This window comes from Sphingobacterium sp. MAE, assembly GCF_056711605.1.
In genome coordinates this window covers 3,688,687-3,746,357 of sequence record NZ_CM160044.1, presented here as the reverse complement: position 1 = coordinate 3,746,357, position 57,671 = coordinate 3,688,687, and the positions used below count along the sequence as shown (strand labels likewise).

48 protein-coding genes and 1 pseudogene (1 of these 49 running past the window's edge) are annotated in these 57,671 nt (G+C 38.1%); 25 read left to right on the top strand and 24 right to left on the bottom strand.

Going from position 1 to position 57,671, the window contains the following annotated elements; genetic code table 11:
- The 6 genes from AC06G9_RS16085 to AC06G9_RS16060 all read right to left on the bottom strand — a co-directional run.
- Positions 1 to 74 carry the beginning of a zinc ribbon domain-containing protein gene (locus AC06G9_RS16085; RefSeq protein WP_480956729.1) on the bottom strand. It extends 1,576 nt beyond the left edge of the window, so 74 of the gene's 1,650 nt are visible here — the first part of the coding sequence; its start codon is at positions 72 to 74; its stop codon lies beyond the left edge, outside the window.
- Between the two features lie 109 nt (positions 75 to 183).
- On the bottom strand, positions 184 to 792 hold the full coding sequence (locus AC06G9_RS16080) for a hypothetical protein (RefSeq protein ID WP_480956728.1): 609 nt from the start codon (positions 790 to 792) through the stop codon (positions 184 to 186).
- Between the two features lies 1 nt (position 793).
- Positions 794 to 1,432 (bottom strand): SEC-C metal-binding domain-containing protein, encoded by a 639-nt coding sequence (locus AC06G9_RS16075; RefSeq protein ID WP_480956727.1) that lies wholly within the window; start codon positions 1,430 to 1,432, stop codon positions 794 to 796.
- On the bottom strand, positions 1,425 to 2,366 hold the full coding sequence (locus AC06G9_RS16070; protein ID WP_480956726.1) for a cyclic GMP-AMP synthase DncV-like nucleotidyltransferase: 942 nt from the start codon (positions 2,364 to 2,366) through the stop codon (positions 1,425 to 1,427). Before AC06G9_RS16070 ends, AC06G9_RS16075 begins: the two co-directional genes overlap by 8 nt.
- 4 nt (positions 2,367 to 2,370) lie before the next feature.
- Entirely contained in the window at positions 2,371 to 2,796 is a 426-nt protein-coding gene (locus AC06G9_RS16065; protein ID WP_480956725.1) for a hypothetical protein, read from the bottom strand.
- Between the two features lie 31 nt (positions 2,797 to 2,827).
- Positions 2,828 to 3,394: a patatin-like phospholipase family protein gene (locus AC06G9_RS16060; RefSeq protein ID WP_480956724.1), complete on the bottom strand. Its 567-nt coding sequence runs from the start codon at positions 3,392 to 3,394 to the stop codon at positions 2,828 to 2,830.
- Between the two features lie 119 nt (positions 3,395 to 3,513).
- Between AC06G9_RS16060 and AC06G9_RS16055 the strand changes: the two genes are divergently transcribed.
- The 5 genes from AC06G9_RS16055 to AC06G9_RS16035 all read left to right on the top strand — a co-directional run bounded on the left by AC06G9_RS16055 (position 3,514) and on the right by AC06G9_RS16035 (position 10,286).
- On the top strand, positions 3,514 to 4,101 hold the full coding sequence (locus AC06G9_RS16055) for a hypothetical protein (protein WP_480956723.1): 588 nt from the start codon (positions 3,514 to 3,516) through the stop codon (positions 4,099 to 4,101).
- 4 nt (positions 4,102 to 4,105) lie between these two features.
- Entirely contained in the window at positions 4,106 to 4,513 is a 408-nt protein-coding gene (locus AC06G9_RS16050) for a hypothetical protein (protein ID WP_480956722.1), read from the top strand.
- Positions 4,500 to 5,267: an ImmA/IrrE family metallo-endopeptidase gene (locus tag AC06G9_RS16045; RefSeq protein WP_480956721.1), complete on the top strand. Its 768-nt coding sequence runs from the start codon at positions 4,500 to 4,502 to the stop codon at positions 5,265 to 5,267. Before AC06G9_RS16050 ends, AC06G9_RS16045 begins: the two co-directional genes overlap by 14 nt.
- Positions 5,268 to 5,671: 404 nt before the next feature.
- A complete protein-coding gene (locus tag AC06G9_RS16040; RefSeq protein ID WP_480956720.1) occupies positions 5,672 to 9,613 on the top strand; it encodes an NACHT domain-containing protein in 3,942 nt (1,313 codons plus the stop codon).
- 52 nt (positions 9,614 to 9,665) lie between these two features.
- The gene (locus tag AC06G9_RS16035; protein WP_480956719.1) at positions 9,666 to 10,286 is read left to right on the top strand and encodes a hypothetical protein; all 621 of its coding nucleotides are present in this window, start codon (positions 9,666 to 9,668) and stop codon (positions 10,284 to 10,286) included.
- Between the two features lie 349 nt (positions 10,287 to 10,635).
- Here AC06G9_RS16035 and AC06G9_RS16030 read toward each other — a convergent pair whose 3' ends face one another.
- Positions 10,636 to 10,836 (bottom strand): hypothetical protein, encoded by a 201-nt coding sequence (locus tag AC06G9_RS16030; protein ID WP_480956718.1) that lies wholly within the window; start codon positions 10,834 to 10,836, stop codon positions 10,636 to 10,638.
- Positions 10,837 to 10,997: 161 nt separating this feature from the next.
- On the opposite strand from AC06G9_RS16030, the gene AC06G9_RS16025 reads away from it, so the two are divergent.
- Positions 10,998 to 11,201, top strand: a complete 204-nt coding sequence (locus tag AC06G9_RS16025) for a hypothetical protein (protein ID WP_480956717.1) — start codon at positions 10,998 to 11,000, stop codon at positions 11,199 to 11,201.
- Positions 11,202 to 11,342: 141 nt separating this feature from the next.
- Here the strand turns inward: AC06G9_RS16025 and AC06G9_RS16020 are convergent, their stop codons facing one another.
- The 7 genes from AC06G9_RS16020 to AC06G9_RS15990 all read right to left on the bottom strand — a co-directional run bounded on the left by AC06G9_RS16020 (position 11,343) and on the right by AC06G9_RS15990 (position 19,165).
- Positions 11,343 to 12,644, bottom strand: coding sequence for a protein kinase domain-containing protein (locus AC06G9_RS16020; RefSeq protein ID WP_480956716.1), 1,302 nt, complete (start codon positions 12,642 to 12,644; stop codon positions 11,343 to 11,345).
- A 2-nt stretch (positions 12,645 to 12,646) separates the two neighbouring features.
- Positions 12,647 to 13,306: a metallophosphoesterase family protein gene (locus tag AC06G9_RS16015; protein ID WP_480956715.1), complete on the bottom strand. Its 660-nt coding sequence runs from the start codon at positions 13,304 to 13,306 to the stop codon at positions 12,647 to 12,649.
- 903 nt (positions 13,307 to 14,209) lie between these two features.
- A complete protein-coding gene (locus AC06G9_RS16010) occupies positions 14,210 to 15,076 on the bottom strand; it encodes a hypothetical protein (protein ID WP_480956714.1) in 867 nt (288 codons plus the stop codon).
- Between the two features lie 50 nt (positions 15,077 to 15,126).
- Positions 15,127 to 15,903 (bottom strand): hypothetical protein, encoded by a 777-nt coding sequence (locus AC06G9_RS16005; protein ID WP_480956713.1) that lies wholly within the window; start codon positions 15,901 to 15,903, stop codon positions 15,127 to 15,129.
- A 585-nt stretch (positions 15,904 to 16,488) separates the two neighbouring features.
- Positions 16,489 to 17,520, bottom strand: a complete 1,032-nt coding sequence (locus AC06G9_RS16000) for a restriction endonuclease (RefSeq protein WP_480956712.1) — start codon at positions 17,518 to 17,520, stop codon at positions 16,489 to 16,491.
- Between the two features lie 45 nt (positions 17,521 to 17,565).
- The gene (locus AC06G9_RS15995; RefSeq protein WP_480956711.1) at positions 17,566 to 18,315 is read right to left on the bottom strand and encodes a nuclear transport factor 2 family protein; all 750 of its coding nucleotides are present in this window, start codon (positions 18,313 to 18,315) and stop codon (positions 17,566 to 17,568) included.
- Between the two features lie 391 nt (positions 18,316 to 18,706).
- A complete protein-coding gene (locus AC06G9_RS15990) occupies positions 18,707 to 19,165 on the bottom strand; it encodes a hypothetical protein (RefSeq protein ID WP_480956710.1) in 459 nt (152 codons plus the stop codon).
- Between the two features lie 615 nt (positions 19,166 to 19,780).
- On the opposite strand from AC06G9_RS15990, the gene AC06G9_RS15985 reads away from it, so the two are divergent.
- The 4 genes from AC06G9_RS15985 (at position 19,781) to AC06G9_RS15970 (ending at position 26,625) form a co-directional block, all read left to right on the top strand.
- Positions 19,781 to 20,461, top strand: coding sequence for a hypothetical protein (locus AC06G9_RS15985; protein WP_480956709.1), 681 nt, complete (start codon positions 19,781 to 19,783; stop codon positions 20,459 to 20,461).
- A 144-nt stretch (positions 20,462 to 20,605) separates the two neighbouring features.
- A complete protein-coding gene (locus tag AC06G9_RS15980; protein ID WP_480956708.1) occupies positions 20,606 to 23,917 on the top strand; it encodes a SusC/RagA family TonB-linked outer membrane protein in 3,312 nt (1,103 codons plus the stop codon).
- Between the two features lie 10 nt (positions 23,918 to 23,927).
- Positions 23,928 to 25,280 carry a RagB/SusD family nutrient uptake outer membrane protein gene (locus tag AC06G9_RS15975; protein WP_480956707.1) on the top strand — a complete coding sequence of 451 codons (1,353 nt, stop codon included), beginning with the start codon at positions 23,928 to 23,930 and terminating at the stop codon, positions 25,278 to 25,280.
- Positions 25,281 to 25,380: 100 nt separating this feature from the next.
- Complete coding sequence (locus tag AC06G9_RS15970) at positions 25,381 to 26,625, top strand: TlpA family protein disulfide reductase (protein ID WP_480956706.1); 1,245 nt, start codon at positions 25,381 to 25,383, stop codon at positions 26,623 to 26,625.
- Between the two features lie 386 nt (positions 26,626 to 27,011).
- On the opposite strand, the gene AC06G9_RS15965 is transcribed toward AC06G9_RS15970, so the two are convergent.
- The 4 genes from AC06G9_RS15965 to AC06G9_RS15950 form a co-directional block, all read right to left on the bottom strand.
- Positions 27,012 to 27,236 carry a hypothetical protein gene (locus AC06G9_RS15965; protein WP_480956705.1) on the bottom strand — a complete coding sequence of 75 codons (225 nt, stop codon included), beginning with the start codon at positions 27,234 to 27,236 and terminating at the stop codon, positions 27,012 to 27,014.
- A gap of 87 nt (positions 27,237 to 27,323) precedes the next feature.
- On the bottom strand, positions 27,324 to 27,548 hold the full coding sequence (locus AC06G9_RS15960; protein WP_346604921.1) for a hypothetical protein: 225 nt from the start codon (positions 27,546 to 27,548) through the stop codon (positions 27,324 to 27,326).
- Between the two features lie 446 nt (positions 27,549 to 27,994).
- Positions 27,995 to 28,573: a cyclic nucleotide-binding domain-containing protein gene (locus AC06G9_RS15955; RefSeq protein WP_346572225.1), complete on the bottom strand. Its 579-nt coding sequence runs from the start codon at positions 28,571 to 28,573 to the stop codon at positions 27,995 to 27,997.
- 223 nt (positions 28,574 to 28,796) lie between these two features.
- Positions 28,797 to 29,186 (bottom strand): hypothetical protein, encoded by a 390-nt coding sequence (locus AC06G9_RS15950; protein ID WP_480956704.1) that lies wholly within the window; start codon positions 29,184 to 29,186, stop codon positions 28,797 to 28,799.
- Positions 29,187 to 29,466: 280 nt separating this feature from the next.
- Between AC06G9_RS15950 and AC06G9_RS15945 the strand changes: the two genes are divergently transcribed.
- From AC06G9_RS15945 to AC06G9_RS15915, 7 genes are all read left to right on the top strand, one after another.
- Positions 29,467 to 30,759, top strand: a complete 1,293-nt coding sequence (locus AC06G9_RS15945; protein WP_480956703.1) for a hypothetical protein — start codon at positions 29,467 to 29,469, stop codon at positions 30,757 to 30,759.
- A gap of 178 nt (positions 30,760 to 30,937) precedes the next feature.
- Positions 30,938 to 31,252: a helix-turn-helix domain-containing protein gene (locus AC06G9_RS15940; protein WP_480956702.1), complete on the top strand. Its 315-nt coding sequence runs from the start codon at positions 30,938 to 30,940 to the stop codon at positions 31,250 to 31,252.
- A 436-nt stretch (positions 31,253 to 31,688) separates the two neighbouring features.
- Positions 31,689 to 32,333: a DUF6266 family protein gene (locus AC06G9_RS15935; protein WP_094772379.1), complete on the top strand. Its 645-nt coding sequence runs from the start codon at positions 31,689 to 31,691 to the stop codon at positions 32,331 to 32,333.
- A gap of 73 nt (positions 32,334 to 32,406) precedes the next feature.
- Positions 32,407 to 32,958, top strand: a complete 552-nt coding sequence (locus AC06G9_RS15930; RefSeq protein ID WP_248753064.1) for a DUF6266 family protein — start codon at positions 32,407 to 32,409, stop codon at positions 32,956 to 32,958.
- Positions 32,959 to 32,980: 22 nt separating this feature from the next.
- Entirely contained in the window at positions 32,981 to 33,466 is a 486-nt protein-coding gene (locus AC06G9_RS15925) for a DUF5675 family protein (protein ID WP_480956701.1), read from the top strand.
- 237 nt (positions 33,467 to 33,703) lie between these two features.
- Positions 33,704 to 33,928: a hypothetical protein gene (locus tag AC06G9_RS15920; RefSeq protein ID WP_480956700.1), complete on the top strand. Its 225-nt coding sequence runs from the start codon at positions 33,704 to 33,706 to the stop codon at positions 33,926 to 33,928.
- Positions 33,929 to 34,317: 389 nt separating this feature from the next.
- A complete protein-coding gene (locus AC06G9_RS15915) occupies positions 34,318 to 35,424 on the top strand; it encodes a hypothetical protein (protein WP_480956699.1) in 1,107 nt (368 codons plus the stop codon).
- Between the two features lie 142 nt (positions 35,425 to 35,566).
- Here AC06G9_RS15915 and AC06G9_RS15910 read toward each other — a convergent pair whose 3' ends face one another.
- The gene (locus AC06G9_RS15910; protein ID WP_480956698.1) at positions 35,567 to 35,998 is read right to left on the bottom strand and encodes a hypothetical protein; all 432 of its coding nucleotides are present in this window, start codon (positions 35,996 to 35,998) and stop codon (positions 35,567 to 35,569) included.
- Positions 35,999 to 36,371: 373 nt separating this feature from the next.
- On the opposite strand from AC06G9_RS15910, the gene AC06G9_RS15905 reads away from it, so the two are divergent.
- The 4 genes from AC06G9_RS15905 (at position 36,372) to AC06G9_RS15890 (ending at position 43,162) form a co-directional block, all read left to right on the top strand.
- Positions 36,372 to 37,490, top strand: coding sequence for a hypothetical protein (locus AC06G9_RS15905; RefSeq protein ID WP_480956697.1), 1,119 nt, complete (start codon positions 36,372 to 36,374; stop codon positions 37,488 to 37,490).
- A gap of 635 nt (positions 37,491 to 38,125) precedes the next feature.
- Positions 38,126 to 38,701: an RNA polymerase sigma-70 factor gene (locus tag AC06G9_RS15900; protein WP_480956696.1), complete on the top strand. Its 576-nt coding sequence runs from the start codon at positions 38,126 to 38,128 to the stop codon at positions 38,699 to 38,701.
- A 450-nt stretch (positions 38,702 to 39,151) separates the two neighbouring features.
- The gene (locus AC06G9_RS15895; protein ID WP_480956695.1) at positions 39,152 to 40,078 is read left to right on the top strand and encodes a FecR family protein; all 927 of its coding nucleotides are present in this window, start codon (positions 39,152 to 39,154) and stop codon (positions 40,076 to 40,078) included.
- A gap of 438 nt (positions 40,079 to 40,516) precedes the next feature.
- Positions 40,517 to 43,162, top strand: coding sequence for a TonB-dependent receptor (locus tag AC06G9_RS15890; protein ID WP_480956694.1), 2,646 nt, complete (start codon positions 40,517 to 40,519; stop codon positions 43,160 to 43,162).
- 499 nt (positions 43,163 to 43,661) lie between these two features.
- Here AC06G9_RS15890 and AC06G9_RS15885 read toward each other — a convergent pair.
- A pseudogene (locus AC06G9_RS15885) lies at positions 43,662 to 45,251 on the bottom strand (transposase).
- 1,180 nt (positions 45,252 to 46,431) lie between these two features.
- Here AC06G9_RS15885 and AC06G9_RS15880 point away from each other — a divergent pair.
- The 4 genes from AC06G9_RS15880 (at position 46,432) to AC06G9_RS15865 (ending at position 54,338) form a co-directional block, all read left to right on the top strand.
- Complete coding sequence (locus AC06G9_RS15880) at positions 46,432 to 47,751, top strand: TlpA family protein disulfide reductase (RefSeq protein ID WP_480956693.1); 1,320 nt, start codon at positions 46,432 to 46,434, stop codon at positions 47,749 to 47,751.
- Positions 47,752 to 48,396: 645 nt separating this feature from the next.
- Positions 48,397 to 52,059 (top strand): SusC/RagA family TonB-linked outer membrane protein, encoded by a 3,663-nt coding sequence (locus tag AC06G9_RS15875; protein WP_480956692.1) that lies wholly within the window; start codon positions 48,397 to 48,399, stop codon positions 52,057 to 52,059.
- Between the two features lie 20 nt (positions 52,060 to 52,079).
- Positions 52,080 to 53,516 carry a RagB/SusD family nutrient uptake outer membrane protein gene (locus tag AC06G9_RS15870; RefSeq protein ID WP_480956691.1) on the top strand — a complete coding sequence of 479 codons (1,437 nt, stop codon included), beginning with the start codon at positions 52,080 to 52,082 and terminating at the stop codon, positions 53,514 to 53,516.
- Between the two features lie 45 nt (positions 53,517 to 53,561).
- A complete protein-coding gene (locus tag AC06G9_RS15865) occupies positions 53,562 to 54,338 on the top strand; it encodes a hypothetical protein (RefSeq protein WP_480956690.1) in 777 nt (258 codons plus the stop codon).
- A 162-nt stretch (positions 54,339 to 54,500) separates the two neighbouring features.
- On the opposite strand, the gene AC06G9_RS15860 is transcribed toward AC06G9_RS15865, so the two are convergent.
- The 4 genes from AC06G9_RS15860 to AC06G9_RS15845 all read right to left on the bottom strand — a co-directional run bounded on the left by AC06G9_RS15860 (position 54,501) and on the right by AC06G9_RS15845 (position 56,299).
- A complete protein-coding gene (locus tag AC06G9_RS15860) occupies positions 54,501 to 54,749 on the bottom strand; it encodes a hypothetical protein (protein ID WP_480956689.1) in 249 nt (82 codons plus the stop codon).
- 294 nt (positions 54,750 to 55,043) lie between these two features.
- Positions 55,044 to 55,265, bottom strand: a complete 222-nt coding sequence (locus tag AC06G9_RS15855) for a hypothetical protein (protein ID WP_480956688.1) — start codon at positions 55,263 to 55,265, stop codon at positions 55,044 to 55,046.
- Positions 55,266 to 55,581: 316 nt separating this feature from the next.
- Entirely contained in the window at positions 55,582 to 55,839 is a 258-nt protein-coding gene (locus AC06G9_RS15850; RefSeq protein ID WP_480956687.1) for a hypothetical protein, read from the bottom strand.
- Between the two features lie 40 nt (positions 55,840 to 55,879).
- Positions 55,880 to 56,299, bottom strand: coding sequence for a MauE/DoxX family redox-associated membrane protein (locus tag AC06G9_RS15845; protein WP_480956686.1), 420 nt, complete (start codon positions 56,297 to 56,299; stop codon positions 55,880 to 55,882).
- Positions 56,300 to 57,671 lie beyond the last annotated feature (1,372 nt).

Genomic DNA, 57,671 nt, shown 5'->3' with positions numbered 1-57,671 from the left:
TCAATATAAGTTGGTATGGATTGTACATTATTTGCGTATCTATTTTGCAGATTTTCTTGAAGATTGTCACTCATAGGTATTCAACTGGTTTAGGTAAATATACTTAATTTAAACGAATTATAGGACCCATTTGGCTTATTTCAGGACAAAAGCTCAGTCTTACAAATTGATCAAACCCTAAAATTATGATGATCCTTTATTTTGAGCTAAATTTTTGATAATACTTCGAGCCTGGAAGTAAGGAATGATATCATTTACGAATAATTTAATAGCAAAATAACTAAAAATTATATAGGCAATTATCAAAACTATTCTAATGATCAATACCTCATCAGCGCTTGCTAAAATATTATTTGTGTCTAAAAAAAAGTATAATATAACTATGGAAATCACCAGTGCGTAAATTATTATAAAACTGATGAGTGTAACTAAGTATTTGTCTGTTTTTGTTACTATAACATTCACCTTTTGACTTGCTTTGTCGAATTTTAAATAAAGTTTATTATATAAATATTTAAAAGTTTTAGTGCTCACATCGCAGGTATTAAAACATTGCAAATATGCATTTACACGAGAAGGTACGACTTCAAACCCAAATTGTTGTTGAAATATTTTTGCACAATATATATGGGTTAGTGTACTGCATAATTCATCCTTGAAACCTTTGTTAAATTCTATTTCACTTTTTAAATCAGATATCCTTTTTGAAAGGTTTTTTGATTTAATTGTATCGATAAGCCAGTAGATTAGTGGCGGCGTAATTATTCCTAAAAATTGTATTAGTTTTTCCATCTTACATTATAGATTTAATAATAAATTCTAGACGAGTTTGTCCAATTTTTTTGAATTGAATAAAGGATTCGCGGTGACAGTGTCTGTATTTTTTTCCGCTTGCGCAAAAGCATTTGGATGTACGAGACGGAGTTTTATTTTTATAGATGAATAGCAGAATTTCTAATACTTTATTACTGTTAGTTGTATCGAGGATAGTATATAAAGATTCTAAGACACCTTTCTTTCCATGAGATCGCTCATGTAGATAATAACCCTTTAGTTCCCTAAAAGCTTGATTATGCAAATAGGGGGTAAGGTGATCTTGTATGAAACACAGTAAGGTAATTCCTTTATCGCATTGTATATATTCCTCAGCTGGAGTGCATGTACAAAAGTGGCCATCAGGATATATGTGCCAGTCTATATTATGCGGAAGTCTTCCATTTATTTCATAGACTAAAGGGAAGCTATTTGGATAATCAATGCTACATACGATTTTCACAAAATATGAGTCATATGGCATACTGTTTTCATCTAAAAGGTCTATCTTTCCTTCTAAATAAGGAAGAGAATCTTCCCGACTTAATAATTTAAGATCGGGAAAATTACTTATAGCATCGGATGCTTCTTCTTTAAATTTGAGATATGAATTATTCATGGCCATATGGTATAGAACTACTGGCACCTATTGCTGCAGCGGCTACATTTCTAACTAAGTTCTCTTCTTTGTCTTCTCCTAATGGAAATCTATCTCCAAGATGTTTACGCCAAAGTTTACTTGCTGTCCTTTGGTTATTCGAACGAATTGCTTCATCGGCATCAGTAATCAAATTATTTAAGGCTTCTAAAAATTTATCCTTATTAACATAACCCTCAAGTAAGTCATCATTTGGTGTTGCAGGTACAATACAAGTGAACTCATTGTTTAATACCTTTTTAATTTCTTTAAGAATGTCTCTGAATGTGATATCATCACGCTCATTTAATACAATTTTTTCCTTTGCATTAGTTGCTAAAATTGTTAAAGCCAATCCACTAGGCATTTTGAACGGACGGTTGTCGGCCCAGCCTTTTAAGTATTTAATATCTCTAATCAAGCGGCCATCTTTATCTTTTTTTGATACAAACCAATCCACCATAGCTTTTGGGTCACTATCTTCCCATCCATTTCCCTTTACAGCTATTTTATATTCTTGACCATCAATTTTGTAATAAACAGGATGATCAACTTCATAGTCGTTTACAAAAATAGTGCGTACACATTTTTTTCTATTCTCTGCAGGCGAATCTGTATATCCATCAACTGCCTGCTTAACCCATTCTTTAATTGTAGATGCCGTTACATCTGGTTCACGAAAGAAATAAATACCATCATCTAAATCACAGATGTCTTGTTCAGTTCTAATTCCATTCTTCATTTTGTATGAACCCTGGATGTAAAACTGTGGTACATAGTCAGGATGGTTATCGTTAAACCATTTTCTGATTTTTTTGCGAAGACCTTCTTTAGAATTCTTCATTTTGTTGTTCTTTACCGAACCGATGGATATATCACTATGATAATCCAAAAATAAGCTGTTACAGTTTGCCATATTATTATTGTTTTAAAAAGTTTAAAATTTCTGTTAATCGATTTTTTGCTAATTCCTCACCAATAGATTTCATTCGATCGATATGTTTCTTTTTTGAAGAATTAAGTTCAATATTATCCCCCTTCATGTCATGTTGGATGCGTAAATGAGAAAATGTACTACCCATTTTCCCTAACGCCCGTTGAAGAAATAGTAGATACTGTTCTGTTATCTGTGCCTGCGTATCTAATACGATATCAACCAATTTAGGATTGGGAAATAACCAATCAAATACATTCTTAGGGCGCCAGGAGCGCTTAATAATTTGTTTTCCTTGCCCTGTTCCCAATGATAGAACTGAAATATTATCAATAGGTATATCAAGTTTGTCAGTTGCCTCAAAAACTCCAATTAAAGCCGGGTTATTTGCAAAAATTCCACCATCGATCATGTTGATATTTGTACCTTCACCAAGTTCATTTTTAAACGAAAAGGTGTGGGGTGGAAAATAAACTGGGGCAGAAGCGTGTAGACATGGCCACATGGTATGCAGGAAGCTTATAATCTCTTCTGTATTCAGGATGATGTTTTGTTTTAAAAACATTGATAACACCATCATTGCCATTAAATGCAGGGACGCAGACTTTGGTTTTTAAATCATTCATTAAAGGATCTTCACCACCGTTGGCATCAGCAAACACTTCGCGAAGTTTCTTAAGCAATTTTTTATTGCTGTATATGGCATTCAATAAAGCCCGACTTTTTTGAGGAATGAATTTGAACACAAAACGAGGGAAAATAAGTTCCGCATTTTCTTCATAAAATTTAGCCAAATCTTTTGCTGGTATACCTAATGAAATACCAATAGCCAATATCGCTCCTGTAGAAGTACCACAGATTAAATCGAAGTGCTCGTAAAGTTTCTTTTCAGGTTCTTCTTTTTGAAGTTCAGCTTCTAGCTCAGCCAGGAGTTTGGCAGGGATAAGGCCTCTTATCCCTCCACCGTCAATTGACAGGATTTTAAATTTTTTATTCTCTTGTTTTTCCATATTTATTCAGTTACTTTTATAATAATCAGAAGTATATTAACCACTATAATCCTTATAACCGGAAGTTTTTATAATTACACCATTGGTGTAAAAAAATATTTTTCGGGTTATTGTTAATTATGAAATTAGGCAAGTATTATTATCAGAATCGAGAAAAGACTGATCGGCTTACAGATACGGATTGGAAGGTCGCTTTAACAAAATGTAAAGAACATCTTAGATGGAAGTTGCGTCAAAAGACATTATCTGGTGCACATAGCTCTTCCATTTTAGGAATGGATGCTATTGATCATTATTTAGGTATAGCTTTTGAGAAGATATTGAATGGTGAATGGGAATGGAAAGAGGCATATACATTAGGGCAGCAAATGATTCGTATAGCTGATAGTGCTATAACCAAAAGTGTTGAAAAGAGTAAAACAAGTAAGTCTGAAGCGCTAAAAGTAAAATATATAGATGTTGAACAAAAGTTTTATGATCTCGCCGAACCCCCAGACGAAAATGACGATGAGGAATTTTCAAAGAAGCTTAAAGATATTGAAGATGCAATAGCTGATGATATTCAATTGGAACTAATGGTTGATGCCATTAAAGAAGGGAAGAAAAGAGTAGAGATAGCAGACCTTTTGGATTTAAACGTTCGACAGTTTGATAAACTCAGAGAAAAATTGATTCGCAGAGTGAAGCTACATAATGCAAATAAGTAATAATATGAACTCTAAAAATACAAAACAGATATTAAGTGATTTATACGGACTGATGATGGAAATTAATTACCATCGTGCAGATGAGGACGTATTGCAAGAATTAGAAGAAAACCCAGATCCACAGCTTGACAAGCATTTGATTAAAATCAAACAAATGAAGGCGAAGCTGACTGCTATTTCTAATGAAAATAAATTTCAAAAAATTATTGATTACATAAAGGCTTTAAAAAACAAAGGAGTAGATGAAATAAAAAACTCATTAAGTTTAGAAGAGCAAAGCGTATTAATTCCTTTATTTCGGAAGTTCGAAAATCTCACTGAAGAAGATGAGAAGGAAATATTAGAAGATAGTGAGCTTCTACATTATTTAGAAATCTTAAAAGATAAATTTGATTCTGATGAAAACACCTAAATACGCTGCATTGGAACTGCAGAATAGTTTAGGTTGGCTTTCCCCTGATGATTTTACATTGGATGAAATAGCTAACACACTAAATATCATAATTAAGGAAAAAGCATTGGAAGGGTCGGAGGGAAGAATTTTAATGAAAGGTGATTCTGGAATTATTACAATTGATAAGACTATTTCCTCCACTGGAAAGCGAAATTTTGTTTTGGCACACGAAATTGGTCATTTTTTGTTGCATAAAGACAGTCTCACACTGTTTTCAGAAACTGATATGACTTTGAATGAATGGTATAAAAAAGGTAGTCAGGAAAATGAGGCCAACAGCTTTGCTACCGAGTTTTTGATGCCACAAAGATTATTTACTACTAAAGTTGATAATAAGAGACTTTCCTTATCTTTGATAGAAGATTTGAGTTCTTATTTTCACACGTCATTTCTTGCGACATTCCTGCGATATATTGATTGTGGCAAATATCCATTGATGGTTATGTTCATCGAAAATGGTATTGTTAAGTGGAAAAAAGAATCTGATGATTTTCCATTCAAATGGATTCCTAAAGACTTCAAATTACCTGTTTATACTGTTGCAGGGGATCTATTTTATAACAAGGTTATTGATAGCGTTCCACAGGTAGTTGATGCTGTTGAATGGTTTTCTGAAGATTTTGAGATCAAGAAAAAATCTCATTGGAAACTTATGGAACAATGTTATAGGGTCTCACAAACCGGGATAATTACTTGTCTTTGGACGTATTAGTTTTTAAACGAAGTAATTTTTATGCGATAATGCAATTAATTAGATTTTACCAGGGTCGGAGTGGGGTGAAAACAATTGAACGCATTCTTGCAATGAGTTAGAACACGGTGAGGTCTTACCTGAAAAACATGATCAATGGTAAATTCAATATAGAAGAACTGCTTAAGTAAGAGTAACTTTTGTTAGAAAAACTCTTCAATGTCGGTAATCCTGCTGACAAAGCAGATTAGTTTGAATAACTAAAAAATATCCGGTTTACGAACTACGCGTTCGAGTTTCAGATGATATGTTTATAGTTCTGAGAGAAAATATCTATTATATATTTTAATCAGAGTGATTTATTAATTAATCCTAGTTGTATTTTTAATTACAATAAGCTAATTTGCAAATATTGATTAAGCAATATGGAAAGAACTATTATACCCCAATATTATGAAAGATACAATAGTTTCGATGACCTACTTGATGGAAAAGCGACACAAATCAATTTTCTAGGCTCAGCAAAGAAAATTAATCCACGTGAAATTCTCGACTTTGAAAAAATTTTTATAATTGCGGAACCTGGACATGGTAAAACAACTGTAGTAGATCAAATTTTATCAATTCTGAAGCAGGACAAAATTCCATTTCACTACGTAAACGGAATCAATAATGAAATTATGCTTTTAGATAGTTATAAAGCCAGCACATACCTCATTTTTGATGCTCTCGACGAAAATAAGGATGTAATTGCTACTTTTATTAAAGTTCAAAATTTTTGCAAAGAGAATAATATTAAACTTATAATTACTAATCGTACACATTATCTTTCTTTAATTAAGCATTTATTGATTGATGACAACTTTAATTTCATTCGCTTACTACCATTTAATGACCAACAAATTTTCACTTTTTTAGAACTAAAACTAAAGAAACTTAATTATCAAGATGTTGATTTTACGGAAATTATAAAGCGATCAAAAGTCAGTTCGAGAGTTTCGATACTTTCAGTTCCAAGATACCTTAATGAATTTTGTAAATATATTTTACAGAATAATATTGCTGCATTAGAAATTAAACAGCTTTCTAAAGCTGATCTTTTTGAAAAGATCATTTATTATAAACTTGAAACTGATGATAACGCCAAGGGCTCAAATTCTAATCAGAAATACTTGACAAAGAGAGTGCTTGAAAGACTTTCTTTAGTAATGGAAATACATGGATTAAATCAAATTACAAAGGAAGATTTTATTACATTTCTTGATCAAACTGATTCTAATATCAGTTTAATATTTTTGAATTCAATAGATCTTGATGTTTTACTTTCACGAGTAATGAAAACGACAGGGGATATTCTTCAATTCGAAAATTCAGAATTTCAGGAGTTTATGGCTGCAAAGGAATTGGTTAGACTTGGATATAGATACCAAATTATTTATGACCTCATGATTGACCCTCAGTTACAGCTTTTGCTTCCCAATTGGATTGATGTTCTTAGATTTGCAATCGACCTAGAACCGGAATTTGTAAGGCCAATTGTAACTTTTGTCCGCAGTAAAAATCATGAGACTATTGATGAGAAGCTAATCCAAATGCTGATTGATGTACCTCACGAACATTTTGATGAAAAATTTCTAAATTTTTTCTTTGATACTATTTTTGATTACTATACAGCAAAAGGAAAGTTTATTTACAGTATCAGTGAGTCATTGACAAGATTTCTAACCGAATCAAATAAAACATTTTTTTATCCTATTTATAAAATAGATGAATTGAAGGATGCAGTTAGACATGTTCAGTCCAATCAAATATTAATTATTGAAGCCCTCGCTAAATCTAACCGTTTAAACGATATTCAAGTTTCTGTTTGGGTAGAATATTTAATTGAATTATCCCAAATAGACGAACTATATTCTATACAGATGTCTATATTTTATGGTTTGATTGCTCTGGGAAAACCCAAGCCATTACTTGCTCTTATTAGTGTGTTTGAGAAAAAATCTGATTACCTACTGAACAATTATCTTTCCGCATTAACAAAGATGATTCCAAACGACATCAAAGTGATTGACCTTATCAATAGAATAATCAATGAAGGTAGAAAAATTGACTGCCTAGAAATGGCAATCAACAATGTCTCTGCAGCGGAGGGTATCATATCATTATTTAAAAATCTTACTCATTTAAGAACAAATCTTAGAATTGATCCATTCGGATATGGGAGTGGATTTTATACTCTTTTTAAATGCATAGAAAAAATAAATTCCCAAAAAGTTAATGAATCTATCCAACAGTTTCTATTGGTGAAATTGAACGAAGATCAATATCGATATGATCTTCCTAAAATCTGTAAAGAATCACTGATCTATCTTGTACGAAAGAAACCGATTTTTCTTAAGAAGATTATTTCACTCAATATATTTATCAATTTGGTTGATGACATTGCTAAATTATTGGCGAGACATATCGAATTGAAGACTTTTAAATGGATCGAAAGATTCTTGGTTCATAATAACCATGAGTGGCGCTTGGAAAGGATGATTAGTCTTACCAAAATGGAACTTGAATACGATAAGGATAATCCAATTTACAAATACATTGATGTTAAATATCATAAGAAATCGGTTAGAAGTGCCATTTCTTATGAGAACCCAGTTCAGAAAACAAATCTAGAGCAACTTCGGGAATATTATTTAGAAGATAGAAATTATTTTCACCCACACCTTATTCCATTTTTTGTTAATAATTATGATGAACTTGAAAATCAACTTTTAGATAACGATTTAAAGGAGATAAATGATGTTGTTTCAATGATTCTCAAAGCATACAACCCAGATAATTTTAGGTTAACTATTAACGAGGTAAAAGGAAACCATACATCATTTAGTCACAATCAGGAAACCTGGTTTCATATTGAATTGTATTTCAAAACAGCTTATTTATTGGGTGAAAAACAGTTAATTAAGAAATACAGGAAAAAACTACTCAAAACACTTCCCCTAATTGATGTTTTCGAGCATCAGAGAGAAGGTTTGTTAGATAATTTGGTCCATACAATCTCTCCAATAACAGATCAGGATGTTTTGATAATTCATGATTTTTGTATGAAAAGAACTGATGATCTGCTTGCTTTAAGTTCTCGTTCTTTTGTTGAGATGGCAAAGAAATTAGGTCTACATCAACTCAATCCTGTACTTCTGATGCTCGTTGAAAACCCAAAAGTTCAATACTATGAGAAGGAAGAGTCTTTGCGCGCCTTTGGTTTCCTTGCTACAGGGAAAAATGATTTTGAAACCCTTAAAAATATTACAAAATCAGGTAGGTTCACTAAAAAATTGATAGATATTGCTAATGCAGCTTTGATTACCAACTACCAGGATGAGGATGCAATTAAATGGCGTTTTAAGGAATTGAAAACAAGGATGCAACCTTTTGATATGGATCATAAATATAATGGAGCGAGGGCGGTTGGGGTATTTGAAATTGAAATGGACCGTCCAGAATTCCCGAAATGCCTTTACGGAGTTGAAAATAGTACGATCTATAATGAAATGCTGGACCTGCTGACATTTTCATTTAGTATAAGGAATAATATATTACAGTTTAGATATAGTAATTATCTACAACAGATAGTCTATAATTATTTCAAAACTTTTTTGAATCGTCAAGTACTATCTGACCTTAAGAAGACAATTTCGAAATTTTCTTTTGTAGATCAAACCTACTCATTCAATACTCAAATAGATGAGTTAATTAAAGATTTGCAAAATCAAGGGAAAAATCAAGAACCATTTATTACTGCCATACATGGCTTAAATATTATTTTGAAAAAGGTGTATTTACCGATTAATAGCAACGAAGAACTACGAGAATTGATTTTAAAGGTAATAAACACAGATATTAAGAGTCTTATCGAAGATGAAGGCTTTTATAGGGTAGCAGATGAATTAAAAGAAAAAGAAAATCAACCTAGTATCAAAGTTGGGGAAGTGATTATCCAAAAAACTTTAAAAATTGCTTTGGAAAAGGCTTTGTTGGATAATGGACTAAGAAAGTCAGATATTTTTAGAGAAGTAGAAAGTCTTGACGGATTGAGATATGATTATCTAATTTCTTATGGCCTTTATGGTCCAATTATGGTAGAACTGAAGTTGCTTCATAACGATGAAATTCAGAATGATAAGAAAAGGAAGGAATATAAGGTGAAAATGTTAAGGTATTTAGGTGCGAATCAAGGTCAGGGCATTTACAGTGTATTTCAAATTCATAATAAACCTAATCAATTTGAGCAGTATCAAAAGCTATTAGAAGAATATAAAGACGTTAGAAATTTAGATATTCCACTACTGAAGTGTTATGATGTATAAGTTGCTACTTACACGTATACTAGAATTCCTTGTAAAATATTCGATCCGAAGCATGAAAAAAACTAATACTACGCACATATGCATTTACGCTGTGTTGATTATGTTAATTGTAATATTAAACAGTTGTTCTAATATTACAGAAGGAAAAAAAGTAGAAGCACATCAAAATATTAAAATTTTATTTGAAGATGAGATTTTGCAAGATGATTTAATTTATTTTTCAACTTTTCAAGAAAAAGTATTTGGCCCTAGGTACACAGTGGTAAACAGAATTGCAGATAAAATGGTAACAAAAGAGAAATGGGATATTTTTCATGAAGAACTTCGATCAAAGTTTGCGAAGAAAGGTGAACTTATATCAAGTAAAAAAGGATATAATCAAGATTATGGTCATTATAAAATATATCTAATTAGTTCGGATAATAGAATTTTATTGATCAATAATAAAAATGAGATTTTTTATAGTAAAAATGATTCGATTATCAGATTTATTGACAAGGAATATGGCGATAAGATTAGAAAATGTATTGACTATTATACATATTTTAATGAAAAAGATCTACTAGAATTAAGTGGGAGTAGGAACTATTTTAAAACACATCAATATCTACCAAAAAAAATAGACGAGGATAAACCTTTTTTATATTATGCAGTCGATGTTATTTATCATTAAAATCATCAAATGACGCACTGCGATGGCAAACGCGTAATCTGAGAAAGGAAGATAGGTGACAAATGCCTTACAGGCAATCAGTTAACCAGTTGATCGGTCGATATAATGGAGTTTCTTTCCAGAAAAGTCAATATACAGTTTGTCGCTAGCGATGTGTTTCATCACGATGCTACCTTTTTCTGGAGACAAGCTGTTGCCTTTAGTGATATGTGAACTATGGATAGCTATAACCGGTGGGGGCGCTCTCAATATACTTTTGCCAGAGCAACTGTTTGGTGATCCCAGTACGCCTAAATTCCTTTTCGTAATAATCTAGACGACTCTTTAGGTATTTAAACTTATCTGTCTTCTATACAGGATTGCCTGAATGAAAAGATTTTTCTAATAAAGTATCCTCTTGTTTAAGAAGTTCTTCGGTATTGAACCCGCCATCGGCCATCTTTTTCAAGTAAGACAGCACTGTATTCTTACTCATTCTAAGAATGTCGACAATCGTTTTTATTCCACTAACGCCCTGATACAATTTAATTAATTGCTTTATCTGACTCATTTATTTTGGTTTTCCAGCCATCAGTGATCCAAAATTGTTTGATCACTAAATAACAAAAACTACTCGCCAAAGGGTCAGCATGCTCCAGTATATCCACCGTAGCCATTTGTCCCAATTAGTTTAAAGACATACAGTCTACGGGCTTTAAGATAGTCCAATCTATGAAACCTTCATATCTCCCTTTTCCTAGAGATCAACGAAATGAAGCATCATCTTCTGCAGATTTTAAATACATTGTCAAAGTGCCACAACAAAATTATCAGACAGCGAGTTACGATATGAGCCAACGACTTTATATCGTACATTTAGAATTAGAGAAATTTCAATTCTCATATGAATTTTTTTCTGCGACAATAGAAGATTAGATTACCAAGAAGAGGGAAAACTTACTTCGTTAAAAGTCTCAAACTAGAACCTACATTCACCTATCCCACTCAACTGAAACTTTAAATTTTCTTGAGTGGGATTTTAAAAAATTAATAGAGTTCCCCCTAATATATAGCTTATTAAAGAATTGATGCAATTAAGGGATGGTAACTTGATATAGTTTGATTTATTCCTGCAACACACCTCCTAAAGTTTTCCTTAGCTCTAATGTTCATGTCAATATCTATCTGTAGTCTAAGTGCAAAATTTTCGTGGATAGCATGATCAGACATTCTAACAACATTGGCCATTACAAACCATCTATTGTGTTTATTAGCTAGTTCGGCTGCCGCTAATGCACATTTTGCTTTCAGATCTATCCCTACTGGTCTACCATATATATCTTGTAAGTGCCGAATAATTACATCACAATAATCAAATGAAAATCTTGTAATTTCGACCCAATAAACATATTCAAGACAAAATTCAATGAATAAATCTTTATCTAATTCATAAAGCCGATTAATAATTTCTCTATTTAGTTCATAGAAAATACTATGTTTATCTGCTTCTTCATCCTTTACATAAAAAACAAGCTCCTGAAATTGTTCCAAGGTAAAAGTCTCAATTTCCCTCAATGATTGAATATAAGTAGCGGATCCTGCAGATGCTGTAGGATTTGTTTGTTTTGCTAATACATATAATAAACGATTTCTTAAAGATTCTACACTACTAAACCTTTGTCGAGGTTCTCTTTTCGTACATTTGTCTATGATTACACCTATATCACCAAAAGCTGTATGATTTGAATATGGCGTTCTTCTAACTGTACCAAAAATGTCATGTAAAATTGCGCCAAAAGCATATATATCAGCTCTAGAATCTACATTTTTAAATTCATTAATTTGCTCGGGAGCAGCATACATTTCAGAGCCGTAACCTAATCCATTTGAAGATGTTATGGAAAGAGATAATATATCCTTATCTTGGGTAATTAATCCCATATCTGACAATTTCCATACACCATTATGAAACAAAATATTCCCTGGCTTCAAATCTCGATGCACGTAACCTAAATTATGAAGACATTCCATCGCATTTAATATATCAGATAAACCATCAGGGCTACGTCCAGCTTGCCTACATTCACGAATTTCATGATTATAGTCATAATCAGCAAGCGGCATAATATACCAAGGAGAAGTGGCGTCTAAATCGTAAGATAGGATTGGCATTACGTATTCATTTGGCAATCGACGTTGAGTTTCAACTTCTCGAATAAAGCGAGACCTAAATTTGCTAATCAATTCAGGCGTTAATCTTGAATCTGGAATAGGACTAAACGTTTTCCTAGCATAATTTCTTCCATCATCACAAATAACCTCATCAATAGTCCCGAAACCTCCACTATTGATGTGTCTTACAACATTTATAATTTCCATAGTTATATAAAGTTAATATTGGCATTGCTAACATCGAAGACCGCTAAGGAGCCAAACCCTTCCTTATCAAGATAGATACCATTATCTACATTTATAAAGGTTGAGGTTTTCAAATCATTTAAAATTTGTGTCTTAGTCGATGGGGTATGCCCATGGACAATAGTCTTCCCCGCAAAAACTGAGTGAGAGTATTTCTCTTCATCTAGATCTCTAATCCACATTAGTGATTGATGATCACTTAAAGGGTCTTTTAAAGAAAAATCCATTCCGGCATGAACAAAAATATATTTTTCATACCTATAATACATAACAGAGCTATCAATAAGTTCGATATATGACTGCGGAATTTCATCGCAAAATCTAATGCGAAAACTTTGAAGGGTTTTATCGCCTCCATTTTTCAACCATATGTACTCCTTATTTGGATCTCTATAAGCATCCAATAACATTTGTTCGTGATTTCCCCGTATATATATAATATCTTCAAAACCACTTTGTTTCAATAGGATAAGTGTGTCTAAAACTCCTTTACTATCTTTTCCTCGGTCAATCAAATCCCCTATTAGGATTAATTTATCTGAACGTTTCAGTCCTACAGATTTGAGTGCTACTCTAAACTTTTTATCATTTCCGTGAATATCACCTACTACAATTACTCTCATGAAAATTTGTTATTATAAACTAATTTAATAGGCTTATAATCCTATTGCATCTAACTTGATTAATACTATAAGACCATAAAGTTTTGTTAATTAAAAGCATACGGATTAACAAAACCTATCAATTAGAGTATATATAATTCTGGTCTAAAGTAATAAAAGACAATGAATTTATATAGTATTAATTGCATGTAAAATGGCATTCCGTTACGGAATCACTAGCATAAAGATATGCCAAACCAAGTTAAAAACGAAATCGGACTGCATCCAAATTCGTTTTTAATGCGTTGCAGTTTGTCACACTTGATGTCTTAGTAATTCCTCCACTTCATAAAAGCATCTAAATCTTTTTAATACATGCTACACACCTATTAAAAATCTTCAAGCTTTTAGAATTTGGCTCGCCTGCTGATCACTCAGGCTCCAATGTTGGCACTATTTTTTAATGGCCTGTGGCTAGGTCCAGCGCTATCAAAAATACCGCCAACAGTTTCCGTATACTTCTTTTATATCGCTGAATCATGCTATCGCATTTCTCTTCAGCGACCTTCGCTCAACTCGCAGGACGGCGAGACAATATCGATCCCAGCGATATAAAAAATTAATAGTAATAGCTGTCGGTTTTTAACCCTTGTATCATAATTACAATAAGAACGGATAATAAACATATCGATCAATCATCAGAACTTTCTGCACTGCGGGATGAGATTTCTGATTTGAAGGATATGATGTCCATTATGCAGGAGATTATCATAAAACAGAACAAGAAGATTAGTGACATTCATAAAGCCTTGTTTAATATGTCTAAAAAATCTAACGAGATTTTAAAAAGTGAAAAAAAAGACTTTGCTAAAAGCTAAAATATTAGCCAAAACTGCAATCAAATTAGCTAGTATAATTAGTCGACTACCCAAAAATTGCCATTTCAAAATCTCTGTCTTCAATCATTTTCTGATTCTCAATCATATAAACTATTAAATCAGATAATATATTAAATGCACCCATTAGTGATTCAGATGCTTCATTGGGTTTTATATTACTTCCATGAACGACCTTTGATCGTAAATTATATTGACGCTTTATCTCTTTGAATTTACTTAATCTTTCTTCTCCTCTTTCATATAACAATGATGAAATATTTAGTGATAATCTAAATGTAATTTCAGATGTAATATCAACAATGCTTTCTATTGCGGACCAAAGTATCGCTATAGCACTTCGAATATCTATGTTGAATCTAAACGAATTCAGAACCTCCAAAGCGTATCTAAATTTATCATACTTTAAGGCCAATTTATTAGCACTTTCAAAATTAACATGGAGCCAACTTATATCATCTTGATTTAATGCCGAAACTTTATTATCCACTGTCAGCATTTTTACATGATAGTCTAGTAACTGAGCTTTAATATTACTGACTATTTCTATATCATTCCAAGATCTATCCAGTAGTGCAATTGAGTTTATTAAACTATGTTTTCGCAATACAAGTAATGTGTTTAATAGCCAAGCGCGATTAATGATATCATAACCGTAGGGAGTGTCATTTTCCGAACTAACAATTTCGAAATTATCTTTCATGTAACAGTATGGCTCAATTAATGCCCATTGTCTGAAGCCTTTTGCACCCAAACCTGCTAATTCAAAGACCGATAATTTATTTATCTTATTCAGCTTAAGATAGGGAAGGATTTCTATTTCATCAGAATCTAATTGAATTCCATTTCCTAAGATAAACCATGTACCTTTTGTTAAGAACGAATTTGTATCCATATCAATTTGCGTGTAATTAGCTAATACTATTTATTATAATCTCTTTATAATTATGAGAATACTTTACCAATGATGAACGATATTATAGATACAATTAAAGCAAATAGCCAATGGTCTTTAATTAATTCATAGATACCTTGTGGGCTGATACCATATCTATCGATTATGTTTGATTTGGTTTTAAGCTTTCCTTCGGCAGTTAATTTTATTATATTTTCAAAAATATTTACTTTGCATAAGGTCGACTGATGAAGTTTAACAAATTCCTTATTTACAAATGCTTTAGCCTCTTCGTTACCATTTAACCAATTTTTTGGAGTAAGACTATTTTGTTTTAAAATTGATAATAAACGAGGGTGATCCGCGTATTTTTCACCATATATGTCAATTAAAATTCGAGCCAAATCGAATTTTGAACTATCAAGCACTTCATATGGCTTTCTTACACCAAGTACATTTGCGCGATATTGCAAAGCCTCAAATCCGAAATTGATATCTCTCATATTCCAATGAATCCAAGAGTAGGGAGCATGAGACTTTGCGAATGTAAAGAAATCATTAAGCATTTGTTTCTCTAGATCGTCATAATTTTTATCTATTTCATTTAAAGAGATACCTTTAATTTCAGCAATCTTATGAATAGAAAAAGACTTTGTTTGAGCTGAATTTAAGTATCTCACAGCTATTGAGGTAATTCTTGGCGTTCTGCCATCAATTATATCATAAAAACTTTCACATGAATAGTGTATAACCAAGAAATGTGAGTTATGTGCATAAAAACTATCTACTAGTTTCTTACTAGCTCTATATCTATCAATCCGTTTCAATACCTAATACTTTTTCAAAAAACCAAATAGATTAATGGCTAAGGCCACATTGTTATAAATTAGTCCACAGATACTTATAACAAAGCAAATATAATTAAAAACCTTTACGATATTAGTTACAGTAGAATTTAACAAATTATAAAGCCTTAGTGATTAAATTGAAAAGTGTACTAATATATCGTTAATATACAGTGAGTTAATATAATATAAGTTTAATATTTATCTGTCAAAACTCTGCCAAAAGTCGTATATTTAATCAAAATTTATATAATATGAAGAAGAGAAAAGTACCTTTAAACGCAAAATAGCAAATTTTTACAGTTGTTCTTTCTTTTGGGGAGAGAGGGAGATTCGGATCCTTTACTAAATAATTTGGGACGATATTAAATGTCGTTCACAAACAGCAATCAACTTTCTCTCTATTCTGGATTTAAATCTTTTTCGATTATAGTTTATACAGATGTTGTATTTGATCGCCACTATATTCTTGGATTTGGGAAGCAGCTGATTTCTTTGGTTTAATAGTGTTATGCTGAGTAATCTTTTAAATTGTATTATAATCCCTGATTGGGAGCATGTTAAATGTTATGTATTACTGTTTAGTAATCCTCGTTCAATCATAATACCAATTTCCGAATATCTATTGATTCTTTGAACATTGGGATTATCAGATGGTAATTTTGGTCCCTCAACGTGAAAATTTACATTACATAAATAAAAGCTTATATATCCATACCCAATAATTTCAATATTAATGAATTCAAAATGAGGCTCTATTTGCTCTAAATATTCCTCAGATTTGAAATGTGGATTAATTATCTCTTCAAATTTAGATGGAGTTAATATAAGATTATGCAATTTCCCTTCTTCAGTAATATGATCTAGTTGGTATAAGTAATTGTCCGGTTCTGCTAACAGGTTTTTTGATTCTGTTCTAAGATATTTATAGGTGAGTTTTCCAACAATTGGATTGAGAAATCGGTCATGCATAAATACGAACACCTTTAGTTTTTTCAAATCAACGTTAACATCTAGACCTTTGATAATATCAGGCCATAAATTTTTATTTAGTACCTCGTGCTTGAATATGTCTTGCATACCACATAAGTCCTTCAAATTATATGATAATATTGGAGGACTGTCTGCTTTAAGTATAGCTGTCTTACCAGTGTTGTTATGCCAAGTAACACCTAGTTCTGCATCAAGTTTTATTTTATGAATTGTCTTTTTAATTCTAATAAAAACTACCGCTTGCCAATTTTTATTTGAAGCTTCGTGAATTGATAAGAGCTCGATACCTACTTTCTTTCCATATTCTTTAGCTTTTTTTGTAAAACCTTTACTACAAATCAGAATACCTTTATTTGCTAGAGTGTCTTCTATTACAGATTTAAATTCATCAACAACCTTAATATCTGCAGGTCTTGAATAATCTTTAGCCTGTACGATAGTTAGATATTTTATACCCATGTTTTGAAACCTAATTGAGACGTCAATTTGCCTTTTAGTATTAGAGTTCTTTCCAAGAATAAAATCATCTTGGATAATTTCAGCGTTAGGTGCCAGTTGCTTATAAAGATCCTCTATTAATAATTCGTATTCTTTTCCCTTTTTCATATAGTTTGCTAAATATGACTGCAAGTATTTTATAATTTAAAAAATCTAACCACTAACATCCACCAACTTCATAATCTTTCCATCATCAGAAAACTCAAATATTGACTTACCTTTAAGGCGTAGTTCCTGACCTTTCTTTAGACCATTTGGAAGATCTTTGGCTAACTTAGCTTCGTAGTCGATTGTAATTTCAGAGATATTGTTGCGGTGTAGGATGGTGGTGATGGTCTGCTTCCGGTTCACAAATAGATTTAACACCGACATAGCCTGTTCTAGAAAGGCATCTTTGCCTTTTAAGGACATCGTTATACTACCATTATGGATATTCTCAAATACAACATCCTCGGCCATATGTAAACACATGTCTTTAGGTTTAAAAGCATTGTATGCATTGACGTAATGGACTATAATAGAAGTTTGAGGATGAGACTTCCAATAATAGATAATACCATCAATAGTTTGCTTCGTTAAAATGCTTTTGGTAGATAGTATTTTGATACATTTTTTTAAGTCACTGATAAAAAATGTAAATTGTGCTTCTGATTTGAGCTTTTTCCAAATATTAATTGAAGGCGTTGGTAAATCGAGGATACCTTCATCGATCCATTTTATTAGAAGATCGAGTAAGTTTTTATTAGTTTTTCTGAATGCTCCTTTTTCATTTTTCTTCTTTGTCCATATAATTCGTGTGCCTTTTCCGTTGCTATCGTAGATAATATGACTAAAACCTTTTTCTTCATCGTTTTCAATTTTTTGACTATAGAAAAAGCTGGATATGACCTTTAGGACAATCATTGGAATATAGGTCCGTGCAGTAACAATTTAATAAATAGGGGAGCAGGTTTACCTGGTCAGATTTGAATTTATTTTTATCGTTTGGATTGGCGATATAGCTAAAGACATAATTGTTTGCTTTTCCAAGTAAGAACGATAATTCTTCATCATCCATGCTAATATCTGCCATTAAATCAATTACGCGGCATATAATATGATAATCCATGTGAGAAATAGTCACAATTGGACCGTCCTTCTTTCGTACTGATTCTCTTTTTACTATTTCAATCAATTTAGGCTACCTTTCAAATTATTAATAAATACAAATCATAACCTCAGTCTGAATGGTGAGCTTATAAATATAATTTCGAATTTAATAAATAAAAATGAGAGCTAAACTTCAGTTCTATAATTACGCTTTATTATTGGCCACAAATTTTTCCCAAACCTCTTTCACGACCTTTCTTTCTTCTACTTTTTCACTTTTTAAATGAAAATGACCATATAAATTCTCTATACTTTCTAAAGCTTTATCTTGTGTATTTCTAGCATAAATTGCTGAGATTACTCTTTTTGCAAAACGTGGATCTTTTAGGGTGTCAACAACTTTATCAACTTTCGCATGCGAATCACTGACGTCCCATTCATCAGAAGGAATAAAGTCATGAATTTTACATTTTAGTTCCTCTGCAATTGCCGCAAAGTCAGCAGAATTGTAATGATCAGTTTTGTCTTTATCTTCTATATGAGATACATAGTTTTTGTTCTTTTTAAGACCAATTGATAAATCATAAGCAGATTTCCCAATCACTAATCTTAAAAATAGAATATAGTTTATGATATATAATGATAGCTTGTTTATCTTTTGCATACTACCATTTTAAGCTTTTACGATAAAAACTTTTCAAATAACATTCAAGGTAAAATTTGCAATAATCGAATATTGTTATTATGTTTGTTATATCGATGTAGCTAAATGCTATGTTTGATAGTATGTTAAAGGCTATTGATGCTGAATCTTACTTTCGAAAACGTAGGAAATTTTCAAAGGGTGTAAGTTCAGGAGATCAAAGCCCATTCTCTATCTTTGTGTTTTCAAAGGAGAGATGGGCATTCTCTTGTTTTCACCTAAGGTTCTTCCTACGACCCTCGAAAGAAAATAAGGTTTGTCCCATCTCTTTTTTGATGAGCTTTCCTTATCATATATTAGATTTATTGCTCAAGCTTTTTTAAACCTTAAAAAAGAGAGTTATGAATAAAAAACAGACCACCAAAAACATCATCAAGCCGGCAGATTAGATTTGTTGCGCAAAGTCACTATGCTGACTATCCATTCAAAATGCAATCACGAAGCCAATTTTTAACCTTGATGTAGATCAATAATTGCATTTTTTCCAGTCTTATTTTTTAACTATTGAAAGTTGAACAGGGGGCTTATTGCCAAATTTTTAGCCCCTGATTGACTTTCAGTATAAACCTTAAAAAAATGCAAAAAACTTGCAGCAGGGATAGCTATGCGCTGTCCCCAGGGAAAGAACTGTCTTCGTTTTTGAACGAAAAACGTGTCTCCTTTATTAAAAAACAAATTATGATCACAGATTTACCCGAATGTTTATTTAAAAAGTTCGATCCAGAATTTAGATATGTAACGACGGTGACGGCATTGAAATATGTCAAAGGTGAGCGACCAGCACAGCGTTATTATTCGCTGTTGATACACCTTTCGGAACCATCGGATTCTTTTAGTCTGGTCGTGCGCAACGAAGCTGTCGATGTTCTGCGAATCTCGCTGATCAATATGAAGATCTATGAGATTTACCTTTTTGCCTTAGCGTTACCAGCCGACTTTCCGAACAATCAGATACTGGTGCTAGGAGAAGACCGTGAACGGTTTATTCCCAATGATGAAAAGGAAAGTATTCCGGGATATTGCTACGAACTGACGGTGCCTGCCAAGACGGAACGCGAAGAATACCAACAACGGATACTGAACGATCTGAATAGGCACTTTAAGCTTGATGTAAGAATCGAGAAGCTAGCTGTCGTAAAAGACAGCCGTAAGGTCGTGAAGATGAACGGCGAGTCTGTTGAACTGATCTGGGCAGAACAGCTCACGATGATTATGAAAGCTAAACGCCGACCAGTAGTCGTACGAAACATGAACTAAAGTTCTTTAAAGCACTTAACGAATATAGTTTCACTGTTTAGAAGCCCAGATGCTGCCGAGGGAAGAGAAAATGACTTTAGGAACAAGTCACCCTCGGTAGTTGAAGGGGACAGCAGGAGCTATATGCATTAAAAAATTATAACAATGAAAATAGATAATAAATATAAAACCAAGGATTGGAGGGATCTCCAAAAGCTCGGTAAATATAAGGGAGAGCTATTGCTACTCAGTAAGCTATTACTGCTCTCCTTATTGATGATCTTTCATATGGTTAGTTTATATGCTCAGACACCCCGCAAGGACAGCGGGGTGAACGGGCAGTATGAATTGTCAGGACGTGTGGTGTCCGCAATGGATGGCAAAGCGCTACAGGGTGTTTCCGTGCGTGTGGATGCCGAATACAAAAAGGTATCGACTAAAGATGATGGTACATTTCGGATGACTGTAGCGGCTAAAAAAGGAAAAATAAAGTTTACCCATATCGGGTATAAAACTGCTGAAGTAGACTATGCTGTAGGCATAGTACTTAATGTGGCAATGGTTCCATCAGATAATCAGCTTGACGAAGTACAGGTGGTGAGTACGGGATATCAGAGTATCCCTAAAGAACGGTCGGCAGGTAGTTTTGAATTTGTGGATAACAGATTACTAAATCGTAAAGTATCACTTGATTTTATCAGCCGTCTGGAGGATGTGGTACCGAGCATTTCTTCCACGAAAACATACGACGAGAATAGGGGTGTTTTCCCTAATTTCAATGTGCGTGGACAGAGCTCGATCCGCTCCAATGTCTGGCCATTGATCGTTGTGGACGGATTTCCATATCATGGCAATTTTAATAATATCAACCCCAATGATATCGAAAATATATCGATCTTAAAAGATGCTTCGGCTTCTTCGATCTGGGGAGCGCAGTCCGGTAATGGTGTAGTGGTTATCACCACCAAGAAAGGCAAGCTAAATGAAAGCCTTAAAGTTTCGTTTAATGGAAACCTGACTTTTGAAAACAAACCCAATCTGTATTACTTTCCGCAGATGAATACATCGGATTATATTGATGTTGAAATGTCTCTGTATGAAAAAGGATATTACAATAGCCGTATGTCTGATATCACTTATGCAGTAACGCCGGTGGTGCAGTTGCTAAAAGATAACCGGGATGGTAAAATCTCGGAACAGCAGCTGAATAGCAGCATCGATAGACTTCGTGGTATCGACATGCGGGATGATTTTCTGAAATATATCTATCGAAAAGCAGTCAAACAGCAGTACAATGTACAGCTGTCGGCAGGATCTGCAAAACTCTCAAATATCTTTTCCATAGGCTATGATAAGCAGCTGAAAGATGTGGTCACATCGTCGGCAGACCGGTTTACATTTAGAAGTCAATCTAATTTTAAACCTACACAACGCTTAGAATTCAATCTCAGTACCCAGTTCTCCAGCTATAATACCCAAGAATCATACGATCCTGTCTTATACAACCAACTAGGAAAAGGTTCTGGAAATTTCCCTTATATGGAACTGGCCGATGAATTTGGCAATCCTTTGATCGTGGAAGCAACTGCTATGAATCGCGAATTTCGGGATACCGTGGCACAGGGGCGCTTACTGGACTGGAGTTATAGACCATTGGCCGAACTATACGAATCGTCTACAAAAACGGATAATCGGGAGACTATGCTTGGTCTGCAGACCAAATATACGGTAATGAAAGGTTTGAATCTATCTCTTCTATACAATTTTAGAGCTGCCGACGGTAAGACTAGTGAGCTGCATCAGCAGGGGGGTATAGAAGAAAGATCCAATATCAATTATTTTGCCGTCTGGGATGAGCATACCGTGAAATGGAACTATCCGCTAGGAGGGCGATTGCTTGTTTTTAATCAACGAAATAATGCGCATCAGGGTCGTTTCCAGATCGACTATCAAGGTACATGGGGCATAGATCATAGTCTCAACCTACTGGCAGGTACGGAGATCAGACAGCAGAAGGAACTACTGTATACCTCGCAATTTTTTGGTTATGATCCAAAAACGCATGCTTTTCAATCCGTAGATCTGGTTAATGATCTGCCTTACCTCAATGGCCGTTTTGGAGTACGTAGAATCTCCGACTACAGCAAGTTTGCGGAGATTACCAATCGCTTTACATCTTTTTTTGCCAATGCAGGGTATACCTATAAAAAGAGATACATCATCAATGCCAGTGCTCGTAAAGATGCTTCCAATCTTTTTGGTGTGAATACCAATGATAAGGGACAGCCATTTTGGTCTATGGGAGGTGCATGGATCGCATCGGAAGAGGGATTTATGAAAGACGGTCCCTTTGAATACTTGAAATTCAGGGCTACTTACGGTAAAAATGGTAATGTCAACAATACCACTTCTGCCTATGCCATCATGCAAAAATCCAATCAAACAAATTTCCTAACCGGACTCCCTTATGCCAGCATGCGAAGTCCTGAAAATCCTTATCTCAGATGGGAATCTGTCGGCATGTTCAATGTTGGTATGGATTTTCGCACAAAAGGAGGCAGGTTTGGTGGAGCGGTAGAATACTATATCAAAACACCAAAGGATCTGATCCTAGAAGCACAGGTAGATCCGACAACCGGATTTGGCGTGCTGTTACAGAACAGTGCAGATCTGAAGGGAAAGGGAGTGGATATTTCCTTGAATTCAAAAAATATACAGAGCACCAACTTTGAATGGAATACCGATCTGGTATTTGCCTATAGCCGAACAAAAGTGACGAAGTCCTATCTTGATGCCCCATTTGGTAAGGTTTATCGCACAGGTGCATATTCCGCCCGCAATACACCTATCGTTGGTTCAGATTTGACAGGTGTGGTGACCTATAAGTGGGCAGGACTTGATCCTCTGACTGGAAAACCGAGGGGGTATATGGATGGTGAACTGTCAACAGATTACACGAATATTGTGAACAGTACCCCGTTGACAGACATGGATATAGCAGGTTCTGCTTTACCGCTTTACTTCGGTTCGCTACGCAATACGTTTCGTTATAAAAATATAGACTTTTCATTTAATATCAGTTATCAATTGGGGCATAAGTTTGTCCGTAAATCTATTCATTACTCCAATCTGGTGACAGGTGGAGTAGGACACAGTGACTATGCACTGCGCTGGCAGAATCCGGGGGATGAATTGAAAACCGATGTGCCGGTCTTTACCTATCCGGCCAATAAGAACGAGTCTGATTTTTACAATTATTCGTCAGCACTGGTAGAGCCTGCAGGGCAGATCAAATTGCGCGATATACAGGTTGGATATAGTCTTAAGAACAGATACTTGAAAGATTTGAGGATCTATGCCTATGCCGCCAATATTATGACCCTATGGCGTGAAAATAAGTGGGGATTGGATCCTGAATTTGGAAATAATCCGCCCGATCCTTTTGCAGGTTCCCTAGGTGTCAGTTTTAACTTTTAGATCGATTGTTATGAAATATTATATTATTTTTTTGTTGTCCATAGGTCTGACCTCTTGTACTAAGTTTTTGGAACTCAAGCCTGACCAAAATATGGAGATTCCAAGTACGCTCGCGGATTGCGAATTGCTTTTGAATGATTTTACCGCGATGAATATGTCTTACCCTGTTATGACCACGCTAATGGGGGAAGAATTCTATATGCATACCGAAGATTGGCAGACCATAGTCGATATGGATGAACGAATGGGCTATATCTGGACTGACGAACCTGTGGTCGGAAGTTTAAACTGGCAGGGACCTTATAAAACCATATATGTGTCCAATCAGATCTTGGCCATATACAATAAGCTCTCTCAGCAGGATAAGTCTTCGGAGCAAGGCAAGCAGATTCTGGGCAATGCACATTTCTTTAGAGCATTTGCCTATCAGCAGCTTCTGGAGCTCTATACGCTTCCGTATGAGCCTGCTACGGCATCGAACGAAATGGGTTTGCCACTGAAAGTTACACCTGATGTCGTTCCTGCAGAAGGTAGAGCAAGTCTAGCGGCTACTTATGATCAGGTGGTACAGGATTATAAACAGGCGATCAGTCTGTTAAAACCAACATCGATAGCTAAAAGTAGACCTACGAAAGGATCGGCGCAGGCAGGATTGAGCCGTTTATATCTGGATATGCGCGATTATGAAAAAGCTTATCTCTATGCGGATTCTGCATGGACGCTGCAACCGACATTGATCGACTACAATACCCTCGATCTGTACGATGAAATGGCTATCCCTAAAAATAATCAAGAGATCTATTTTACAGCATTGACCGGTAATTCCGGATCGATAGGTCCATTCTACAATCGGATAAATCCTGATCTGATCGATCTCTACGAATCCAATGATCTGCGGATGTCCATCTACTTTCAAAACAATTACTTTGATCCCGGTACCTATGGCTACAAAACCAATTATGATCAAAGCTATATCGGTACTTTCATCGGGCTGACGACCAGTGAAATGCTGCTGATCCGGTCAGAAGCAGCGGCACGTACCGGTAAATCGGCGATCGCATTATCAGACATTAACTTTCTTCGCAAGCATCGATTTGCTCCAGAGGATTATCAAGAAGTACAATGGGGAAATGACATTTTAGTAGAGGAGATTTTAAAAGAAAGAAGAAGAGAACTGGTGTTTCGGGGGAGACGTTGGGCAGATGTCAAGCGGCTCAATCAGGATACTGAAACTCAGCGTACATTGACGCGAACTATTGATGGACAGTCTTATCAACTGGTACCCGGCAGTTCAAAATTTGCGGCCCTGATCCCGCTGATCGTGACACAATTGAATCCTACGATCCAACAAAATAGAAGATAATACAAAGGAGTCTCCAAGTCTAGATTGGGTGCCATAGGTATCCACTAGACTTGAAGATTTCAATATTAAAAAATTAATAATATTACAGATGAAAAGCTACATGATTATCATATACATATTACTCGGCATCATGCCCTTATATGCTCAACAAAACAAAAAAGTGGACCTGTCCAAACGACTGACCATAGGATCGACAGTTCCTGATATGCCTGTTATGGATATATTAAATTTTCCATCCAGTAGCATAGATCTGGACGATTATAAGGATAAGGTTTTGATCCTTGATTTTTGGGATACCTACTGCAGTACCTGTATTGAGTTGATGCCCCATGTCAAAGAAGTACAGAAAACAGTAGGGGACAAAGCGCAGATTATTACGGTGACCTGGCAGTCTAAGGAAGTCATTGATCAATTTTTTAAAGGTAATAAATACCTAAAGGAGCATCAGGCCTATTTACCTACAATCATTGCAGATTCTTTGCTCAAAAGTTATTTTCCTCATCAAGGGGTACCACATACGGTCTTTATTTATAAAGGTAAGGTCAAAGCCATCACGTATTTTGATTATATCAAACCGGAGTATATTGAAAAACTGATTGCTGAAGACAGATTGGATATTCCGGTAAAAGATGACTTTAATACCAAGAGTGTGATACCTGATCAGGAAAACTCAAATTTAAAAGGAAAAGTATTGATCACCGGTTATCAGGATGGTTTGGAGTTTAAAGGTGGCCTGCCGATTGAGAAAGATTCGGTAACAGGTATGTTTGTGACCAGTATGATCAATACCGGAATTTTGGATGCATTCACACGGTTACATGCTATGATCAGTCCCAAGTACTTCCTTTGGATTCCCGGAAGGATGGAGTGGTATGTAAAAGATCAGAATGACTATCAATATAAACCGAATTCTATAGGTCCAAGAATATGGGACACTAAAAATGCGATCTGCTATCAGCGTTTTAGTCAGGATACCGTTTCCAAGAAGGAGATGGCTAAATTGGTGATGCAAGATTTGGTTTCATTTTTAGACGTTAGCGTAACGATCGAGAAAAAGGAAAAAGAAGTTATCGTGATCAGGAAAACGACGAAATCTCGAGCAGGTATTGAAAAACCGGAAGGTGACCGTCGGGTTGAAGGAATGGAGAATCTTGCCTTTCTAATGGATTACAGTAAATTGTATCCACCCACATTGGATGAATCTGGATTTACCGAAATCATCGATGTCCCTGATTTTTCTTCATTAGAGAAACTCAACCGGCAAATACTGTATTATGGTTTGGAAGCTGTATTGGCAAAGAGGGTTATTGATGTGATGGTAATAAGAGAATTAAACAAAAAATAAAGATGTTCACTTGATCTCAAGAGTTTAGATAGGAGAGTATTCATAAAAGGCGTCTACGGACGCCTTTTATGTTCTTCTGGGTGTCATTTAAGGATTAGTCCTAAATGTACCTTTGTTATTTTTTTCTCTTCTTCATATTGTAATCCTTTCGTTTGTTACTGTTATAATCATGGATTATTATTTGAGTGTGAACTTTTTTTTTCGATCGCACAGACTTGATTAAGACTGTATATTGTGGTGTATCATTGTCATTTGTATCTCTCGGATAACTTTCCGGAACCAAATCAAACCAGGCCATAATTATTTGTTTTAAGATTATTAAAATTAAATTTTGTTAAGAAAGGGCACCTTTGGAGCACCATTTACCGTAAGACTTGTGGCCTTATTTACGGGTTTGTTCTCAATTGAACATTTGTGGAACTATTTCTATAATGTAACGCAAGAAGCATTTCATCCTTAAGTGCTGGTGTTATTATGGGCTTATTGCTCGCGTCAGCACTAGTTTGAATGGCGCAGATATGATTAGGTCCAGAGCATGATGGACCGCCAATAACATTATAATCATTTCTTTCTAGTGGATCTCCACTAGCAATTAATTGGAACCATGGCATAGTTGTTTTTTTAAGATCATTAAAATTAAACTTTGTTAAAAAAGGGCGCCTTTGGAGCGCCCTCTACCATAAGGCTTGTGACCTTATTTACGGATTTGTTCTCAATTGAACATTTGTACTACTGGAGTTTGTGTTTAACGCAGTAATCATTTCATTTCTCAGTGGAGTTGTAATGATCGGTTTATTACTTGCGTCAGGACTTGTCTGAATAGCACAAATATGATTCGGACCCGAACATGAAGGTCCACCTACAGCATTATAATCGTTAGGATCTGTAGCATCCCCATTTGCAACTAATTGGAACCAGGCCATAATAGATGATTTTAATTGTAAAAAAAATGTTTATATTACTTATGTTTATTATCGAACATCCTATGTTTTCATTGATGGCCACATAAAAGCTTCCATACGTCGGAGGCTTTTATTATTAAAGTGGACTTTATTTCCTGCCCCGGCCACCGGGGAATGTCGCAAATTTGCGTCGGTATACTTTGATACCTAAGTTGTTTATACTTATGTTTTTCATAGTCGTAGTTTATTTGTGTATCTATTAAACATGATCTTATTTAAGATGCTTACTGTAAAATTAGATCCCTTCTTCTTCAGCTTCGTATAGCAATGCTATAGATTGCATTTTTTTCGTATTTGTCAGACTATATTGCTCTTGATCTTCGACAGCTCCTATTATTTTTTTGATACTTGCTTTTCGCAAAAATATAATCCTTCGGTACGCTCTGATAATAGCAATGCGATATACTTTAGCTCTTTCCAAGATGATAGCGTAAAGATTTATAATAATCACGATCACAGGAAATGTTTAAAAAGGAACGACGTTCTTTGATGGTAAGTAAAGGCATAATATGAGGCATCTTGATAGAAAGCTCATGTACCCGATGTAAGGGTGGGAGCTTCAGAATATGTACAATATCCTGCAGTCTATTGACCCTATGCTGCTTCAGAATATGGAATATCGTACTCAGCTCAGGGTACTGTTTGAGTGCGTGTTTGAAATGGCTGTTGCTGATCTCATATAATATAGTGGGTTGCAAAAATTTGATAGCGACGGATGTTGCCCGATCACTATAGGGGTGATTGCTACCCGTAAAATATTCGTTCTTCCCATTGATCCGTTCGATGCGAATGAATGTGTCTGCTTCGAGCACTTCTTTGGCGACTACACCATCAATTATAAAGCACCAGGTCGACATCGGAATACCAGCGATCTTGTAGTAACTTCCTTTTTTATAAAAATGGAGCTTTCCATGTTCTTTGATATAAGTTTTTGCTGATGCGCTGAGCTGATGGTATTTACTGAAAAAATCTTGCATTCTTTCCATAATTTAAGATCGTATGTTTAGCAAGTTGGAGTAATCAGCTCGATCTCTATAGACAGCTGTTTTATTTAAGCTAAATTTTGGAGTGGTTCTTTTCATTGAGTTTTATTTAGGTTTATAAAAGACTCGAGGTTTACTTAGAGGTTATATATAGGAGTATTTGAAATACACAAGGGGCTGGGGATCTCGCTGCCAGCCCTCAAGGAGATTTGTGGATTTTAATGGATCAACTGTAGTGGATGCGGATCATTAATGGCGTCACGATCCTATTTGCTGAAGAGGTTTCTAATGGGGTTTCCCACTTATCCATTCCATGCACAACGATACTTTTCTTGTCGGGCACTTCGTCATCCTCTTTGTCGTCTTTACTAAAAACGACCATGACGCCCGCAGCATAACTGTTGGCGATGGCGTAAGCTAACTCTTGCTTAAAGATGAGATCCATGGATTGCAGCTGAACGAGTTGATTGGTCGTGAAGCTAAAAAACTTATTGACCCAGCTATCAAAATCGTTTCGGATTTCGGTCAGTTCAATCTCTAATAGTTCAGGTGACCGCCCAAGGACAATGGCTTGCATACTATTGACACCCTCTTGGTCAAAGTTTAACGTGTTCATGATTTACTGTTTATTGGTGAATTCCAAATTTGGCAAATCTATCTTTTTGAGAAAAGAGATGGTGGCCATTAATAGGCTAAGGCATAATAAGAAGAGTCGTTAAACTGATTTTTCTAGTTTAAGGGTATCTAGAAAGTACCTTTAAACTTTAAAAGTACCGGCAAAATACCTCTTTAAAGCTTGTTTTTTGAGTTTTTAGACCAATCTGCAGTTTTGTTTTATAATGAAATATTGTTAATTTGCATTTTAACCTAATTAATTATTACTTTTTTATATACGAATGATCCACCTATTTGAAAATCGCTTTTTAAATATAAATGCCTTATCTGGACATTTTAGGGCATATTATTTTTATTATCTGATGTTTGTTTTGTTACCCTTACTGTATAATAAGATTACCTATAATTATACCTGGACAGACTTATCGGTTTTCTCTTATAGATTTGCATCTCTTTTTTTGCTTACGATGTTTGTGGTTGTTTTTATAACGGCTATTTCGCTTGTTATCCAGCTGCTGTTCACTTATGACCATGATAAACAAAATATCCTCTGGAAGAAAAGAAGTGCTCGGATTTTGTTTTATGTGCTGCCAACAGGACTTGGGCTATGCATTTTGATCGTATTTAAATATATGTGGTATGATGGGGAGCAGATGTACGCGATCTTGTGGGAGCATGCTAAATCCCGGTTTTTGTTGTATCTGGTGATGATGATCGCTTTCTCGATCTGGTTGGACACAGATCCAAAGCGCAATTTGTTTATTACTTATTTTCAGCATGAATACCCTGCAACAGCAGGTGAAGAGCAAAAAACTTATGCTGTTGACGTTATTGATCGTCCCATCGAGGAACAGCGGGATGCTCAGCTGGATACTGTTATTGAAAAATTTTCTCAAGTGGTCGAAGATAAGCTGACATCTGTACTGGACCATAAGTGGGAAGATCGAAATGAAGAACAAATGAGCCTGGTCAAGAAGGCACTAATCGAGTTTGTAACTGATCATCAAGTGCAGCAAGATAAAGATGAGCAGATAGTAAGTCATCTTCCGCTGAAAGACATCGTTAAGGAGGCGATCGAGGAATGGCAAAGTGAGCGCGATGATCTGCCTGATGAGGTATTGCTCGAAAATCTGTACGCCAGTTTGTATGCAAAGAGTCCGACCAAACTTATGCCCTCTTTTAATGAGCTGGGAGCTGTGGTATTATTCCATATTTTTGCTATTGAGTCGCACACAAAGCATGCTGTTGTGATCTTGACTGATGGAACCCGGATTGACTCGCCTAAAATTTTAGAGACATTGAAAAATCTTGGTCTCTTAATCTGGTTGGTGAAAGTTAATAAAGATCATTATATCAATATGATGCATGTCTGTTTTATGGATTATAAAAATGGCCAATTTGTCAAGATTCAGAGCCAGACGATGCAAGCATTAAGTACAAACCTAACGAAGAGTGAAGTATTAAAGATGTGTACTTTAGGAAGTAAAGTGAAGAATAAATATATAGAGGAGTTTTTGAAATCGAGATTTGAACTGCGTTATAGAGGTTGGAATACCTGTGTACCGTTGAATTAAAGTCCTATATTTCCAATTATAAACTAGACCGATTGAGCTGATCAATAGGCCTTCATGGTGCTATATCAGTCAGGATCTCGGCGGTAGGTCGCCCTTATCTTACCTACATATGTTTTTTTATCAAAACACGGCTTCCACTCAGGAGTCAGGCCACTGCTTTGGATCCAATGCAACCTCTATGGCTCAAGCAGTATCCTATCATTTTACAACACAATCCACCTCATCAGACTCCGATCTGCATACCAAAGTGGATCGGATGCTCAGGCTGCTTGAAGGACGGCAGCAGGACGAAGGGAGCAAGCTCGTCGGCACCATGAGCACGCAGGAGGCTGCGGATTTTGTTGCCATTTCCAAACGCACTTTTGAACGTAAAGTACGGCAGGGCATGATCAGTCCGATCGCTAAGCATAAGAAGAAGAATCAATTTTCAAAGCAGGCTGTCCTCGAGTTTTTTATCGCTTATCGGGGCTATCAGCCCGCGCAATTGCCTTAGGCAGATCAAGCTGAGATCGGTACTTGCTTTTAACCTTGTTCGTACCTGCTTTTAACCTTGTTTTAAGGTATCCCATAGGTGCACCGTCCCTGCAAAGTCCCTGGACCGTCCTTTTCCCGGTACAGGGACGGTATAGGAGCGGTGCAAAGACGGTGTATAGAGGCCTTTGGTTAAAACGAGGTGCGTAGCTGGTAGCCTCTTGGCTAGGAAGAGGTGTTGTTTTTCTCGGTCTGAGCATCAGGATTTTTAGAACCTGTTTAATACTAAACCGACAAACACCGACAATATGTTACCGGTACACCGACATACACCGACAAGATCATTTTGGCTCTTGACAAGCCCTATGTCCAGGTGCTATGTTTGTCATCGTAAAGCAGAATATACCGGTATGCATGAAGCCTTTACGTATGGTCAAATCTTTTAAAAAATTAGAAAAATGGGAACAATTAGACAAGGTGCCAATGGGAGTTTTCGAGGTAAAGCCGGCAGCGTGATAGGTTCAAGCTGGAAGGGTATCGACTACATCAAAGGGCTGCCCAAAAAGCGGACAAAAGGAGCTACAGAAGAGCAGCTTATCGTGCAGGCACGATTTTATGTGATGTCAAAATTCTTGATGCCCATAGCCCCAATCTTGCGCCTGGGTTTTGGTCAGGTCAATGCCAATCGGATGACGCCGACCAATGCGGCCCTGCAGCAGAATATCAGTCAGGCAGTGGTGGGCTCTTATCCAAATTTTGAACTGGACTACAGTAAGATCATGATCAGTTCGGGCTCCTATATCGGTGGCGGTGCGATGGCCGTATCGGCATCGCTTGGGGTACTTTCGGTAGACTGGGATTTTTCGCTCAACAGCCTATATGATTCCAAGGCAGATGATCAGGTCATTATCTTACTTTATCAGCCCAAGGCGGATGAATTTATGACGACCCCTACGCCGGCCACACGTGCCAATGGAACCATCGATATTACGGTACCACCGCATCTGCTGGGGTCAAAGGGGCATGTATGGATCTTCTTTGCCGACCGTAAAGGGACCAAGGTATCCAGAAGTACCTATCTGGGAGAAGTGGACTTACTGTAAACTGTTGTACAGCATGTCGAATCGGGAGAAGCGTCGGGCTTCTCCCGATTTCGATATGATAAACCAATCGAATATGTTGATGATATCCAATAAAGAAAAAACGCAGGAGCAGCCCAACAAGGCCAAATCGACCCAGCTTGGATTTAAGTTGGTCCGCTATTTCCTCAATCCGCTCAATCTGTTGATCCAGATTGGCTTTGCGACCCGTAAGAAAGGAAAAACAGCACTTGGCAGGGCCATGTCGCATCATTTACGCAATGCGGTCACCGGAGAGTATCCGGATATGAAGATCGATCCGGCCAAAGCAAAAATAAGTGAAGGAACCCTAGCTCCGTTGCTGTCCCCTCAAGCCGAACGTGTGGGCGACTGTATGACGGTGAAGTGGGCATTACCAAATCAATTTATCGCAGACCATAGCCACTGGGACGATCAAGTGATCCTGTGTGTCTATGATATCGAGGCCGGAAATGCAGCGGTCAATGAGCAGCAGGTGATCAGAAAAGATGCCTATATGAAGCTGCAGTTGCCTTCTGTCTTACGGGATAGACCCGTGCACCTGTACCTGATGCTGCACGATCGGGATAAACGGATGGTCTCCAACAGTCTGTATCTGGGTAGTTTTTAATGCAATTCTAAACAAAAATCGTATGCTGCTACAAGTCATCCGTATCAAACAGGGGAAGGACAGTACCCTGTCTGAAATCTATCTGAACCATCGGTTTATCTGCTATGGTCTGGAGGATATCCCCCGTGAGCAGAAGATCCCGGGGAATACCTGTATCCCTTTGGGTACCTATACATTGGGCTTCAACCGAGATGGGGGTATGAATGGTAACTACTATGACCGCTATCCTCAGATGCATCGGGGTATGATCGAGATCCAGGATATCCCTGGTTTTAGTTATGTCTACATCCACATCGGCAATACGCATAAGCAAACTGCGGGCTGCCTGCTCGTGGGCACAAAGTATGTGTTTGAAAAAGGCGACTATCGCTTGGAACAGTCCGTTACGGCTTACAAAAAATTGTATCCCTTACTGGTGGAGCTTATGATGAAAGGGGAGGTTGTTATGGAAGTAACGAGGTCGTGTTGTGCCTCTGTCGCCGGCACAGGGCTAATTACTTTTTCTTGATAAAAAGTAATCAAAAATCAAGGCTGTATTCCTTTTTGCTATTTCACCTTGAATATGCTAAATGAATTTAAACTCGTTATACTCAAACAGAAATTCATTTTTAACGCCTCTTCATCAGTGTAATTACGCAGTCGTAATACAAGGCCTATTAGATAAGCCTGCTGCTTTTGGATCTTGAAGTAGCAACAATTTTATTTTCTAACCTACTAACTATTTAACCTTTTAACTTTTATACAAATGAAAAAAATAATTCAAAAGATAAGTCGTGCGCTACAGGTTGTGCTTATAGCGCCGATCAAATTACCGGGCAAGGCACTGCATATCATCAAATATATCGCGCTGGGTCTTGGTATAGTAGAGACGGTGCTGGATGATCCGGACAAAAAAGGAGAGGAGGAGCCTCCGCCGGAGGAGTCTATTGTGCAGCAGAAAGAAAAGGAGGTGCCCCATGAAATGGAATGATATGCGATTGGGGGCGATGGGCGGCACGCTCTGCTCGATCTGGGCTTCATTCTCTTTTGGCGATCTCGCGCAGACGGTATTGATGGCTGCCGTAGGTACGTTGGTCAGTTTTCTGACTAGTAGGCTATTGGGAAATATCAAGCGTAAATAATCCAATAAATAGGCTTATCTGTCATCGGATAAGCCTATTTATAATACGCTGCTCAACAGCAATTCACTCAGCATGTTTGATCGGGTTTATCAATTTTCCTCGTGCTGTTTTTCTGTCCCTGTGCTCTGTTTAAGATAAGTTTAAAAAAATAAAGTGGCTTTAAATAGGAATTAACGTGTTATTTTTATATTTGCATCCAGAAGAATATCATATTAATAAAACCTATAAATCAATACCAGTGAAAAAGTTAACCTTAGTACTTCTACTTATCTCTTTATTTGCGCAAGCACAGGAGAAAGTAAATTTTACAGAAAAGTTTAAAAAAGAGAATCAAGGCAAATATCAAGTAGAGGTCAACGAAGTGAAAGAGCTGCTTCAGATTATGATCGCCATTACCAAAACGGGCTTGGAAAATGAGGATATGATGCAGCAAGAAGGACCCTATTATCAAGCTGTACTGAAACAGTTCAAGGCTTATGAAAATGAGCCCATTATTCACACCTTTGATTCCTTATTGGTACAAACCCTGATCAATAATGTATTTTTAACGGGCAATGGTATTTCTTACTATTTCAAAGGCGACAAACTCGTGAAAAGTGATGTCTATATTTTCCCTGCGGGAGGGGTAAACGGGGTGAAAGTTGTTGAAAATCCAATCACACAATATAAGCAGGAACTGGAAGATTTTGCGAAAAAGTCCAACTTCCGCTCGTTTTACAAAAAACACAAAAAGTATTATGCCAATATCATCGCTCAATACGAAAAAGAAGCCCATGTTGGAAAACAATGGAAATGGCTGGAACAGAATTTTGATACGCGTATCAATGCTTATACGATCTACTGTTCGCCGCTCATCAATGGACTGAATTATACGTCTGAGTTCAACAATAACAATTTTCGATTGATTTATATGAGTTTGCCACCTTTATCCAGCAACTCGTACATGAGTCCAATTGAAAACGAATTGTTTAATACCAGGGTGATGTTTACAGAAATTGATCATAATTATGTCGCTAAACCTACAAAAGAGCATAAAGCCAAAATTGATGAAGCATTTAAAAACCGTACATATTGGGTTGATGAAACCGTAGAGGGGATAGATGCGTATACGTCACCAAGATATATCTTTGATGAATATATGACCTATGCTGTGTACTTGTTGTATTGCAAACATCACTATAAAGAAGCTGATTTTCAAAAAGCATTTACAGCAACAGTTGGAGTAATGAAGGATAGAGGTTTTACTAAAATGAAAGAATTTACGGATAAATTGTTAACTGTTTGTGCAGAAAATCCAGAAAAAAAGATCGAATATGTGTATCCAGACTTTTTGACCACATTATAATCCTGTTCATACAGATTTTTAGCTATCGTTTGATGATTACTTTCTGCTAGGAAGTAGGGAGTATTTGAAATGATCGGTTTAAGAAATAACCAATGCCATGGGAAAGGTATTGGCCCATGGCATGGATTGGAGTAGAGGGGTATTATAGACGTTTATAGTAAATCCGAATCATCAACTGTCCTTCCGCATGACGGTTGAACTGCTTACCTACATCCGTTATGGATGGGACATGCGAGACATCTGCTTGTTTCTTTTTCGATTCGTATTCGGTTACCTTGACCGAATCACCGTCCAATAGACCTGTACGGTTTTCGTCAGTCTGTTTATCCAAAGTGATCGGCGAGTGATTGTTGATCGCAAAGACGATCTCGCGCGCAAGATTGCTTTTAAAATCCTCCGATAGCGTAGCGATATAGGTTATTTGATCTTTACTGAGATCAAACTTGGATATCAGCCAGCTCCGAAGAGAAAGAAGGATATGTTCTTGTTCCATCATTTGGTACGTGATCGTAGCACTGTATAGTTCAGCGAGCCATTGTGTGACACCCCGACTATCAAATGGGTATTTTTTCATGTGTTTTACAATTTGCAATTTTAGCTTTTTTTTGCTCACCACGGTCATAAAGCCATAAGCTGTAACAGCATGCTTCACTACAGTTTATGGCATTAGCGCATAGGAGACTTGATTCAGTTAATTATTAATTCGATCGAATGACGAATATATGAGCTATCTCCTATTAAGAGAAGCAAAGTGTCTGAAATTTCTACGAATCCATCATATTCTCCGTTGAATTTCTTGAAAATGTTAATTTAAATGTGTTTAAAGTGATTTTTGTGTCGGCGAACAGGAAAATGAATTTCGTTAAACTGGGTGTGTAAAAAAAGCGTTACACCTAATTTGTACGAATTTAATTAACTTAGGGGTAAATAATATAATTTATTCTAGTATGATCGCTCTTCGATTTTTCCTGAGATCTTGGTATGGAAACCTCAGGTCTATATTTTTACTTGCAGCCATTTCAGCTTTTTTGATCACTTTTTATACCACCGCACGTTCTCTTCCCTGGAGTCTTACTTCACCCAAACATCTGTTGATCTTCCTGTTCAGTTTTGTACTGATGGTGGTCGCTATCTTCCCGACGGCCTATGTGGTCCATCGATTGGACAACGACCGGTTGATGAGGAAAAATGAACTGTTGCGGTATTTGATTCAATTTTTCCTGTTGGTCATCCTTCTGGGCGCTATTGCGCTACGGGTGGTATATGCCGTATATTGGGCTCTATTTGGAGTCGATCTGCAAAAAGCGGAATATTTTGAACGGGACTATGTGGTGGTCCTGTTCTGCCTGATCATGGTGCAGGTCTACTATGCCGTCCGTAAGGAACGGAAGGCTAGAAATTACGGACTCAGGAGATATCAGGTGATGAAAAAATGGCTGTCTCAGCGTGATGAGCGCTTAAAGGAGCATGCTCATGATCGGGTTTTACTGTTGCAGGAATCACGTTCGGAACAACAGCGCTTCATCTTGCAGCACGAGGCGGAATTGAACCAATGGGCTGTGGAACGGGCGCAACTGGTTGAGCTGTACGAGAACCAGCTGCACGAATTGCGCGTACGCAAGCAGCGCCTCAGAAACAACCATGAATTGTTGAGTAGGGACGAAATGCGGCTGAAAATATTTCTTAAGGAACTGAACGATGCAGTTTTGGTCATCATCGGAGCGGAAAATGAATGGGTCCGGATCTCGCAGATCGCCTATTTTTATCTAAAAGTGGGCTCCTCCCGCTCCAAGCTTGTGGATGTACTGTTGCTGGATGGGCGCGAGGGTAAAGTCGATCTGGAGTCGCTGGCCAAAATAGAAAAGTTATGGCCCCATCTGCTGTTTCGAGCGGGGCGGGGGCGGTTGATCATGTTGCTGGCCATCAGAACATTATGCAAAGAGGGCGACACACATGTGATCGTATTTTACGGAGCGCAGCAAGAGCGGTATAAGGTGCATGTCGATGTATATGAAAAACTGCTCAAAATACGAGCAGAATGGGCCAGATTGATGCCCGAAAACTAGCAACACCAACGATCGGGGATAAAGCGCTATTCCCGGTCGCAGCGTACTCCAAACTGATCGGATCTAGTGTTCATATTTTATGATTTAAAAATGTGTTTTAAATTCTTTTATTAATTCTAAACCTTAGCAGCGGTAATAATTTTAAAATTAGATCAGATAGGCATATAGGATATAATGTTTCTTGATCAACCTCTTCCTCTTAATATTCCCCTCTCACAGCACCAATAACCCACTTCTTAAAAATATTTTAAAAATCCACTAGGGATTGGGGCCCGAATAGGAACCCTATTATATACCTGTGGGCAACCAATTGTGTAAACGATCCGGGTGCTTAAAAGGAGCCAATTAGCTGATGTCTAATCCCCTTGTTAAGTAGCCGATCATTTGATGTTGATTGCGTACGATCACCTGTGTCTGTTATGCCTGATAAGAGGCTGGTGAACCGCATATTTTCGCTGCAGAAAAAGGTCCCAGATGATGATGAGCAACAGCACGTATGGTGATATACGCCAGATGCTTATTGACGTTTTTTCGGTTCAAGACAGGCGGTGACCTTGATAGGGCTGTATTATTTAAGGAATATTATCAGTATATTCATATAGTGTATGTATTGATGTTTAATGAATTATGGATCAATGATAGACGTTAAATTAAACATGCTTTCGGATGACGAGCTCATTCAGATACTGAAGAACGGCGAGGAACAAGCGTTTACCGAATTGTACAATCGCTATTGGAAAAAGCTGTTTACAGCGGCAGCCAATAAACTTCATCATCTGGAAGAAGCCGAAGATATTGTGCAGCAGGTCTTCGTGAGCATCTGGAATAGAAGAGAAGAGCTGGAGATCCATTCATCCGTCAGTTCCTATCTGGCCGTTGCTGTCAAGTACCGGGTACTCAAGCACCTCAATTCCCGATTTAAACATAAGCATTTCAGTGATATTGCCGCCGAAGAAGTCATCACCGAACTTGCGGACGACTCCACGCAGGAATGGCTCGAATACAATGAAGTCAATAGGCGACTGCAGCAGGTGGTCGACGCACTGCCCGAAAAATGCCGACTGGTCTATGAGATGAGCCGGATCGAGGGACGCAGCCATAAAGAGATCGCCGCAACCATGGATCTATCCGAAAAGACCATTGAATGGTATATCACCAAAGCCCTTAAATCGATCAGGACCGGATTAAAGATTTTTTTTCTCACCCTATAATGTATGGGAGTAGCCTGATGGATGCGGTATTTTATTTTTTTATAGACCTATTTCGTTTTGGGGGTCTTGTGCGATTATCGTATACCGATAAAGAATGTAGGTCTATATTATTTAATGCGCTGTTTACTGTTACTTATAAATATTTTTTTCATACCTGCGCTAGGGATACGTCCACAATTGGGAACCTAATAACGAAGAACGGAGGAATCAGAACTAAATGTGCTCATGATGAATACACGAGATAGACGAATAGCATTATTAGCCAATAAATGGCTGGAGCAACGCATCACCAACGAGGAGATCGCCGAGTTCAATAGCTGGTACAGCGAAGGATTGGACAATCCAGTTTTTGTTGGTAAACATTATGCCGCGTCGGACGACGAACTGCGCGATCGCATCTATAGCGTTATTCAACAGCGCATCCACAGCAGGAACAGGAAGGATTATTGGATGCGTGCCGTAGCGGCTGTATTTTTAGTGTTGAATCTGGGCGTTGCGGCATATGTCTATCATCATCATGAGCCAGATGCAGTCGCCCCGGCAATAGCCGATATACGTCCTGGGACAGATCAAGCCACCTTGATCCTGGCCGATGGCAGGCGCATCCCTTTGTCCGATGCCGCATCGGGCAAGCTGGTTGAGCAGTCGGGTGTAGCGATTACCAAAACAGCCGATGGACAACTGATTTATGAAATAACAGGTGCTCCAGATGCAGCACCAACAGATAAAGTGATTTACAATACCATAGAAACTCCACAAGGAGGGCAGTATCAGGTCAAGCTGCCTGATGGAACTCATGTATGGCTCAATGCCGCTTCATCTTTACGGTACCCCACGTCTTTCCCAAAGTCAGGGCATCGCGAAGTAGCATTGGCCTACGGCGAGGCTTACTTTGAAGTAAGCCATGATGAGGACCATACCTTTGTGGTATCTTCAGGACGGCAGGATATCGAAGTGATCGGCACAAACTTTAATATCTCTGCCTATCCCGAGGATAATCTGATCAAGACCACCTTATTAAAGGGTAGGGTGAAGGTCAGCGATCGACTGTCCAAGAAAACAGTTGAATTGCTCCCAGGACAGCAATCCATCTTGGAGGGCGATGAACTTCGGGTCAAGACTGTTGATGAGGTCAACCGGCAGCTGTGGAAAGACGGTAAGTTTACCTTTGACAATGAGAGCATCCGCTCCATTATGCAGCAGGTGGCACGTTGGTATCAGGTTAAGGTGGTGTTTAGGGGGCCTGTAGATGATATCCGACTGATAGGAAGCGTATCCAGATTTGAGAACCTGTCCAAATTACTGGAAAAATTGGAGCAGACGGGCTTGGTCAAATTTAGTTGGGAGGGCGATCAATTGGTCGTCATGAAAGCGTAATAAAAACAAACTAAAATAAACAAAAAGACCTCATCACGTTAAAGTAAATGTGTTCTATAAAAGTACTGTTTTGAGTGTAGCTTTTTTAATGGACCGCACGGAGGGGAGCCTCCTGCGGTTTTTTACTGTTAAATAACGTCTTGTTATGAGGATTTGAATCTGAGATGATCCTCCTCACCTTACTATTAAATTCACCATTTATTTACATCTGTCGTTAGGGAACCGACCTCAATAAGGAACCTATAGGTATACACTTACACGAAGGATTCTATTATGTAATGACCATCATGATTTATGTCATATTCGATCTACTATTGGTATATACGGTGACTTCAGCTTGCCTTTATAGTGGTGATCGCATGCTGCTTCTTATTTACACTCGTGGATCTTATTGTAAATCTCATTTAGCACTATGTATCAATTTCTTGTTATTTTTTAATGAATAAAGTCCTATTTCTTTTCTTTTTTTATCTGCCCTTTATCTTTGTGGGTTCTTTATCAGCACAGCAATATGAATTGCGTGGGCAGGTAACAGATTCCTTAAAGGTCGGTATAGCAGGTGCAGTCGTTCGGATCTATACCAGCAAGGACAGCCTCAGTACAGGTACCAGCAAAAGCGGCAATTTTATTGTTCGGGCAGTACCCCGAGAAGCTGTCACCCTAGTCGTGCGCAGCTTGGGCTATCAGACATATAGGCAAAATCTCCATTATACAGGAACAAGTCATATTTATGAATTGCCTCCGATTATACTTCAATCCACTGTTAGGCGGCTTCAGGAAGTACAGGTCCGAGTGCCCAGTCCGATAGGAGTTGGAAAAGATACGGTTGAATACAATGCCGCTGCCTATGCGGTTGGCGAACATGACCGATTAGAAGATCTATTGCGGCAGCTGCCCGGAGTACGTGTCGATGGAGAGGGCAATGTCACCGCTATGGGCCAATCGATGACCAAACTACGGGTCAATGGCAAAGATTTTTTCACTAATAATGTTAAAGATTTTTTAAAACAGCTGCCTGCGGGTATTATTGCCAAGCTGCAGGTCATTGATGATTATGGAGATCAGGCTAACTTCACGGGAATCAAAACGGGCAAACCCCAGAAGATGCTCAATCTGGTGATCAAGGATGGACAGAATAGAGGTATCTTCGGCAGTATGGAGTCCTCTGCCAGTACACAAGATCTTTTTGGAGCAGGCTTTCAGGGCAATGTGTGGCTAGATGTGCATCAAGTGAGTGGCTATGCCAATCATCAGAATGCCCGTATCGAGGGCGGAAGCCAGCAAACCACCACTATGGGCACGAATTACAGAAGGTCCATGGATCAATTAAATGTTTTCGGCACTTATGGCTATAATGGGACCTATCGAAAAGGAAGTTTTGAAAGCTATAGCGAGAGCGGTACCAGTAACGGTATCCTTTATAATCAACTTCAAAATGACAATAGCAGTGAAAATCAAAACCAGCAGATGCAGTTTAGTGTGCAGTCTCGCAGGAAAAGAGATTTCTGGAATTTGCAGCTGGTAGGGCAGATCGGTAAGGGAAATAATCAAACGCATAGCATCTCTAAGCAGACTGGAGCGATTGTGCAAGATCTTGATAATACGATAATGACCGATTCGAAAAATAGCAATGGAAAGTTATCCCTATCCTGGAGTCGGCTGATGCAAAAGCAGGGACGTAGTTTGACTGCGAGCTTTTCCGCAACGGCACAGGGAGGTCAAGACCAGAGTATGCTCCATGATCAGTTGCGTTTTTACAATCAAGTGACCAGCCAGCCCGTGAAAGATTCTGTTAGCACCCGTTTGTTAGATGCACATCGAGGTGAGTCCCTATTTGACCTATCGGCCCAATACACCGAACCTCTTAATGATCACAACACGGTAAACACCAAGCGCAGTTTGGATATCGGCTATCGTTATTCACGTCGTAGGAACGATAAACTGCAGCAGACCAAGAGTGATCATGAAGGTGTACTGATACCTGTAGATTCGTTGAATACCGATTTTCGTACGGTATTCAATACCCAACAGCTCGATTTAAGCTACCGCGGAGCATCACCCAAGCTCGACTATAACTTCGGGCTGAGTATGGTGCCTACGCGTATGTCCGCAGACGAATCCCTGCAGCAGCGAGACATTGCTTATCACATGTTTCGTATATTGCCTATTGCGAGTGTGCGCTACGCACCTTCTTTAAAAGACAACATACAGTTGAATTATACAGGTACGGCTTCACCGCCTTCGGTTGATCAATTGCTGCCTTTGCAAGATCTACGCAATCTCCAGCAGATCACCGTGGGCAATCCCGATTTAAAACCCACATTGACCCATGGACTTAGCTTAAGTCTTAATCACATCAACCCCGTCAAAGGAGATACGTATAGCTTAGGCTTAAATACAAATCTAACCCAAGATCAAGTCGTCGCCAATGTGCTGTTAGTACCCGATACGCTGAACAGTTTCAAGCAAGAGACCCACTATGTCAATGCCGATGGAGCTTATAATCTAAACGCCAGCTATGATATGACCTTGCCATTTGCAACATATTATCAGCTGCGGTGGGGTACATCTGGAAGTAAAAATAGATCGATTGTTTTTATAGGAGGTCAAAAGGCAGACAATAGCACCATCTCCCTGCGTCAGTCTCTCGGTGTAGCGCTCAACAGTAAAAAAATCCGCGGAAGCGTCAACCTCAATTACAGTTGTGAAAACAGTCGATATGAGTTAAATAGCGATTTGAACAGGCGCACCTATACCTGGGAGACCAGTAGCAATGCGCGCTGGACCATCAGTTCCCGATTGGCTATTGGTGCAGATGTCCGTTACCGGATCAATGGAGGCTATACCATTCCCATCAAAAATCCCATTATGCTCAATGCTTCTGCCGAGTTATTTTTGCTTGCCAATAAAGAACTGAGCCTGCAGCTGTTTGCTTATGACCTGTTGGACCAACAGCAATCGATCCAAATGTTGGTAACCCCCAATACTGTGACCCAGCGCACCCAAAATCGGATCGGACGCTATATTCAGTTGACAGCTCAATACAATCTGTCGCGTTTTGGTGTTAAAAATAAGAAAAAATAAAACCGCTTTTTAGGGATAGGTAGTCACGCAGGAGAACTTAAGATACTAATAGATTAAGAAGAATAAACTATGAAACAGCCAATTTTATTGACTTTTTTTATCAAAGATTATGGCAACTAGGAGTCTATTTTAATTAAAGAGTCATAGTTGACCAATCAACTTACTCTTTAACTAAAACTCATTTATTCTAGAAATTTAGTGTTAATTTATTTTGATAACATAAGGCTAGAAATACCTCTCCATTAGTAATATGAAATTATATAAATTTATGTTAGTAATTCTATTTTGAAATTATTGTTGAGGTTAATCAAGCTTTTTCAATTGTTGAAATAGTAGCAACTAAAAAAGAAAGAGGCCTCCTCATAAGTAATTATGAGACGGTTTTTGCATTTAGTACAATTTTGAAGCTATCTTCTTGTTTTATCAAGCCATGTTAGATTGATCTGGTAATTTCTTGTTTTTTTTACTTTGTGGTGAGGAAAGCAAATTAAAGAGAGCTTTACGCTCTCCACTTTCTTAGGTTATGGGCGATTGACAGTAATCCAATTTCGACTTCAGTCTTTGTCATCCCCTTGAGCATAAATCGTTTAAAGCCATGATTACTTTTGATATTGGCAAATACAGGTTCCACATCAACGGCCCTTTTCTTGTGATAACGGATGCTCTGCTCGCTGTTTAGAAGATTATCTGCTTGCTCTTTATGCGCTTTCAAGCGGTGATTGACTTCCACGATCCGGTTTCCCCGCGATTTGTGGCATTTTCCCCTCATACGGGCTGCCCTGACAGTTGAGGGCCTGGTAGCGACTGGACACCTGCTGAAAACCCGAGGTCGTGGTTCTTTTGGTAAATCCGATCAGACTCATCTTTTGCCCCATCGGACAGTACAGGCAATCTTCTTCTCGATTATAATGAAGCCCCGGCATTGAAAAGGGGCGCTGTTTTCCTTTTTGATTTTGGTCAAAGCTGCCATACTTCATGTAAGCTCCGATCTGTTTACTCTTCAGCAGGCTGTAATTCTCGTCCGAACCATAACCGGCATCGGCAACCACTGATGAGGGTGTCAATCCTTACAGGTCTTCATATTGCGAGGGAAATATCGATGTTTTGGCCGAACAGCGCCTAGTGTCAATTCGTACAGGTCTTCATATTGCTGTAAGTGTGCCGGGAGCGTTAAGGTGTCGGTTGGATTGCAATAGAGCGAGTAATTCAGGATGAATTGATTCTGGGTGGAGATCTGCAGGTTATAGACTGGTTTCAATTGACCGTTTAGCATATGGTCTTTTTCCATGCGCATAAAGGTCGCATCGGGATCGGTCTTGGAAATGCTGTTACGCGAGCCCATTTTCTTTTCCTGGTCTTCATATCGCTCCAGATTATTCGGCCATTTCTTTCGGGCATAATTCAGCTTTTGCTTTACTTTTTTGTCTATCTCTTTATCCTGCAGTGCCCGGTCGATCTTTGCAATTGTTTTACGAACCTGTTCAGCGTCCATCTGCTCAAAGTCAGAAGGTGAAGTATCTTTAAGCTCTTCGGCTGCCACACCCTTGGCATATTTCCACAAGTCATCCAGCTGCGATTTAATCCGCTCTTTACTGGTTTTAATGGATTTGCCCCATACAAAGGTGTATCGGTTTGCAACCGATTCAATCTTAGTGCCGTCTGTAAACAACGCTTCTTTCAACCAAACCACCCCTTCTGCGGCCATTAAAAGTAAAATCTGCGAGAAGATCTGCTTGAGAATAGCGGAAAGCATTTCACTACGAAAACGGTTGATCGTATTGTGGCCCGGTGTTTTCATCCCGCACAGCCACATGAAGTGGATGTTTTGGCGAACCTGTTATTCAAGCTTCCGGCTTGAATACGTGTTGGTCAGGTAACCATAGACCAGCACTTTGAGCAGCATCCGCGGATGGTAGCTTGAGGCTCCTCTTCCTTTATACTTTCGTTTGATCGGACGAACGTCGATCTGGTCAATAATCTTTTTAACGATACGTACAGGGTGATTTTCTGCTATCAGTTCTTCCAGGCTTGGCGGAAGCAACTGCAGCAGATCGGAATCGTAAGGCTTAAAAACTGGTGTGCGTCCCATAATTCGAAAAAATACGAAAAATCTCAAAAACAATAAAGAGGCTATCCTTTTGCAATGCCTCTTTATTGTTGAGGTCAACACGAGGACGATTATAACATTTTTATTAACAAGTTACCTCACTATGGTAAAAGTGTAGGTCTTAATTTGACATCGGGTGTCTCTATCCTATTATTCACGGCGTAAATCATTTGACTTTTTAATGCAGTTGTTAAAATAGGTTTGCCAGAATTGTCAGTGGCTTGAATAGCACATATAAAATCATTAGGATCTGGACATGGGGGAGGATTTATACCTATATTAAAGTAATTGTTAGGATTTGTTGTATTGTGGGGAAATGAGTCGATTGGGGAATATAAATACCAAGGCATAATTGGAGTGCTTTTATACATCAAAAAGCTAAACTTTAATTTTAGTCTACTCTGTTACAGGATTTTCGACATACTCCTTATTTCTATTATAACTGGCGCCAGATTTTGCTGCACCCTTCATGTAAAAATTACCATTATCTGATGATGTCTAATTGCGTATGTTAATTATTATAACCTGAATTTAAATCAATACTAAGTTCCTTATAATAGAGAAGGCAGCGTTAGCAGATTTTTGTCAATTTTATTGACAGATTTTTATCAAAAACTAGGGTATTTAGGAGTCTATTTTATAGACGGAGGCAAAAGCGGCTGTAGAAACATGTTAATTTAACTTTGGAAATGAAAGCATAAGGTCCAGTATGCAGCACATTGCCCGTTGGTATTAGGCAAAGGTGGTCTTTAGGGGGGCGGTAGATGATATCCGACTTGTAGGAAGCGTATCCCGATTTGAAGACTCGTCCAAGTTATTGGAAAACTGGAGCAGGCTGGATTGGTGAAATTTAGTTGGAAATGCGATCAAGTGGTCGTAATGAAAGCTTAGTAAAAACAAACTAAAATAAATAAAAGGCCCTCCTAACATTTTAAATTAATATGTTCTAAAATTACTGTTTGTTTGAGTATAATTTTTTAATGGACTGTATGGAGGAGAGCCTCCTGCGGTTTTTTTTAAATAACTTGCCTATTATCGAAATGTTGGATTTTATACACTACATATGGCTTAACTTAAAATATACAATTTATTTACATATCGAACTAGGGAATCTATTGTCATAAGGAACCTATAACTACAAACTTACATTAAAGATTCTATTATGAAATTGTCTACATTACTTTGTTTTTTACTATTGATAACAAGTATTACAAAAGCACAAGAAAAAGATGAATACGGCCGACCAGCATTAGTTCCTGGTATTGCCGAGCTCAAAATTGGCGATCAGGTTCCTGATATTTTAATCGACAAGATTTTAAATAGCGATAAGCGCAGTATCCATACATCGGATTATAAAGATAAACTATTGGTGCTTGATTTTTGGGATACTTCGTGTACCGTGTGTATTGCAAGCATGCCCAAATTAGACTCTTTGCAAGGTGTTTTTGGTAATCAGATCAAATTACTTTCTGTTACATGGCAACCCGAAGAATTGATAACCAAATTTTTCAAAAATAGCCGTTTTTTAAATGATCACCAACCGCCTGTGCATCGTGCTTCGGCGGTTGAGGATCGCATTTTGCGTTCGTATTTTCATTATCAAACTAATCCACATGTTGTTTGGATCAATAAGGGTAAAGTAGTAGCGATAACTGGAGGAGAGTATATTACCAGTAAAAATATTCAAACCTTATTAGATGGCAAGGCTATTGATTGGCCACTTAAGTCGGAGGAATTTGATGTAACAATTCCCTTTACAACTTTGAACCCATTATGGCAAGATGCAAGAAATTCCCCCATTTATAGCTATTCTATTTTAACAGGTCAAGCAACCTCTGTTAAGGGAGCGGGTATTAATTTTAAACAAGATACCGTAAATAATCATACCCGTGTAGCGATTTTTAATCAAAATATTTTAAAGACCTATCAGATGCTGTTGTACAACACGAGATCCGATGATTTCAATACTAAAAATGGCTATTTGACTTCTCATCCTAGTCGTACAATATTAGAGGTGAAAGATCCTAGCCGCATTACTTATGAGAAAGAATACGGTGATTACACCGATTGGATAAAAAAGAATGCAATTTGTTACGAACAAGTGAAACAAGGTATTGTTGAGAGGACCATTATGACGAAACTAGCGGTTCAGGATCTGAATAATCGTTTAGGTCTCAATGTAAAGTATGAGAAGCGTAAAATCAAATGTCTGGTATTTGTCAAAACGGATAAACCGGTAATTGATACAATGGCTGTTGAAAATGGAGGAACATTATTATCTTTCCTGATTATTAACCTTGATGTATTGCGTAAGTATCCACCTTTTATCGACGAAACAGGTTTTAGGGGAGGCTTAAATTTTCAAAAGTACGATGGTACTATTGCTGGTCTACGTAAAGAAATGCAGCGTCATAATTTGGATTTGATGGAAGCTGAACGCGAAATCGAAGTCATGGTGATTTCTGATGCTCAAATGAAATAATTTTCAATATCATTTTTTTATTCTTACTGTAGCCGTAAAGCTGATGCTTTACGGTTTTTTGGTTCAAACTTTTAAATCACTTTAGGATTTATCAAATCTATCCCTGATAGTCGATGCACCTCGCAATTATCGCATTAATCAGGGATATCGTTTTCCGATTAAAAATCTGACATTGATCAATGTCTGTATGGAGCTGTATATAACAAAGAATAAAAAGCGGAGTTTGCAATTACACGTTCATCATCTATAAGATTAATAGCAGTCAACTTTTTTACTAACTACAATTACAACTACAGTTACTCAACCTCCCCTAAATCGGATTGGTCGTTATGTACTCTTCACGGCAAAATGCGACCTGTCAAGTTTTGGCGATAACTAGAGCAAAAAATAAATATTTTGAGATGATGAGTTGTTAATTAATAAAAATAATTAGGTTATGACTAGGGATAGATTATGCTAAAGGAACCTATATATACTAACCAAATTAAGAACGACAGATTATGAAACATTCAGTAATTTTCCGCTCGGATTAGATCCCTATAGGCAAAAAAAGCCAGGGTATGTTTGCGCATACACATGGCCGAAGCTGGGCTCAGCAAAGCAATCTCATGAAATTTACCTATTAAACCCAACTAACCCAAAAGTATGGATTATTTTTATTTTAAACAAAGGGTATGGCTTCCTAAGCTGGCCCCCCAATTTATGCTTGTTATGAAAATAACGACATTTTTAGTACTCCTCGGCTGTTTGCATGCAAGCGCAAGCGGCTATGGTCAAAAAGTCACCCTGTCGGAAAAGAATATTTCCCTGGGACAGGTCTGCAACCTGATAAAAAAGCAGACGGGCTATGATTTTCTGTACGGAGCCGATCTAAACAACCGTAAGGTCAATATCGACGCCAGAAACCAGGAGTTATCTGTGGTGCTGCAGCGCTTATTCAGCAACCAGCCTTTTTCCTATTCCATTTCTGATAAAACCGTGGTGATCCAGTCAAAATATGTCGCCGATGCCCAGCAGCGGAGCATCGAAGGAAAAGTGATGGACGAAAATCGGAACCCGCTGGCCAGTGCATCCATCCGCATTGTAGGGGGCACAGTGACCACCACAGATCTCAATGGTATTTTCAGTTTAAAAAATGTACCTGCAGACGCCAACATTAGCATCAGTTATATGGGCTATGAGTCCCGCACTTTTAAGGTGTCGGATCTCAAGGACTATTGCGAAATTGTCCTGCGGCAGTCTGAAAATACCTTAGATGAGGCCAACGTGATCAGTACGGGCTATTATACGCTTCCCAAAGAGCGGGCAACGGGATCCTTTGAGCATGTGGACAATAAGCTGTTCAACCGCAATGTGGGGCTGGATGTGATCAGCAGACTTAAAGGACTAACAACATCCACCATTTTCGGAGATGTGAGTCGTCCGCCCATGTATATTCCACCGTCTGGAAATGTTGCTCGGGGGGCTAGGAAGTATAATGCATTGGGAAATCTACAAATTCGAGGAATCAGTACGTTGACCATGGATACCCCCTATGATGCCGGGACTCCAGGTCGCTTGCCCCTTGTCATTCTAGATAATTTTCCTTACGAAGGGGATATTAATAATATCAACCCCAATGATGTAGAATCTGTGACGGTGCTAAAAGATGCTGCAGCATCCTCGATTTGGGGAAGCCGATCGGCTAATGGCGTGATTGTAATCACAACCAAAAAGGGCAAGCTTGACCAGCCGTTGCGGATTTCTGTCAATAGCAATATTTCGGTCAGCGAACGCCCAAATCTGTATTATTTGCCACAGATGAGCAGTTCGGATTTTATCGATATCGAAAAGTTTAATTTTGAACAGGGTACCTATAATCCGATTGCCTCCTCGCCCTATATCGGGATTTCGCCTGTGGTGGAACTGCTGTTCCAACAAAAGGCACTGCCGGTGAGCGATGTGGCGGGCCGTGCCGCTATCGATGCGCAGATCGATGCCTACCGCCATTATGACCGTCGCAAGGATATTTCTAAATATCTGTACAGAAACGCGATACTGCAGCAATACTCCATGAACCTAAGCGGTGGGGGTCGTCAGTTTTCCTACTACCTTTCTGCGGGCTATGACTACAACCGGAATAGCGAAGTGAATACCTACAATACGCGTAAGAACCTACAGAGCCGGATGAGTTTTACACCCATTAAGGATTTGGAATTCAGTGCCGATATCCGGTACAACAATGGTCTTTACCACACGCCATCCACCATGTTCAAGTCTCAGCAGATTTTACAGCGACTACCGAACCAGCCTTATCTGCGCCTGGTTGATGATATGGGTAATCCAGTAGAAGTGATCAACGCTAGCGGTAGTTTAATTGCCCCTAGGCATACTTATAGGCATAATGCAGGTAATGGACGTTTACTGGATTGGCGGTATATTCCGCTGAACGATATCAATACGAATTATGGGGAAAGTAACACCGAGGAAATCCTAACGAGTTTTGGAGCCAGCTACCAGATTGTCCCATCTCTAAGTGCAAATATTAACTATCAGTATACAAGAAGTACTGATGATAATATCCAGTTTCTGAGCCGGGACTCGTATCACATGCGCGATCTGGTCAATTCTTACGCATTGTATGATGAAAATGATCCCAATGGACAGATCACTTACCAAGTGCCCATATCGGATGCAATCAGCCAGCTTCATTTGCCAAGAGAGGCGCATATCGTCCGTGGGCAGATCAATTTTAGCCGCGTTTTTGCTGGTAAAAATGAGGTGAACGCGCTTCTTGGAGGGGAACGTAGCGATGCGAAAATTACGGGAGGACCCTTTATAGATGGGCTAATAGGCTATAGCTCGGATCCCATGTTCTTCATACCTTTTGACTATACGAAATCTATGAAGTTGCTCAATGGCCGATCAGGATCGAGCCCGTTTGGTTCCACTCCGATTCAGTTGTCCACTTCCTATGTTAACAGAACCACATCTGGTTATCTGAATGTTTCCTATGGATACGATAAGCGTTATATTCTTACGATGAGCGGCAGGTTGGACGGTTCAAATATTTTTGGTGTAGCGGCCAGTGATCGGATCAAGCCGAACTGGTCTATAGGAGGAGCTTGGAACCTGCACCAGGAAGCCTTCTTTAAATCTAATTTATTGGAAATACTGAAGTTTCGAGCCACTTATGGCTATATGGGCAATGTAAACAATACCATTGCGGCCTATCCAACAATCAATTATGTAACTGCAGCGAATAGCATTACGCAGCTGAATTATGCGACCATCGGAAATGGTCCTAATCCTAAACTTTCTCCCGAGCGTACGGAGATAGTCAACCTAGGTATGGATTTTGCGTTCAGGGGCAACCGATTCTCTGGTACACTCGAATGGTATCAGAAACGTTCCATCGACCTGATCGCGCCGGTTCCATTGGACAACAGTACGGGCTATTCGAGTATGATGCAAAACTCGGCTTCTCTGAAGACTACAGGTTTTGATATCAATCTACGGTCGGTGAATATCCAGAGTTCGCATTTCCAATGGAGCAGTAATTTGCTGTTGAGCCGTACTCGTTCGCTGGTGACCAAATATCTATTGCCCAACTTTTCGGATGATGCATACTGGTATGTTCCTGATGGAAGTGGAACTATTATGCCTAGTACATACAAGGAGGGAAAAGATCCCTTTACGCTGTACACCTACCGTTATGCGGGATTAGACCCAGATAACGGGGATCCGATGGGCTATGATGCCAACGGAAATATTAGTAAGAATTATGGAGAAATATTGAGCCAGAAATATAAGGATCTAGAAGACCATGGATCGATTATCCCGCGATATTACGGAGCCTTCCGCAATACCTGGCAATATAAATCACTTTCCTTATCCGCCAATATCTTGTATAAATTCAAGTATAAGCTGGCTAGAGGCGGATATTATGGTGATACAGGTATCTTCAGTTATAATTTAACTGTTATACCGGAATATGACCGACGTTGGCAGAAGCCGGGTGACGAGACGCGTATTGATGCGATCCCGTCAGTTGTGCCTAAGAGTTCCGATAGCCAGCGTGGTAAATTTTTTTCCCAGTCCTCTGCCCGAGTATTTTCTGCGGACCATATCCGCTTGGAAGATATCCGTCTGGACTACAGCCTTCCTAAAATGGGGCAGGCATTGCGCCATCTACAGATCTATTGTTTGGTGAGCAATTTGGGGATCCTGTGGCGGGCTAACCGGGTCGGGATGGATCCGGAGTCTTTATTTAGCCAGAGCCCGCCTGCGCCCCGTACTATCTCGATCGGATTTAATGCAGGATTTTAACCCTTGAAAACCCAATAACTATGAAAACAAATTATAGTATATATACTTTCGCCCAGATCTTTCTCTTGTTCTTGCTGTCCGCCTGTGGCAAGACTTTTTTGGACCAGAATCCAAATTTGAGCCAAGGCGTGCCCAGCACCTTGGTCGATTGTCAGGCCGTGCTTGATGATTACGATCGTATGAATGCCAGCTATTCGAACCATGGAGAGGCTGCAGCGGACAATTACTATATGAGCGATGATAATTATAATTATCTGCCAGATATGAACAACAGTCCGGAGGAAAAATACAATTACAGCTGGCATCCTCAAGGAGAACATGTCAGTGCCTGGTTACAGGGCTATAGGGTCGTATACTCTGCAAATCTTGTGCTCCGTACATTAGAGAAGATCGCTCCTACGGAGGGCAATTATAAATCTGTACAAGGGTCTGCTTTATTTTTTCGAGCTTTTTCCTTTTATCATCTTGCTCAGCTGTTCTGCAAACCCTATATGGATGCAACGGCCGCTAGCGATCCCGGCATTCCGTTGCGCCTAAATCCAGAACTGTATGAAGTGTCCACTAGAGGTACGGTCAAACAGGTCTATCAGCGTATCACACAGGATTTGAAAGAAGCACTTTCCCTATTGCCCGATGCTGTGAGCGTGAAGTCACGTCCCTCAAAGACCGCGGCCTATGCCATGCTGGCTCGGGTCTATCTGTCGATGCAGGATTATGTGAATGCAGGGAAAATGGCCGACGAGGCGCTCAAACTGCAGCATACCCTGATTGATTATAATGAGACCAGTGAAACTCCGACCGCGACCACGGTGAGCAGCGATCCTGCTGCGCCTTCCTTTCTGCGGTTCAATGCCGAGGTGATTTTTCAGGCGGTTACCGTATCCACAACGCTTGACCAATATACCGTGGAAATCCATCCGGCATTGTATGATTCCTATTCGGAGGATGACCGGCGTAAATCCGTTTTCTTTATGGAAGATTTGGATTGGATGGGAAACCCTTCTGGATCCGGTATCTATCGTTACCGGGGCAATTATGACGGATCAAATTCGAATGCAATTTCCAATTTCTTATTTATTGGTTTGGCGACCGATGAACTCTATCTGATCCGGGCGGAATGTTATGCTCGAGCGGGTAATATTGCATTGGCGATGGCCGATCTCAACAGGTTGCTCGACAAGCGTATGCAACCTCCTTATGTCAATCGTACAGCAAGCAGTGCGAACAATGCCTTGGTTCAGATTTTGGCAGAACGCAGAAAAGAGCTCATCTTTCGTACGATCCGTTGGACCGATCTGCGGAGGTTGAATCAGGATCCGCAGTTTGCGGTTACCCTGCGCCGGGACATGAATACCATCCCGTATACGCCTTTAAAGCCCAACGATCTGCGCTATACGTTTCTGATTCCGACCCGTGAAGTAATTAGATTGACCGGAATGGAACAAAACCCGAGATAATAGCCGTTAAAGTACAGAATGAATATAGCCAATAAATTATAGATTATGGAAATCATATCAAAAATAATAAAAACAGGCATGTTAATGGCCATCACTAGTTTTCTGTTTTCCTGTCAGAAGGATGAAAGGGTGGGTACGGTCGATATTGCCAAGGTGAATGTTATCAATGCGATTGTAGGCGGAGGTGAGGCCAAGGTAAATATAGGGACTGGACGTATTCATTGGAGTAGTATTACCGATGATCAAATTCTTGGAGGATCCAATAGTGTGGGGCGTCTGTATATTACTTCTACCGATCGGCCGAGCTACTTACAGATTTCACCGGCCAGTGATACGACGAAGTTTTGGTACAATCAACAGCAGCAGCTGGCCTCTGGCAAAATGTACACGCTCTACCTATCAGGTACAGCGGGGAGTGTAAAAACATTGTTCCATGAGGAAACGAATTTTCCGAAATACATCTTGCGGGACGCTGGGCATCCGACACCGGTGACAGACAGCATTGTCAATATCCGTTTTGTCAATCTATCCAAGTCAGGTCCTCAAGTGGATATCAATGTCCAGGGCAAGAGCAACAGTGAGGCCAGTGGTCTGAGTTACGAGGAATTTTCGGAGTTTAAAGCTTATCCATTTACGAAAAATGGTAATTTTATGACGTTTGAAATTCGTAAGTCCTCTGACAGGCAACTTATCACGCAGTATTCGCTGTATGTACCGAATGTTCGTTTCAAATCCATCGCAATTATGATGATGGGAATATACCAAGGCATAGCGATACCTTATGTTGATCAATATCGCGCCGATATGGTGGTTTATCAGTAAATCATATAACTTACACCATAAACAGAGCCCCACAAAGTATTGCTTCGTGGGGCTCTTATTAAGCTGCTCGTGGGCAGTGCGGCGATGCCGAATATTAAGGTAAAGAAACTATGGAGTTCTTTAGATTGGTTTTGCCAAACTGTAATTTTGACCTAAGATCTTTTATGGAAGAAGTGTAGGTCTTAATCTGACATTGGTTGTCTCAATCCTGTTGTTTAGTGCAAAAAGCATTTCATTTGTTAATGCAGTTGTGAAAACAGGTTTATTCTGATTGTCAGTTGCCTGAATCGCACAGATGAAATCATTCGGGTCTGGACAATTTGGAGGAGTGATACCAACAAGAAGGTAATTGTTTGGATTTGTCGTATTGTGTGGATACGGATCAAGTGGATTAAATGAATACCAAGGCATAATCATGGTGCTTTTATAGATCAAAAAGCATAAACTTTAATGGGTTACTTACTCGATTACAGGGTTTTCAGTTTGGCCCTTTGCCTACTCGGTTATGGATTTTCGGCCTACTCCAAATTTTAATCGTTTGCTATATGGGATGATCTGTATAGTCTAACTTCTTTTTTAGTTTGTTTTACGTTTTTACAATACATCTTTATAGCTACATTTTTTATATACTCGAGTTATTAAAAATGTCATTGAATCTTTGTACTCTGTTATAAGGATGTTCAATCTTATTCCCTATGATGGTTACTACGGTTTTAATAGTACGTTCACCGTTTCGGTTTGTGTCTGTAGTGCGTTTGCTATTTCGCAGATTAAACCAGCGGTAAGAATCGGATGGCCTAAATTGTCAACTGCTTGTATACTGCAGAGCTGAATGTTCGGAAATGGGCATGAAGGAGGTATTATTCCGACTAGTGTGTAGTTGTTAGGCATACAAATGCTTCCTCCGTTATATAAATACCAAGGCATAATCGTGTTGCTTTTATAAATCAAAAAGCGTAAACTTTAATTTTTTAAGTCTACTCTGTTTCAGGATTTTCGACATGCTCCTTTTTTTTCTAATAGATTTTACCACAAATTGTTAGTGTGCTCCTTCTGATCATGTTCCTTTTTTAAAACCTGTTCAATGATTGGCACAACTGCTACATCGAATAAAGCATTCATGGCTTATTCCTTTTGTATTTATTTTTTTGTTGCCTGATAGGCGCCGTACCGTATAATCTTTAGGGGGATGTGTACGGACCTATATCAGACTCGAAGACTAAAAAATTCTATTAGTGGTGTTTCAGCAATCGCACTCTTTGCAGCCCCCACCTTTGAGCAATACATTGACTGTATTGGTCTGATTTTCCAATGCGCAGCAAATCTCTTCTTCCAGATCGCAGGTAATGATCGGTTTTTTATAATTATCCTCCGCTTGTATAGCACAGACTCTCAGGTGGCCTTCACAAAATGGAGGATGATTGCCATATAAGGTGTATTGATTCTTATCTTTCGGATTACCATCCTTTGAGCAACAGGGGGTGAAGGTATACCAAGGCATAATATGGGGGCTTTTATAGATCAAAAAGCGTAAACTTTAGTTATTTAAATAAATTGAACTGCATGATTAATACGCCCAGAAAAGCAATTAATGTAAGCCAAATATTGACCTTTAAATGTTTTTTCCAGCCCATCCTTCGGAACATGGCACCGCATGGGCAGGGATATATATCGTAAACCTGAAAAATAATCCCGGAGACATAGATCGTGAAGATCAACATCAAGCCAAAGGAGGCGTATAGACCCCATAACCTGGTCTCCGGGAACAAAAGCAGAAACACTACAGCAACTTCTACTAATGGAATCATCACCGATAAAATTGGGACACTCCATTTTGGGATCGCCTGTGATCCTAAAATCTTATAGAAGGATCGAAACTTAAAAAATTTTGGTATTGCGGTGTACGACCATAAGAGGACGAATAGCGCAACAATAAGATATATAATTATAGTAGCAATCATAATCGTAGTTTTATCTGATGAATTAAACTAATACCAAGTTCGCTAAAAAAGAGGGGGGGCGTTATCAACGATTTGACAGTTTTGCAGTTGAAATTTTATCAATTACAATGATTAAACGTAGACAGTTTTAGTGTCAATAAATTACTTTATTAATTGTTTTACAGTAAAGTAAGTCTGTTTTTATTAAAAATTTCCTTATGATAGGAGATTTACTATTCTAGTTTTGTAATTTGGTATTGAAATTGTGTGTGAAGAAAAAGATGCTGACTTAATAAAAAAGTCATGAAATTCATCCATATTTTTATCTAAAGAATGGCTTTTGTTAGTAAATATAAATTAGCTTTTCGTCGGTTTTCCCAGCATAGAATCAGAAACTGAGCAAAGTATAAAATTAACTTCTGTAAAAAATAGTAATCTGATATGATCCTTACCGATCGATTAAGAATACAAAGATGTCGATACGAAACTGGAATATGGGGAGGGCGTTACCTGATCAAAAAGCAGCGATGAAATGGATCAGATGATTTTGATATCTTATTGAAAGCTCTTAAACAATTGATCTGTTTTACCCCCTTAAACTGTGACTGTAATAACCAAGCCTGTGACTGTAATAACCAAGCCTGTGAACAATAATAAAATGAAGACTTCAATGGAAAATGTTTGGGAAAGATTAATTATATATGAAAAAAAGGGGCTATAACCAATTTACTATAACCCCTATGGTTGGTGTAGGCTGCAAGCTTAAAAAGAAATTAATTAGAGGAAATCTCGTTATAAAAGACATATTCATAGTGAAGGTCTCAGTGGCACATTCATACTTTCCATGCTATTTTGTAAAGCATTCTCGATTTAGCAGAATAAGGCAGGAGTAAGAATAGGTTTCCCATATTGTCTAATGCCTGAACAGCGCATAAGCGCATTTTAGTTGAAGGACAGAAAGGTGGAAAAATACCTACTAACGTGTAATTGTTATGATCACAAATATTCCCAAATAATGTTGTCATTGTATAGGAATACCGAGGCATAGTCATATGGCTTTTATAGATCAAAAAGCGTAAACTTTAATAAATGCCTACTCTGTTTCAAGGTTTTCTGCATACTCCTGAATATTAGTTTCATTTAGCATTAAAAAATTAGCATGATATTGTTGGTCGTAGCTTAACATTTGGTTTTTCTATTCTATTTGCAAGAGCACATGCTATTTCACTACATAATGACTGAGTAATAATAGGTTTACCCGAATTGTCTAACGCCTGAATAGCACATAAATAAATTTTAGGACTTAGGCAAGATGGAGGAGTGGAGCCAACAAGAACATAATTATTAGGGTCACAAGGTTGATACGGAGGAGATCCTATTGGACAAAATATAT

What these genes read in the sequence shown, in the direction of transcription:
- AC06G9_RS16080 (WP_480956728.1), bottom strand. Translation starts at nt 792, where the DNA reads ATGGAAAAACTAATACAATTTTTAGGAATAATTACGCCGCCACTAATC.
- AC06G9_RS16075 (WP_480956727.1), bottom strand. Translation starts at nt 1,432, where the DNA reads ATGAATAATTCATATCTCAAATTTAAAGAAGAAGCATCCGATGCTATA.
- AC06G9_RS16070 (WP_480956726.1), bottom strand. Translation starts at nt 2,366, where the DNA reads ATGGCAAACTGTAACAGCTTATTTTTGGATTATCATAGTGATATATCC.
- AC06G9_RS16065 (WP_480956725.1), bottom strand. Translation starts at nt 2,796, where the DNA reads ATGATCGATGGTGGAATTTTTGCAAATAACCCGGCTTTAATTGGAGTT.
- AC06G9_RS16060 (WP_480956724.1), bottom strand. Translation starts at nt 3,394, where the DNA reads ATGGAAAAACAAGAGAATAAAAAATTTAAAATCCTGTCAATTGACGGT.
- AC06G9_RS16055 (WP_480956723.1), top strand. Translation starts at nt 3,514, where the DNA reads ATGAAATTAGGCAAGTATTATTATCAGAATCGAGAAAAGACTGATCGG.
- AC06G9_RS16050 (WP_480956722.1), top strand. Translation starts at nt 4,106, where the DNA reads ATGAACTCTAAAAATACAAAACAGATATTAAGTGATTTATACGGACTG.
- AC06G9_RS16045 (WP_480956721.1), top strand. Translation starts at nt 4,500, where the DNA reads ATGAAAACACCTAAATACGCTGCATTGGAACTGCAGAATAGTTTAGGT.
- AC06G9_RS16040 (WP_480956720.1), top strand. Translation starts at nt 5,672, where the DNA reads ATGGAAAGAACTATTATACCCCAATATTATGAAAGATACAATAGTTTC.
- AC06G9_RS16035 (WP_480956719.1), top strand. Translation starts at nt 9,666, where the DNA reads ATGAAAAAAACTAATACTACGCACATATGCATTTACGCTGTGTTGATT.
- AC06G9_RS16030 (WP_480956718.1), bottom strand. Translation starts at nt 10,836, where the DNA reads ATGAGTCAGATAAAGCAATTAATTAAATTGTATCAGGGCGTTAGTGGA.
- AC06G9_RS16025 (WP_480956717.1), top strand. Translation starts at nt 10,998, where the DNA reads ATGAAACCTTCATATCTCCCTTTTCCTAGAGATCAACGAAATGAAGCA.
- AC06G9_RS16020 (WP_480956716.1), bottom strand. Translation starts at nt 12,644, where the DNA reads ATGGAAATTATAAATGTTGTAAGACACATCAATAGTGGAGGTTTCGGG.
- AC06G9_RS16015 (WP_480956715.1), bottom strand. Translation starts at nt 13,306, where the DNA reads ATGAGAGTAATTGTAGTAGGTGATATTCACGGAAATGATAAAAAGTTT.
- AC06G9_RS16010 (WP_480956714.1), bottom strand. Translation starts at nt 15,076, where the DNA reads ATGGATACAAATTCGTTCTTAACAAAAGGTACATGGTTTATCTTAGGA.
- AC06G9_RS16000 (WP_480956712.1), bottom strand. Translation starts at nt 17,520, where the DNA reads ATGAAAAAGGGAAAAGAATACGAATTATTAATAGAGGATCTTTATAAG.
- AC06G9_RS15995 (WP_480956711.1), bottom strand. Translation starts at nt 18,315, where the DNA reads ATGATTGTCCTAAAGGTCATATCCAGCTTTTTCTATAGTCAAAAAATT.
- AC06G9_RS15990 (WP_480956710.1), bottom strand. Translation starts at nt 19,165, where the DNA reads ATGCAAAAGATAAACAAGCTATCATTATATATCATAAACTATATTCTA.
- AC06G9_RS15985 (WP_480956709.1), top strand. Translation starts at nt 19,781, where the DNA reads ATGCAAAAAACTTGCAGCAGGGATAGCTATGCGCTGTCCCCAGGGAAA.
- AC06G9_RS15980 (WP_480956708.1), top strand. Translation starts at nt 20,606, where the DNA reads ATGAAAATAGATAATAAATATAAAACCAAGGATTGGAGGGATCTCCAA.
- AC06G9_RS15975 (WP_480956707.1), top strand. Translation starts at nt 23,928, where the DNA reads ATGAAATATTATATTATTTTTTTGTTGTCCATAGGTCTGACCTCTTGT.
- AC06G9_RS15970 (WP_480956706.1), top strand. Translation starts at nt 25,381, where the DNA reads ATGATTATCATATACATATTACTCGGCATCATGCCCTTATATGCTCAA.
- AC06G9_RS15965 (WP_480956705.1), bottom strand. Translation starts at nt 27,236, where the DNA reads ATGCCATGGTTCCAATTAATTGCTAGTGGAGATCCACTAGAAAGAAAT.
- AC06G9_RS15960 (WP_346604921.1), bottom strand. Translation starts at nt 27,548, where the DNA reads ATGGCCTGGTTCCAATTAGTTGCAAATGGGGATGCTACAGATCCTAAC.
- AC06G9_RS15955 (WP_346572225.1), bottom strand. Translation starts at nt 28,573, where the DNA reads ATGGAAAGAATGCAAGATTTTTTCAGTAAATACCATCAGCTCAGCGCA.
- AC06G9_RS15950 (WP_480956704.1), bottom strand. Translation starts at nt 29,186, where the DNA reads ATGAACACGTTAAACTTTGACCAAGAGGGTGTCAATAGTATGCAAGCC.
- AC06G9_RS15945 (WP_480956703.1), top strand. Translation starts at nt 29,467, where the DNA reads ATGATCCACCTATTTGAAAATCGCTTTTTAAATATAAATGCCTTATCT.
- AC06G9_RS15940 (WP_480956702.1), top strand. Translation starts at nt 30,938, where the DNA reads ATGGCTCAAGCAGTATCCTATCATTTTACAACACAATCCACCTCATCA.
- AC06G9_RS15935 (WP_094772379.1), top strand. Translation starts at nt 31,689, where the DNA reads ATGGGAACAATTAGACAAGGTGCCAATGGGAGTTTTCGAGGTAAAGCC.
- AC06G9_RS15930 (WP_248753064.1), top strand. Translation starts at nt 32,407, where the DNA reads ATGTTGATGATATCCAATAAAGAAAAAACGCAGGAGCAGCCCAACAAG.
- AC06G9_RS15925 (WP_480956701.1), top strand. Translation starts at nt 32,981, where the DNA reads ATGCTGCTACAAGTCATCCGTATCAAACAGGGGAAGGACAGTACCCTG.
- AC06G9_RS15920 (WP_480956700.1), top strand. Translation starts at nt 33,704, where the DNA reads ATGAAAAAAATAATTCAAAAGATAAGTCGTGCGCTACAGGTTGTGCTT.
- AC06G9_RS15910 (WP_480956698.1), bottom strand. Translation starts at nt 35,998, where the DNA reads ATGAAAAAATACCCATTTGATAGTCGGGGTGTCACACAATGGCTCGCT.
- AC06G9_RS15905 (WP_480956697.1), top strand. Translation starts at nt 36,372, where the DNA reads ATGATCGCTCTTCGATTTTTCCTGAGATCTTGGTATGGAAACCTCAGG.
- AC06G9_RS15900 (WP_480956696.1), top strand. Translation starts at nt 38,126, where the DNA reads ATGATAGACGTTAAATTAAACATGCTTTCGGATGACGAGCTCATTCAG.
- AC06G9_RS15895 (WP_480956695.1), top strand. Translation starts at nt 39,152, where the DNA reads ATGCGTGCCGTAGCGGCTGTATTTTTAGTGTTGAATCTGGGCGTTGCG.
- AC06G9_RS15890 (WP_480956694.1), top strand. Translation starts at nt 40,517, where the DNA reads ATGAATAAAGTCCTATTTCTTTTCTTTTTTTATCTGCCCTTTATCTTT.
- AC06G9_RS15880 (WP_480956693.1), top strand. Translation starts at nt 46,432, where the DNA reads ATGAAATTGTCTACATTACTTTGTTTTTTACTATTGATAACAAGTATT.
- AC06G9_RS15875 (WP_480956692.1), top strand. Translation starts at nt 48,397, where the DNA reads ATGGATTATTTTTATTTTAAACAAAGGGTATGGCTTCCTAAGCTGGCC.
- AC06G9_RS15870 (WP_480956691.1), top strand. Translation starts at nt 52,080, where the DNA reads ATGAAAACAAATTATAGTATATATACTTTCGCCCAGATCTTTCTCTTG.
- AC06G9_RS15865 (WP_480956690.1), top strand. Translation starts at nt 53,562, where the DNA reads ATGGAAATCATATCAAAAATAATAAAAACAGGCATGTTAATGGCCATC.
- AC06G9_RS15860 (WP_480956689.1), bottom strand. Translation starts at nt 54,749, where the DNA reads ATGCCTTGGTATTCATTTAATCCACTTGATCCGTATCCACACAATACG.
- AC06G9_RS15855 (WP_480956688.1), bottom strand. Translation starts at nt 55,265, where the DNA reads ATGCCTTGGTATTTATATAACGGAGGAAGCATTTGTATGCCTAACAAC.
- AC06G9_RS15850 (WP_480956687.1), bottom strand. Translation starts at nt 55,839, where the DNA reads ATGCCTTGGTATACCTTCACCCCCTGTTGCTCAAAGGATGGTAATCCG.
- AC06G9_RS15845 (WP_480956686.1), bottom strand. Translation starts at nt 56,299, where the DNA reads ATGATTGCTACTATAATTATATATCTTATTGTTGCGCTATTCGTCCTC.